Source organism: Streptomyces sp. NPDC091282 (assembly GCF_044757385.1).
Lineage (GTDB): Bacteria > Actinomycetota > Actinomycetes > Streptomycetales > Streptomycetaceae > Streptomyces > Streptomyces gramineus.
This window is the reverse complement of record NZ_JBIVUX010000013.1, coordinates 56,369-111,771: the sequence shown is the minus strand read 5'-3', so window position 1 is coordinate 111,771 and position 55,403 is coordinate 56,369. Positions and strand designations below refer to the sequence as shown.

Genomic DNA, 55,403 nt, shown 5'->3' with positions numbered 1-55,403 from the left:
CGTGTTCGGTGCGCCGTGCTGGGTGAGTCTGAGCAGCCACGACATGGAGGCGACCCAGGCCTTCTACGGAGCAGTCCTGGGCTGGCAGTGGCGCACCGCCCGACTCGGCTTCCGATTCCGGACCGCACTGGTGGACGGGGTCCCCGTCGCCGGGATCGCCGAGCTGGCGACCGTGTGGCAGATGGCCGTGGCCTGGACGCCGTACTTCGCCGTCGCGGACGCGGACGAGGCGGTCGGCCGGGTGCGGGAGCGCAGCGCGACCGTGGCGGTGGGGCCGATCTCGTTCCCGCCCGGAAGAGCGGCGCTGCTCGCCGACCGCGACGGTGCCCGCTTCGGGATCTGGCAGGGGCAACTCGTCACCGAATGGGAGGCATGGCGGAGGGCGGCGCCGACGTTCATCACGCTGCACACCAGGAACGCCTTCGACGCGGCCATCTTCTACGGCGAGGTCCTCGACTGGTCGTCGAACCGGCCCGGGTGCTGCGAGGTCGAGTACGCGGCAGGCAACGTGCTGCTGCGCAGCCAGGGCGACGTCGTGGCACGTATCGAGTCGGGCTCGGTGGAGGCGTCACCGGACCCCGCCGTCCGGCCGCACTGGCAGGTGCACTTCACCGTGGCCGACGTGGAAGCGTGCGTCCGGGCCGCGGGAGCGCATGGTGGCAGCGTCCTGGACGAGAGCGAGCACGAGGCGGTGCTGCGCGACCCCGACGGCGCCCAGTTCACGGTGACCTCGCGTCGGCGCCACTGACGTTCCGCCCAGGCTGCCGTTCGGACGGTGGGACGCCTGACAGCTCGTGCGGTCAGCCGGAGGTGGCAAACGATCGGGAGTGCTGTTTGCGGTAGTCCCCCGGAGACGTTCCCAGGACTCGTTTGAAGGCGACGCTGAGAGCGCTCTCGGACCCGTAGCCCACCGCGTGGGCGACAGCGGCGAGCGTCGCACCGTCTTCTCGCAGCCGGCGAGCCGCGAGTTCGATGCGCCAGCGGGTGAGGTACTCCAGCGGTGCCCGGCCGACCGTGGCCTTGAAGCGGACGGCCAGCGCGGAGCGTGACACGCCCGCGACGGCGGCCAGTTCGGCGACGGTCCACGGCTTGGCCGGATGGCGATGCAGGCAGTCCAGTGCGGCGGCGACCACGGGATCCGCGAGGCCCGCCAGCCAGCCCGACACCGCACGCGGCTCGCGTGTCAGGTGCAGACGCAGTACGTGCACGAGCATGACGATGGCCAGGTGCTCAGCCACCACGGTGGATCCCATCGGCCGGTTGCTCATTTCCTGGTCGATCGCGGTCAGCGCCCATCGCACCGTCTCCGCGTGCCGGGTCCCCGCGGGCAGGTGGATCACCGGCGGCAGTCTGTCCAGCAGCAGTTCCTGCGCACGCGCCCCGAACGAGAAGCGGCCGCCGATCATCAACACGTCCTCACCGTGCCCCGTCCTCGCCATACCGTCCTCGGCCCCGGCGAACACGACGCCTGCGGGGACGGGGAAGACGTCCGGGGCGCTGCGGAGAGTGAAGGGGCGCCCCCGGGTGAGGAGGTAGCAGTCACCTTCCGCCAGGTCGATCGGCTCGTCCGCGCCGTCGACCTCCAGTCGGCAGGATCCGCGCCGGACGGCGTTGAACTTGACTCCGTCGGGCGCGTCGAACCGCACGGCCCAGCGGCCCCCCGCGATCAGACCCGCGGACAGATGGCTGCGCGTCTTCAGCAGGGTCAGCACGTCCTCAAGAGGATCCACGACCACTCCTCACTTGGACGATGGCTAAAGATTTCCAGACGATCGATGATAGAACGTGCAGGATTCGCTTCGTAGCGTGGGACGCGTGATGACGAACTCCCAGGCCGACCGGCCGGCGAACGATGACGGCTCCACCCGCCTGACCACCCCCTTCTCGTCCCATGCCACCGCGGAGGAGGTGATCGCCGGGGTGGATCTCACCGGCCGGCGCGCGGTGGTCACCGGCGGCGCGTCGGGCCTCGGTGCCGCCACCGTGCGCGCTCTGGCGGCGGCCGGCGCCGAGGTCACCATCGCCACGCGGAGCCCGCGATCCGCGGACCCGATCGTCAAGGAACTCGCGGCCGTCGCCGATGTCGGCCGAGTGCGCGCCGAGGCCCTGGATCTGTCCGACCTGGCCTCGGTCGACGCCTTCGCGCGGGCATGGCGCGGGCCTCTCGACATCCTCGTCGCGAACGCGGGCATCATGGCTCTCCCCGAACGCGCCCTCACGCCCGGCGGCTGGGAGATGCAGCTCGCCACCAACCATCTCGGCCACTTCGCGCTGGCCACCGGTCTGCACGCGGCGCTGCGGGACGCCGGATCCGCCCGCATCGTGATCGTCAGCTCGGGCGCGCACCGGAACGCGCCGTTCGACTTCGACGATCCGCACTTCGCCCGGCGGCCGTACGACCCCTGGACGGCCTACGGGCAGTCCAAGTCCGCCGACGTCCTGCTGGCGGTCGGGGCCCGCCGCTGGGCGTCCGACGGGATCACCGCCAACGCGCTCAACCCGGGCTACATCCTCACCGGCCTGCAACGGCATCTCGACGACGACACCATGCGCGCGTTCGGCGTGATGGACGGCGACGGCAACCTGAAGCCGCTGCCGTACTACAAGACTCCCGGACAGGGTGCCTCCACCTCTGTCCTCCTGGCGGCTTCCCCCCTCCTGAACGGCGTGACCGGCCGCTACTTCGAGGACAACCAGGAAGCGCGCATCGTCGAGGGGGATGAAGACATGCCAGGCGGCGTCGCGGCCCACGCACTCGCCCCCGACGCCGCGGACCGCCTCTGGGAGTACGGCACGGCCGCCGTCCTGGGCGGCTGACCGCGGTCATGGCGGGGGAGCGGTGGCCACCACGGCCTCTCACGTAGGTGATGGTGGCGTCGAGGTCGTCGCAGAGGTTCGGCATCTGGGGGCCGACGGGGCGGAGGGTGTGAGCGGGCGAGGTCACCGCCGTCCGAACCTGGGACGCGCCCTCGAAAGGGGGATATGACCCGGGTGTGCGCAGGGGGCTGCGACGCTTGGCCCGGTGGCGGTGTCCTTTCACGAAGCATGGGTGGGTTCTCAGTGACGGGCGGCTCGGGCCGTGCGCCCCGCAGAGGGATGCGGCTGGGGACGGAACTGGCGCAGATCGCCGAGCAACTCGTCGTCCTGGCACGCGGTCAGAACCGGCTCCACGAGCTGTACGAGGCGGTCATCAGCCGGGACCAGGACCTGTCCGACGTCCTGGCACTGATCGTCCGCACGGCCATGGACCTGGTCGGTGCCCGTTACGGCGCGCTGGGAGTCCTGGACGACTCGGGCGAGCAACTGCGCGAGTTCATCCCGGTCGGCCTGTCCGACGCGCAGGTGCGCGCACTGTCGGGCACGGGGCTGCCGACCGGACGCGGGCTGCTCGGCTACCTGATCGCCCATCCGGAGCCGGTCAGAGTCAAGGACATCGCCGCTCATCCCGCCTCCATCGGTCTCCCGGCCGGCCATCCGCCGATGCACTGCATGGTGGGGGCCGCGGTCAGCATCCGGGGACGTGTCTACGGCAACCTGTACCTCTGCGACCGGGAGGACGGGCGGCCGTTCGACGCCCATGACGAGGCCATGATCGCCTCGTTCGCCGAAGCCGCGGGACTCGCGATCGACGATGCCGCTCTGATGCGGCAGACGCAGATGGACGCGGAGCGTTTCCAGCGCATGCTGCTGCCCCGGCTGACCGACCTCCGCCCCCTGTTGAGCGCTGCCGTCTACCGTCCAGCCGTCACTCCCCGGCACATCGGCGGCGACTGGTACGACGCCATCCGGCTGCCGGGCGGCACAGTCGCCGCGGTCATCGGCGACGTCGTCGGCCACGACCTCCGGGCGGCCGCCGCGATGGCACAGACCCGCAACATGCTTCTCGCCCTTCTCCACTACGACCCCACCGAATGCACCGCCGAGATCCTCACCGCCTTGGACCGCGCGGTCGAAGACCTCACCGCCAACCCGGTCACCACCCTCTGCCTCGCCCGATTCGAACCCGACGTGAGCCCGGACGGCTCCGACACCGGTGGGTTCAGGATGCGATGGAGCACCGCCGGCCATCCGCCGCTGCTCCTGCTCAGCCCCGACGCACGCCCCCGCTTCCTCTTCGCGCAGCCCGACCTCCCCCTCGGTGTGGACAGCGCGGTACGGCGTCACGAGCACACCCGCTCGCTGCCTCCCGGCGCGACAGTGATCTTCTACACCGACGGTGTCACCGAACACCCCGATCGCTCCATCGAGCAGACCATGTCCCTCCTGGCCGAACACGCCGCCCGCCTTGAGCACCTTCCGCTTCAGGAACTCGTCGAGACGCTGGCCGACCAGCACCCCAGTGACGGCCACGACGACATGGCGCTCCTCGCCATCAGAGCGCCCACACCCGGGTAGGGCCCGCCGGTGACGCGGAGGTGTGCGCCTCGACGGGCAGCCCTTCGCCGTCGCACCGGACCACGGACCGGGGCCGGTTATCGGGTGCGCTCGGCGCGTTCGTCGTACTCCGCGCGGGCGGTGATGACTTCTTCGATGTGCAGCACGGACCACTCCGTGAGCGCCTTCAGCGGTTCCCGCAGTGTCTGGCCGAGCGCGGTCAGCTCGTACTCCACGTGCGGCGGCACTTCCGGGTAGACGGTCCGGCTGATCAGCCCGTCGCGTTCGAGGGTGCGCAGGGTCTGCGTGAGCATCTTCTCGCTCACGCCCGCCAGCGTCTGCCGGAGCCGGCCGAACCGGGAGGTGCCGTTCCGGCCGAGTTCGCCGAGCACGAGGACCGCCCACTTGCTGCCGATCTGGTCGAGCAGGTCCCGCGAGGGGCAGCCGCGCTCGTACGGATCGAATGTCGGCACGGGCCCGGTCGCGTTCTCGACCGCCGTCATGCGGCTCACCTCGATGCTATCCATCAGGTAAGTACCGTACCAGCAAGTGGCTACTCCCCAAAGGAGAGTGTGCAGGTCATTCTGTGTTCCGTGCCGTCAGCGGACGGACCGCGGCGCAGCGTGCGAGGCACGTGCGGAAGGAAGGAATGACCATCATGCCGATCGTCGTCACCGGAGCCACCGGACAACTGGGCAGGCTCACCGTCGAGGCACTGCTGCGGCGAGGGATGCCGGCCGCGGACATCATCGCGACCGGCCGGGACATCGCCAGGATCAAGGACCTGGCCGACCGCGGCGTCACGGTACGCCGCGCCGACTTCGCGGATGGCGACGGCCTGGCCGAGGCATTCGCGGGCGCGGACCGGCTGCTGCTGATCTCGGCCTCGGTCCCCGTGGGCGAGCGGTTCGCCAACCACCGCCGCGTGATCGACGCCGCCGCGGCGGCAGGCGTGTCGCAGGTGGCGTACACGAGCACGACCCACGCGGACACGGCCACCACCGTCATCGGTGCCACACACGGTGAGACCGAGAGGTACCTGCGGGACCGCGGAATCCCCAACGTCCTGCTGCGCAACGGCTGGTACCTGGAGAACTACCTCGGCCAACTGCCGCAGATTCTGCACAACGGAGCCGTCGTCGGCGCCGCGGGCGAGGGGCGGATCAGCGCTGCGTCCCGCGCCGACTACGCCGAGGCGGCAGCCGTCGTCCTCACGACCGAAGGCCACACCGGCGCCGTGTACGAGCTCGGCGGCGACGAATCCTTCACCCTGACGGAACTCGCCGCCGCGATCTCCGCTGCGGCCGGCAGGGAGGTCTCCTACGCCGACCTCCCGGTGAACGATCTCGCCCAGGCACTGGCCGCCGCGGGTCTGCCCGCCGAGCTGGCATCGGTCCTCGCCGACGCCGACCGAGGCATGAGCCGCGGCGAGATGTACACCGACTCCGGCCACTTGCGCCACCTGATCGGCCGCCGGCCCGTGACCCTGGCCGGGGCACTCGCAGCCGCCCTGGAGGGCTGACGGCGGCGCGGAACTTCCCCACACGGGTTGTCCCCTTAGACCTCGCCGCCGCCTATCCAGGGCGCGGAGCCCGACGACGAGCGTCCAGCGGGTTCGGCCGTCAGCCGAGGTAGCTCGCGCGTCCCTCGTCGTCGAGCTCGAAGGGGCCCTCGGGGATGATGCAGAACTCATTGCCCTCGGGGTCCGCCATCACCAGGAACCCCCCGTCGGCGTACTGCTCCAGCCTCTGCCCGCCGAGCAGCTCGATCCGTTGCTGCTCGGCGGCGGGATCAGGAGAGGTGACGTCGAAGTGCATCCGGTTCTTGCGCGACTTGGGTTCGGCAGTTCGCTGAAACCCCAGGCCCAGGCCGTTCTCCCGCCGCAGCCACACGTAGGGGCCCATACGCCCCACGACAGGCCTGCCGAGCAGCTCGGACCAGAAGGCAGCGAGCCGCTCGGGGTCTGTGGCATCGACGATCAGGGCATTGATCTGCATGGATGAGTCCGCCATGCCTCGATCTTCCCAAACGGGCGCTCAGCAGCGGCTGTGACCAGCGGAAATCAGACTTCGATCGGAGTGCCGGCCATCATCCCCAGCGACAGTACGAGTTCGACCTCAGTGACCGGCGGAAGCATCGGCAGCCGGGGACGAAGCCGCTTCCGCTGCGGGCGCTGGAACAGGCCCGGTGGAAAGAGGTGGCTCCCGCCATGGCAGAAGCAAAGCGCTTGCCATGCACAGCAGTCCGGCGATGAACAGGGCGCCTCGTACCCCGGCTGCCGAGGCAAGCAGGCCACCGGAAATCATGAACACGGCCTGGCACGACTTGGAACCGACGGACCACGAGGTGCCCACGCGGGACATGAACGCGTCGGACGTCGCAGCCATGCGGTAGGTGGTGAACGACGGTCCGAAGACGCCGGCGGAGAGGAGCAGGCCGAAGTCGGCGGCCACGATGACGCACACGCCGAGAGCACCCGACGGTGTCAGCGGCAACAGGATCGTCCAGAAAGTGCGCGCGACGCCGGACAACAGCAGGACGCGACGCTCTCCGAAACGCCGCGTGAGCGGCGGGGCCAGGCGAGAGCCCAGCACGCCACCCAGGCAGGGAAGTCCCAGAGCGAGTCCGTACTGCCATGGTGCCAGGCCGAGATCATCCAGCATGAGGACAGCCATCAGCGGCGATGTCATCATGATGGATCCGCCGAAGAGGAGCGCGTTGAAGAACAGTGGCCGCAATCCCGGGTGCCGCAGGAGGTACTGCCAGCCGGCGGCGATGTCCCGTCTCAGGTGAGAGGCGGCGGCGCGGGCCGGTGGCGCGGGTTCGGGCTGCCTGATGCGGCGGATGCCCAAGGCCGATCCGAGGAACGACAGAGCGTCGACCACCGTCGTGGCGGCCGCTCCCAGTGCTCCGATCAAAAGGCCGCCGACCGGCGGACCAGCGCTGACGCTGAGCCAGTTGGTGGTCTCGAACAGGCTGTTGGCGCGCAGGCGGTGCTCGGGTGCGACCAGGGCTTTCACATGTGCACCGCTCGCCGCGTCGAAGGCGACGGACGCCGCCGTCTGCAGAACGCCGACCACACACAGGTGGGTGAAGGTGAGCCTGTCGAAGGCCATGGCAACCGGAAGGCTCGCCAACACGGCACAGCGGGCCAGATCGGCGGTGATCATCACCGGCCGCTTGTACCGGTGCTCGATATGCACTCCGAGCGGCAGCGCGATCACCCCGCTGGCCATCGCGGACAACGCGGCAAGCACGGAGACCTGCAACGCCGAGGAATCCAGCGCCAGGACGGCGATCAGCGGCAGCGCCCCCATGCCGACGGCGCTGCCCGCCGCGCTGACCGCATAGGCGCCCCACAACCGCCGGAAGTCCGGTCCGAGCACGCTTCGTCGTACCAATCCGACCTCCGAAAGGTGAAGCTGCTCAGCGTAGTCACCAGGTGGTCTCGAGCCCGAGGGACTCCACGGAGCGCGGCAGGGGAGCCGGCCCGTTCATGGGGTCGGCTCCCAGTGTCGGCGCCGGGGAGCGGAGGTGTTGGGCTCCTCGTGCGCGGTGCTTCGTCAGGCGACGCGGGCGCACCGCCGACGGTGTGGCTCGTCAGCCGTCGATCTGCTGCTGGGACGAGCCGCAGTACGACGGTGACGTGTCGCTCGCGCCGTCGACGAGGCAGACCTTGATGCCGACGAGGTGTTTGCCCTTGAAGTTCCCGAAGGGATCCCACACCTCCGGATCGCCGGCGTAGCCGTTGCCGTCGTAGTGCTTGCCGAGGTACGCACCGTCGAGCCATGCGTAGCCCTCGACACCGTGACCGTCGCTGCACAGGTCGTGTATCACGGTGTAGTCGTCGTTGTTTCCGCCACCGGGTGCGCCCGGCCCGTAGTCGACGAAGTCGATGACTCCGCCGACTCCGCCGCACGGACTGTTGTCGATGGTGTGGGCTTCGAAGCCGTCCGCCATCGCCGGTCCGGTGGCCAGGACGACGGCGCAGGCGCCGGCCGTGGCGGCGGTCATTACCCTGCTCGCGTGACGTCCGGCGCGTTGCCGGTGTGTGCCTTCGCGCATCGATGTACCTCCTGTCTCTGGTGGCTGATCACTTCGCCCGTGGCTGGTGACCGCGTGTCAGCTCGGACAGGCGGACCGCAGGGCCGCCCAGGTGTAGGTGCCCACGACGCCGTCGATCGACAGGCCGGAGTTGCAGATGCTGCGGTACTCCCGCTGGAACGCCAGGACGGCGTTGTAGGTGCCGTTCCCGAAGATGCCGTCGACTCCTCCCGCGCTGAGGAAGCCGCGGTAGTGGAGCTGGCACTGCACCTCGATCACGCGTGTCCCGGTGTCGCCCTTCTCGGTGAGGGCGGATCCGGAGTAGTAGGTCTTGTTGCAGCTGTACACGGTTGCGGGCGCGGCGACGGAGGCGGAGGCCGGGGACGCGGTGACGGTGAGTCCCGTCATGAGCCCCGTCGCGAGGAGCGCGGCGGCGATGGACCTTTTGGCAGCCATGTGATCCTTCCTGGCTTTCGCTGATGAGTGGGGGATGTTCATGTGCGCTGGTCAGACCACACGAGCTTTTCGGAGCGGTACGGCGGCTGCCATAGCTGTCGGGTGTCCCGTGATATCCCGGGACGTCCCAGCCCGTGACGTGCGGCGACGTGTGCAGTCGGGTGGTTCTCGGGAAATCCCGCTGAGTTGGAGGGCGTGACGTCGGTGGCCGGAATTCTGTCCGTGTCGCGCCGTTCCCGGGCGGAGGGGTCGCAGAGGAGGCCCGGTGTCCAAGAGACTTCAGTCCAGGGGGATGTGATGCGGTGGAGAGAACTTCCCGAGACCTTGGACCCCGACGGCCGACGACTTGTACAGGAACTGCGGCGGTTGAAGGACCACAGCGGTCTCACCCTGCACATGCTCCAGGCCAAGACGCCGTTCAGCGGCTCGTCCTGGGAGCGGTACCTCAACGGCAAGGCACTTCCGCCCCCGACAGCGGTCGAGGCACTGGCCGGCCTGACGAATACAGACGCCTCGCCCTTGCTGGAGCTGCGCTGCGCGGCACAGCGGTCGCGTGCCCGGACGGAATGCCTCCCCCGCAGTGGCGGCGTTGAGGAGTTGCCCTCCCAACAGGCTTCTCCTCCGTACGACTTGCCGACGGCTTCTTCCACGGGCCCGGGGGAGGGCCAGGAGCATGAACAGGAGCGGAGGGAGGTACACGGGGTGGCCCTGTCCCTCGTCGGAGGCGCCCTGTTGCTGTCCGCTGTCGTCGCCGGGTGGCTGATCGCCGACCGTCCGGTCTCGGCCGGTGCTCCCGCGGTCAGTGCGACCGGAGTGGGCAGGTACGACTGCGCCTACGTCCGGCAGGGAGAGCTGATGCTCGCCGGCAACAGCACCACCGACTCCGACACCGTCGCGCTGAACAGCACGGGGCCGGACGTGGCGGAGGTCCAATGTCTCCTGCGTCGCCACCACCTGACGCCTGGCGATGTGGACGGCTACTTCGGCAAGCGGACGGAAGCACAGGTCAAAAAGCTCCAACAACAGGACCACGTTCCCCCCGACGGAATCGTCGGTGAGCGGACGTGGTCGCTGCTGCGCCACGTGGCATGACCGACTTCCGCAGCGGGAAAGGGGCGCGCTGATGAGGCACTTGCACAGGGAAAGCCAGTGGAGGCCGCTGCCGCAGACGCTGCCCGCCGCATACCGGGATCTGGTCGATTTCCTGCGCCACATCAAGGACCGCAGCAGTCTCAGCCTGACGGAACTGAGCCAGAAGACCGCCATCAGCACATCGTCCTGGGAACGCTATCTCAACGGCAAACAGTTCCCTCCGCGGCAGGCCGTGCAGGCGATGTGCCGCACGGCGCACGAGAGCGAGGCGGACACCCTGGCACTCTGGGAACGTGCGGACGCGGCATGGAACCGACGCGGAAGCACCGTACCCGCCGGCCACCCTCAGCCCGGTCAGAGCACCCCTCATCGCGACGACACGAGCAGCGGCGGGGCGTCAAAGGCCGTCAGCGGTCCGGGACATCGCGCCCTTCTCGCCGCTTCCGCTCTGGTCTCCGCACGGCCTTGGGCCACCGCGTTCGGAGTTCTCGTCCTGTGTACGGCCATGGTCGTACCCGCCGCGATCATTCACGCCTCCTACGGGTCCGGTCCGACGGCGGCCGCGCGGCCACCCATCTGCCGCCTGGGCTCCTGCGACGGCCGCGATCCTCTGACCACGGCCTGCGAGGATCCCGTGACAGTGCGGTCGGACACCGTGGCGGACGGCACCCGACTGGAAATCCGCTTCAGCCCGAGCTGCCGGACGGCGTGGATACGCAGCTGGCCCACACACGGCGGTTTCCGTATCGACGTCACCAGCCCTGACGGACCCCCGCAGGCCGTCACCGCGCCAACTGCCGCTTCCACGGCGGGAGGTATGGTCACGACCCCCATGATCGCCGCTGCGCACGTCTCCGGACTGCGGTGCTGCTACTACCCCTCAGCCGGCCGACCCGGCCGAGAGTGTTTCAACGCGGCCTCCTGACCCTCAGCGCCGCAGACCCGGCACTCCCAGCGATCACCGTCACGAAACCGGCCGCATTTTCAGGAACTCCGCCAGTCCCGCCACCAGGCGCTCCACGTCGTCCGCGTCGTTGTAGGGCGAGAGCCCCACGCGCAGACCGCCGGTGTCCCCGAGGCCGAGGTGGCGGGAGGCTTCGAGCGCGTAGAAGGACCCCGCCGGCGCGTGGACGCCGACTGTCCCGAGGAAGCGGTAGGCCTCCGCGGCGGATCGGTCCTCGAAGGTGAGCAGGAGCGTCGGGGTCCGGTCCGCCGCCCGTGAGTAGCAGGTCACCCCGTCGAGGGCGTACAAGGCGTGTTCGGCGGCCGCACGGAGCGAGGTCTCGTGGCTGTCGATCGCCGCGTACGCCGATCGCAGCCGGTCCCGCCTGCTGCCGCCCCGCTCGGGAGCCATGTCCGCGATGAAGTCCACGGCCGCGGTGGTCCCGGCCAGCGCTTCGTAGGGGAGGGTGCCGAGTTCGAAGCGCTCCGGGACGGCGTCGCTGGACGGGGCGAGCTTGTCCGGGCGCAGAGTCTCCAGGAGTGCGGGGTCGGCCGCCAGAACGCCGTGGTGGGGGCCGAAGAACTTGTACGCGGAGCAGACCAGGAAGTCGGCGCCGAGGTGACGTACGTCGATGGTGGCGTGCGCGGCGAGGTGGACGGCGTCGACGTGGAGCAGAGCGCCGGCTTCGTGGACGAGGGATGCGATCGCGGGGAGGTCGGGCCGGGTTCCGATCAGGTTGGACGCGCCGGTCACGGCGACCAGCCGGGTTCGCCCGGTGAGCAGTCCGCCCACGGCCTCCGGCGGCAGCTCACCCGTGGCCGGGTCGAACTCGGCGAAGCGGACGACCGCACCGGCTCGTTCCGCGGCCTGCATCCACGGCCGGATGTTGGCGTCGTGGTCGAGACGGGAGACGATGATCTCGTCGCCCGGCGTCCACTGCGCGCTGAGGGTGCGCGCGAGGTCGTAGGTCAGCTGGGTGGCGCTGCGGCCGAAGACGATGCCGGCCGGATCGGCGCCCAGCAGATCGGCCATCGCGCGCCGGAAGTCGACGACGATCCGCTCGGCGTTGATCTCGCCGGGAGCGACCGCACCTCGCACCGACAGGGGCCGGCCCAGGGCATCGGCGATGGCCTTGATGACGGGCGTCGGCGTCTGTGTGCCGCCGGGGCCGTCGAAGTGCGCGATGCCTGCGGTGAGGGCAGGGAACTGAGCGCGCAGGGCGCTGACGTCGTAGGTCACTGAGGATCCTCGGGTCGCGGTGCCGGGGCTGCTCCGGTCCGGCGCCGAGGGGGTTCGCCGGTGCGGACTCGGCCCGGCGCGCTGGGAGCGGCGTGCTTCGATCATCGCAGAGGGCTTCCCCCGCCGACAGCCCGCCCTTCCCGGGGCGCGGGTGGCGGGCATGGCCGTACGTGGTCGGGGTCGACGGGGATGCCTCCGTACGCGGGGAGTTGCCTGTCGGCCCCGCCGTGTCGACGGCTACTTGCAGGCACGTCTCTTCGCCTCTGCCCCCTTCACCGGCAGCTTTCTATGACGTCGGCCGGCCGGCGGCTGCCGATGCGGGCCGTGCGGGTGCGTCTTCACCGGCGGATCGGAGCTGCAGTTCCGGGGCGGGGCGGCGGAAGCCCTTGGTGATGACCGCGAGCCAGACGATGCCGATGGCCAGCCAGCCGAGGCCGAGCTCGACGGCGGTGCTGCCGAGCTGAGTGATCAGGTAGACGTCGACCGCGGCCCCGCCCACGGGCAGGAGGAAGTAGCGCAGACGCGAGTGTCGGGTCCCGGAGCGCCACTGCCTGACCGCGTAGGCGATCACGCAGAGGTTCACCAGGGTGAAGCCGAGGAACGCCCCGAAGTTGATGAACGAGGTGGCGTCGGCCAGGGAGAGGTTCATGGCGAGAAGGCCGACGAGCCCGATGATCAGGACGTTGGCCACCGGAGTGAGCAGCTTGCGGTGGAGGCGTCCGAAGACCTGGCGTGGGAGGGCGCCGTCGCGGCCCATGACGAACATCAGACGGCTGGTGCTCGCCTGGATGGCGACGCAGGAGGCGAAGCCGCCGAGCATGCTGATGATGTTCGCGACGTCGGCGAAGGTCCGCCCTCCGACGGTGGTGGAGACGAGGTATCCGGCGGAGTTCTCGTCGGGGAAGGCTCCGCCCGGATGAGCCCACTGCATCAGGAAGGAGATCGCGATGAAGATCGCGCCGCCGGTCAGCACCGTCAGGACGATGCTGCGCGGGATGGTGCGCTGCGGGTCGCGCACTTCCTCGCTCAGGGTGCTCACGGCGTCGAAGCCGAGGAAGGCGTAGGCCGCGACGGCGGCGGCCGCGGTGACCGCGGACAGGCTGGTGGCGTGGTTCCAGAAGGCGTGGGAGGCCGCGGGGGCGCCGCCGTGTCCGGATCCGTAGTGGACGCAGAGCGCGGCGAGTACGAGGAGGATGCCGGTGACGCCTATGAGCAGGACCCGGTTGATGCGGTCGGCGGTCTTGAGCCCGATGATGTTGATGAGGGTGGCGAGGGCCACGTTGATGACCAGCCAGGCCCATTCCGGGACGGCCGGGAACTGGGCGTGGAGGTAGATGGCCTGCAGGAGCCAGGCGACCATCGGCAGGAAGAGATAGTCGAGCAGGAGCGCCCATCCGGCGAGGAAGCCGATGCGGGAGTCGAGTTCCTTGCGGGCGTAGGTGTAGACGGAGCCCGAGCTGGGGTGGACCTTGGCCATCTTGGCGTAGCTGAGACCGGTCAGCAGCATCGCTCCGGTGGCGATCAGGTAGGCGGTAGGGGCCGCACCTTTGCTGGTGGCGGCGATCACGCCGAAGATGGACGTGACGACGGCCGGAGCCATGTAGGCCACGCCGAAGGCGACCACGGACAGGAGCCCGAGGTCTCCGCGCATACGGGTGGGCTGATCTGTCACGGCAGTCTCGCTTCTGTGGGCGTGGAACGGGCCTCTGTGCTGGTGTCCGGAACGGCGTGGGCGGTGCTGCCGGTCCAGGTCGCGGGGTCGATCCGGCCCTGGTAGAGCGGCAGGGCCAGGGGACGGTCGTCGGGACGGAACTGCTGCCAGGGACGGTTGAGAGCGGCGGTGCCCAGTCTGCGGACGTTGGTGACCTCGTCGAGGTCGATCACGTCGGTGAGGGTGGTGTCACTGTCGCCCGCCGCCTCGGCGCGGACGGTGCCCTGGGGGTCGACGATCAGGCTGCGGCCGGTGCCGACCGGTGCGGCGCAGTTGACGCTGGCGACGAAGAGCTGGTTGACGATGGCGTTGGCGCGGGACAGCACGAGTTCCTGGGCTCGGTCGCTGCCGGAGGTCTGCACGAAGTTGAGGACCAGTTCCGCACCCATCCAGGCGAGGTGGCGGGTGGTCTCGGGGAACCAGGCGTCGTAGCAGATCGACAGCCCGATCCGGCCCATCCCGTGGAGGTCGAAGACGGTGAACTCGGCGCCGGGGGTGACGGTCTCGTACGGCCGCCACGGGAAGATCTTGCGGTAGGCCGCGACGCGTTCGCCGTGCGGGGAGTACACGGGCGCGGTGTTGTAGATGTGCCCTTCGGCGTCGCGTTCGTAGACGCTGCCCGGCGCGAGCCAGACACCGAGATCGCCGGCGATCTCGGCGAGGGCGCGGTCGCGCGGGCCGTCGAGGGGTTCGGCGAGGGCTTCCGGCAGCTCGGCGGGTGACAGATGGGTACCGGCGTCGGCGGCGCCCAGGTGGAGCTCGGGGTACACGACCAGGGGTGCGGCGGGAAGTCCAGCCGTACGCTTTCGCACGTCGGCGGCGAGGCCGTCCAGGTCACCGGCGGTGCGCTGGGCTGCCTGGGCCAGGACGAGGGGGAGGGGACGGGACATGGGTCACCAGGTCTGTTCGGAGATTCGTTAAACGAAATTTAGTTAATGAATGGGGGGTGGTCAATGGGTTGTCGCCTGCTGACCTGCGGCCGGAGTGTGACGGTGTGCGAGCATGTCGGCCATGGCACGACCCAGAAACCAGGCGGAACGCCGCGCCCAGCTGATCGACGCGACCGTCGGGACCGTGGTGGACCTCGGAGCCACCGCGACCAAGCTGCGGGACGTCGCCAAAGCCGCCGGTGTCACACCCGCCTCGGTGCTCTACTACTACGCCGACATCCAGGAACTGTTCGCCGCGGTGTTCGAGCGCAGCGCCGCGACCTACTTCGTCAGCCGCGAGGAGGCCATCGCCGCGGCGGACGGTCCCGTGGCACGCCTGCGCGCCTGCATCCACAGCGGAGTGCCCTGGCCCGGAGAAGGTGAGCAGAGCACCCGGTTGCTCTTCGAGCTGTTCCCCGTCGCGCTGCGCCAGGAGAACGCGGCCCAGCGCCAACGCGACTTCGTCCGGCAGCAGACCGACCTGTACCGACAGGTGCTCGAACTCGGCCGGGACAGCGGCGACTTCACGCTGACCGGCGACCCATCGGCGCTGGGACGCTCGTTCGTGGCACTGGAAGACGGTTACGCGATGGATCTGTTGGTCGGCAGCGTGACCGCCCAGGAGATCGAAGACCGGCTCCTCGATCACGCGCGTCTGGTCACCGGCAGCAAGGCGTTCACCGCCGGTCCGGCGCGGCGACGCGAGGGCTGACCGGGTACGCACTCCACGAACGGGTCCGGCGGCGCGAGGGCTGACCGGGTGCGTACTCCACGAACGTCTTCGTCGGCACGAGGTGACCGCCCCACTGCGCGGACCATGCCTCGGATCACGAACTCATAGGATGACCGAAGCGTCCCTGGCGCCCCCAGTGAACGAACGACGGTCCGCGGAGCGGGGCGGTGGGAAGCGGCAGATGCAACGACCGAGAGGGCGGTAATCCTTTGGCCTCGCGCATAGCCCTTGTCGGTGCCGGCCGAATGGGGACACCTCTCTGCGGACGCTTCGTCTCGGCCGGGCACACGGTGACCGTTTGCGATCTGCGTCCCGAACGAGAGGCCGCGGTACGTGCGTTGGGTGCGGAATGGGCGTCCTCCGTGGAGAAGGCCGCCGCCGGAGCGGATGCCCTGGTCACCGTCGTTCCTGGACCCGATGAGGCCGTGTCGGCGCTGCCGGACGCGGTGTTCGCCGCGCTGGCCCCCGGTGCGGTGTGGATCGACATGACGAGCAACGCCCCTGCGACGGCACGGGACTTGCGGCGACGGGCCGGTGCGCACGGCGTCGATGTGCTCGAAGCACCCATGGGCGGCAGCCCGGCCGACGCCGAACACGGCCGCCTGCGCCTGTTCGTGGGCGGTCCAGCTGACGTTCTCGACCGGTACCGCCCGCTGTTGGAGGCCGTGACGACGCCGGACCGCATCCGCCACATGGGCGGCCCAGGAACCGGCTACACCACGAAACTCCTCATCAATCTCCTCTGGTTCGGACAGGCCGCGGCAACCGCCGAGGCCCTGCTGCTCGGGCAGCGAGCGGGCATCGACCTCGCCGCCCTGCACGGCACGCTGGCCGACAGCGCGGCAGGCAGCGACTTCATCCGCCGGGACCTGCCGGCCCTGTTCGCCGGGGACTACCTTCGCTCCTACGGACTCGACCGCATACACGACCAGCTCAAGGTCATCACAGAGGAGGCCCAAGGCCTCGGCACCCCGCACGAGATGGCCGACACGGTAGTGCGCATCCACCGCCGGGCCCTGGACCACTTCGGTCCGGTGGACGGCGAACTCCTCGCCGTGGCGCTACTGGAGGAGGCCGCCGGAGCCCTGCTGCGCCCCTGACCGGTCCGGTACGGACTCGGCCCTGGGGACCGCGGGGAGCAGGGGGCTCGTGTCCGCCGCTCAAGGCCATCTCTGACGCGGATCGCGAGCAGGAGGTGGCAGGTCGGTGGTGACCAGGCTACGGGCCGGATGACGCCGCATATCGCGGACGCGGCGGTCACCCTCAGCAGCGCCCAGCGAGGCGCGTATTGGCGGGCGGCACCCACTCGCGCCAGGCGGGCTACTTGAGTGAGGACATGGCCGTCTTCAACTCGCCGAACACCTCGCGTGCGTACTCGACGAGAGTCCGAGGGTCCGCCGACGACGTCCACCGGTCGAACGCACCGTAGAAAGCACGTGCGCCCAGTTCGGCCGCGAGGTCGGCGACGAGTTCCGGGACGCCGCGCGTGCGAAGCGCCTGCGCCGTCGCTTCGGAGAGTGCCGCCCGCTTGGAGGCGGAGCGCTCGCGCAGTTCCGCGCTGCTCGCGATGACCGTCCGAAGCCGGCGTCCGATGTCCCGACGGTCCTCTGTGAACGAGGAGGCGAGTTCGTCCAGTGCCAGGCCGACCATCTCCAGAGGCGTGGCCGGTTCGGGAGCCTCGGCGATCGCCTCGCTCATGATCCGGTTGTGGATCTCCTGCCCGGCGAACAGCACCTCGCGCTTGTCGGTGAAGTGCCGGAAAAACGTGGTCTTGGTCAGCCCTCCGGCCCGCTCGGCGATCTCGTTGACGGTCGTCGCCTCGTACCCCTGCTCCGCGAACAGTTCGACCGCGGCGCGGACCAGCCGTTCCCGTGTGTTCGGTTCCCATCGAGCCATGGGAACCATCCTAAGTGATGTGACTTGGTAACGTCGCGGTGCTACGGTGACGTTACCAAGTCACATCACTCTCCGGGGAGATTCTCATGCGTGTCTTCGTCACCGGTGCGAGCGGCCACATCGGCTCCGCCGTTGTTCCTGAGCTGATCCACGCAGGTCACGACGTGGTCGGCCTCTCCCGTTCCGAGGAGGCGGCCTCGATCGTCATGGCCATGGGCGCCGAGGTCCGTCGCGGCAACCTGACCGACCTCGACGGCCTGCGCGAGGCCGCCCGCGACGCCGACGCGGTCGTCCACCTCGGCTTCCAGCACGAGGGCATCGCGTCCGGCCGCTTCGCCGAGGTCGCCGCGCAGGACGAGGAGGTCGTCCACGCGATCTGCGGCGAACTCGTCGACACGGGCAAGGCCTTCCTGGGCATCGGCATGGGTCGCGTCGAGGATCTCGTGAACCACCGGAATCCCCGCGCCAAGGTCGCGCTCGCCGTCCACGGGTACACCGCGCGCGGCGTGCGCACCGTCCTGGTCGCGGTCCCCAACGTCACGCACAGCGAGCGCGACCGGCACGGGTTCATCCCGCAGTACCTCCGGATAGCCCGCCAGACCGGCGTCGTCGGCTACGTCGGTGACGGCGCCAACACGTGGTCCGCGGGCCACACTCTCGACGTCGCCCGCGTGTGGGCGCTCGCGGTGGAGAAGGCCCCGGCCGGTTCCCAGGTCACCGGCGCGACCGAGGCCGGCGTCCCGGTCCGCACCATCGCCGAGTCCGTCGCCCGCCACCTGGGCATCGAGGCGGTCAGCATGTCGGGGGAGCAGGCAGCCGAGCACTTCAGGGCCTTCCCCTTCATCGACATCGACGTCAAGATGCCGAACGAGACCACCCGCGAACTGCTCGGCTGGGAGCCGTCCCACCCCACGCTGCTCGCCGACCTCGACGCGGGGTTCTACTTCAATCGCTGAGCTGCCGGGGCGCCTCGGCCTGGAGTCGTGTGAGGATTCTGGCGCGGGTCGACTCCGGGCAGGCGGACGTCGAAATCGTCGAGCATCAGCAGCGTACGGGCCCGGGTCCGTTCCTTCATATGGGGCCAGGCGGCCTCCACCAGGCCGCCGTCGATGAGGAGCTGATCCAGCACCTCGAAGTAGACGGCGCCGCCGACGTGCTGCGTCGGGTGGTCCACGATGCGCTCCACGAAGTCCCAGCAGCGGGTGAGCAGATGGGTGTCCGGACTGTCACTCCGCAGCTGCGGCATCAGCACCGGTGTGGTGAAGCATCCGGCCAGCAGCTCGTACAGCATCACGGCCGTGTCCTCGGTCAGGACAGCCGTTTCCGCGGGCTGGTGGAACATCTCGGCGATGAAATCGGCGCACTCCGGGACCATGCTCAGCAGCAGCGCGGGGATCTCCTCGGACGGGGTCGCCTGGGCCGGATCCTCCCTGGCGGGGGCGTCGCTCATGTCTTCCTCGGTTGGGTGGGCGGTGGTCGTGCTCATGGGCGCGGGGCCCGTCGTGCCAGGCGTACGACGGGCCTCGCCCTCATTGTCCGGCGCAGCTCGTCGGCCCCACGGTCAGGCGGAGCCCTCGGGAAGGCGCATGCTTCCAGTTGTCCAGCAGACAGCGCACGACAGAACGATGTGGCCGTCTTTGAGGCGGCGGGCGCGACCACCAAGGAGTCGCACGGTGCCAGGCTGAACCCGGGCCCCGTGCATCCGCCGTTCCGGCCGGGCTTTGCTGCGCCCGGTGTGGGCAGGATGGCGGCATGAGCGAGAAACGCCCGTGGCATCGCGCCGAGTTCACCCAACCACCTGTCGCAGACTTCGACTTCGAGGCGGCCTCTGATGAGGGGATCCGCTTGTACTGTCTCCGTCGGTCGCGGGCGTATCTGGCACGGGCGGAGGCGGCGGACGCGGCGATCGGCGGTGACGGCCCGCTGGAGATCGCGGCCAGGTACGCGATCATCGCCCAGGCGTTCCGGGAGGATCCCGTCTAGTAGTTCCGGAGGCCTCCGTCGGCGGTGTGCTCGTTCCGCCAGATGATGTGACTGCGGATCATGCTGCCCTGACCCTTGTGGCCGGCTGGTCGATGCCTTCGAGCACGATCGCGATCCGAACTTCCGACCAGTGAAGGCTGCGCAGGTAGCGGTTGAGTGCCAGGAGCTTCGCCCAGTTCTTCTCCGGCACGGTGTGGCTCCCGATCGGGGTTCCTGTGCCGTCCGCCGCGCTCGGCCCGTCACCGCCTACGGGGTGGTGCTAGAGGTTGAGTGGGCGGAACTCGGCCAGGCAAAAACGACTTCGGGTTCGCCGTTCTCGGGTATGACCTCCCCGTCGGCGATCGCGTAGATGCGCTCGACACGGGCCCTCTTGGCGGCGTAGTCAGGATCGCGGAAGGTCTTCCGAGTCCTCCAGTAGGTGTTCTCGAATCCCTGTCGGTCAGACCAGGCAGACCGGCACGGAGGCTGGTCGTCAGTGCGACCGTCTATGTTCAGTGCATGACACAGATAGATCTTCCTGCGTTCGAGCGTGAGTGGACTCGTTTTGAGTCGTGGCTCCGTGTGAACTCACCCGCCGATCAGTCCATGTTGCGAGGGCCGACGGATCCCGAGCGGCTCATCGAGTTGGAGTCGCGGCTCGGATTCGACCTGCATCCGGAGCTGAGGGTACTGCTGCAGCGGCATGATGGAGCTGCTGAACCTGTCGCCGCCTCTGGCTCACGCATACGCGTTCCCGCTGGTTCTTTTCTTCCGTCTGGGCACCGGCTCAGTGGTGTCGACGACATCGTGATGATGTATGACGTGCTCGTGGACGTCGGTACTGACAACGTCGACGCTGATCTGTGGGAGGACGATGCGCTGGCTGTGAATCTGCATCGCTGTGTGCCGTTCGCACTTCCTGGCGATGGCGGAGTTGCCTTTGTCGATCACCGTCCCGGACCCTCGTACGGTCACGTGTATGAGATGGGCCTCGGGTCCGGGGACCTGGACGGAACTCTATGGGCAACCAGTCTGACGGAGTTCTTTCGAATCTTGGCCGATGCTTTGGAATCTGACGGGCCGTTCCTCTACTACTGGCCCACACTCTTCGAAGGCGCATCAGGCCAACGTTGCCTGGAGTGGCATGTCCGAATCTGACGCGCGCGGCTACGACTTCCTCGCCCGGCAGTCGGCGTGGTGTGCCTTTCCGCGCCGGGCGACGGTTCATGAGGGTGATGAACGCCCAGTTTAGCTGGGCTTCGGCGCGTTGCAGGAGATGCTTGTAGTTCAGGCAGTTGCGCCGGGAGGAGAGCCCGCCACCCACTCATGATTTCGTCCAGTCCACGGTCATGCGGGTATTCCGGGCCGCGCGTAGTGGCGCAGATAGTCACGCAACTGAGGCTCGAGCCGTGGCGGCGCATCTCCGTTGAGAGCACGCCAGAGACGGTTCTCGATCAAGAATCGGTAGACGAACTCCTCGAACGAAGGCGCGCACCGGAGGATTGCAGCCCTTTGCTCCTCCGGACGTCCTCATCGCGCCGTGCCTCGTTCTCGTATTCGTAGTCGAGATGGGAGTGCACCACGAACGCCTCATTCGGAGAACGGAGGTAGAGGTACCAGATGACGCAGTCCTGTTGATCCCGCAGGAATCGCACCAGGAAGGCTCCAGGTTCGACCGGACTGGGCAACGGCTCTGAGACATCGGTCCAGCAGCCGGTCACAGAGACCTCGTCCAGTGAGTGGCGCAGCTTCGCGTCGGCTTGGAAGGTGGCGAAGTCTGGCGGCAGCGTCAAGCCTTTGGCCGACAGGTCCTCTGCCAAGCGGCCGAGCTCCGTGACCTGTTCGGGAACAGGTTCGCCGGTACCACCGAGCCATTGAAAAGTTCCCGTGAACTGGGTGGAGTCGATAGGCGGCAGGCTCTCGTACGGGTAGTACTCGTAGGTGTGGCGGCAGGTCCGGTATTCACCCAGGTCCGTGGCACACCAGGCGGAGTCGAATTCGACCGAGGACGAGTCGAGCCCTGATCCTTCTCCAGACATCGGCCCCCCTTTGATCACCGTGAGCGGAGTTGTCGGCGTCAGCATGGCACCACCCACTGACACTCCCTCCAGCCGCTCACGCCGGGGCGAGTCGGCCGTTGTGGAGGCGGGTGCCGGCCTGCTTGAGGCGGTGCAGGACCGGGACCACGTCGACCTGCGTGACGGCGGGCAGCGCGCCGACGGTGTCGGCCACATAGGCGTAGAGGTCGTTCATGGTCCGGCAGGTGACCGTGACCAGGAGGTTGGCGGAGCCGGTGACGGCGGCGGCGAAGGTGGTCTCGGGGTGGCGCGAGAGCGCCGCGCCGGTGGCCCGCAGGCTGCCCGGGTTGACGGTGAGCCACAGGTAGGCGGTGGCGTGGAAGCCGAAGCGGGCGTACGCCAGGTCCACGGCCAGATACAGGGCCCGCCCACACAGGAGCTCGTCCAGGCGGGAAGAGACACGGCCCTTGGACCATCCGGTGGCGCGGGCCAGGTCCAGCACGCAGGTACGTCCGTCCAGCGCTAACTCCGCCAGAGGAGAAGCTCGTCTATGGAGGTTGTGCTCACTCTCGGGCTCTTGACTGTTGGTCCCGACACGCCGGCGGACACATTGGTGGCTCCGGAACCCCCCGCCTTGCCTGAGGAGCCCAGGATGAGCAGCGCCCTACCCGGCGGCACCCTCCGCCTGTCCGACACCATGACCGTGACCCGGGTCGGCTACGGCGCACTGCAGTTGGCCGGGCCGATGGCCTACGGGCCGCCGCGTGACCGCGACGAGGCGCTGGCGGTGCTGCGCGCCGTCGCCGCGTCCGGGATCACCCACCTGGACACGAGTGACTACTACGGCCCGCACCTGGTCAACGGCCTGATCCGGGAGGCACTGCACCCCTACCGCGACGACCTGCGCATCGCCACCAAGGTCGGCGCGCGACGTACCCCTGACCGCGGCTGGCCGCCGGCCCTGTCGCGCCCGGAACTGGTGCAGGCGGTGCACGACAACCTGGACCACCTGGGCCTGGAGGCGCTGGATCTGGTGAACCTACGCATGACCGACACCCTCGCCGCGGAGGACGTGGTCGAGCCGTTCACGGTCCTCGCCGAGCTGCGCGAGCAAGGCCTGATCCGCGATCTCGGCGTCAGCAACGTCAGCGCCGAGCAGGTCCGGGCGGCCCAGTCGATCGCTCCGGTGGTCGCGGTCCAGAACCACTACAACATCGCCCACCGCCAGGACGACGCCCTGGTCGACTGGTGCGCCGCACGGGGCATCGCCTACGTCCCCTTCTGGCCCCTCGGCGGCTTCCGCCCACTGCAGGTCGAGGCCCTGAAGCGGGTCGCGGCCGACCTGGGAGCGACGCCCCGTCAGACCGCGCTGGCCTGGCTGCTGCACCGCTCGCCCACCATATTGCTCATCCCTGGTACCTCCACCCGTGCCCACCTGGCGCAGAACATCGCCGCCGCGACGATCGAGCTGCCGCCGCAGGCGCTGCGCACCCTGGACGCCATCGCCGGCGCGCCCGCCTGACCAGGTCGAGGAGAGGACGAGTGGGATGCGCGCGGCGGTCCGACTACGGCGTGCGAAGACTCTGTCACCGAGGCGGTGAAATGCCTCGCCTCCGGCGCACGGTTGCTCCGCCTCTGTAGGGGTCCTCCGGCGCACGGTTGCTCGGCCTCTGTAGGGGTAAGTCCGGTTACGGAGTCACATGATGTGACTGCACCGTGTTCGGGAAACCGGGCGAGGGGGAGCGGGATGCAAGGTTTTCAGCATGGCGCGGGGACGGCCTCCAGAGCGGCCGGGGCATTCGTCCTGACGGTGTTACTGGGCGTGGGCGCGCTCGGGTGCGGCAGTTCGGACGGTGGGTCGGGAGGAAGCCCGGGCGGTGGCGCGACGTCGGTCGACAGCGGAGGAACGAGCGTCGGCCAGGTGGGTGGCGAGGACGGCGATCCAGGACTCTCGCCCGTGGCACCGCCTCCCACGGACACGGGCCCGACGACGGTCGGCCCCGGTATCACGGGAACCCCGCCGCCCGCGCCGTCGTCATGCGGTCCCGAGCCGACACCAGGGGCGTCCTGCCTGCCCTCTCCGGACGTGTCCGACACCGGCTCCGCGGGTGAGGGCGGCTGAACGGTGGCCGACTCCGGAGCCTCTGCCGACGGACCGCCGCCGCAGCCCCGGCCCGCGATCGTGTCGGGTCCCGGCGGGCAGCGCGGTGCCCGGCCTCGTGTCGTACAGCGCGGGCCGGGGCGCGTGCGCGTACGCCGCCGGACCCGAAGACCGGGTCCTCGGCCGCCGGCGGTCCGCTCCTCCCGGAGGGCACCCCTGGACCTGGTCAACTCGGCGACCGGAGCGGTGTCGTTCCTCGGCTCCCTGCTGCTGTACGCCGGCTACATCTACATCAACGCCTACTTCGGCTACTTCCACCTCGACAGCTTCGCGATCGGCTTCAGCACCTTCGAGCTGATCGTGCGCAGCCTGCGCCTGGCCACACTGCCCACCCTCGAAGTACTGGCCCTGATCCTGCTGATGCCCGGCCTGCTGCGCCTGCTTGCTCTGCTCCCCGTCCAGGACCGGTATCTGCGTGGCGTGCGGCGGACCGGTCGTGCGATCGCCCGCGCCCATATCGCCGTGGCGGCGTCGGGTGTCCTCCTCATGCTGCTGTGGCGTTGGATCCAGCCCAACGCCTGGGTCGCGCCCTCGCTGGTGGCGATGGGACTGTTGCTGGGCCGGACTCGGGCCGCGGCACCCGTGCGAGCAACGCACAGCCCCGCCTGGGAACGGGCCGGGGCTCTCGTGGTGGCGGGCCTCTTCCTGATCTGGGCGGTTGCGCTGGTGGCCGGACAGCTGGGCCGGCAGGACGCGCGGAATGATGCCGGCCAGCTCGTGCGGCGGGTCGCCGTGGTCGTCGTCAGCACCGACCGGCTCAGCATGGTCTCGCCCGGAGTCGTCTACGAGGATCTCGGACCCGGCACGCACTACCGCTACCGCTACAGCGGACTACGCCTCCTCATAGAACGCGACCACCGCTACTACATGGTCTCGCTCGGCTGGCGCAGGGACATCGATCCCACCTTCGTCATCGAAGACGACGACAGTGTGCGCATCGAACTTCGAGCGGGGACCCAGCCACCCGGCTGAGGCCGCCGCGGGTGGGACCGGGCCGGTTCTGTGCTCTGGGGTAGTTCCTGCGGCCCAGGTTCGGAAGCCGATCCCTCGTGTATCCGGAGCAGGAAGCTGGATCAGTGGGGACGTCCCGCCCTACGGTGACTCCATGAGTGATCACCCGGAAGCGTCCGTCACGCCCGTTGAAGCCTATGAACCCCCGTACTACGTAGCCGTTTTCACTACCGTGCGAACCCAGGAACAGAGCGGCTACAGCGAGACCAACGCTCGCATGGAAGAACTGGTGAAGGACATACCCGGGTACCTGGGGATGGACCACGCGCAGACTCCCGGCGGGCTCGGCATCACCGTCGGGTACTTCCGGGACGCCGACTCCCTCACCGAGTGGCGGACCGACGCCGAGCACCGCGCAGCCCAAAAGCGCGGGCAGGCCGAGTGGTATCAGAGCTACACACTGCATGTGGCGAAGGTGGAACGAAGCCACGGGTTCACGCGACCGTAGGTCCTGCGGAACCCCGACAGCAGGCTGACCTGGCGAAGTTGTCTCATGCTCGGCCGGCGGGCGCGGGCCAAGCTGTCGTCCCGGAAGGCTTCAGCACGACGCTTCGTACTCCGAGAGAGGTCCGCACAGGGGGATGCCCAGAGAATGAGCCTGGAAGATTTCGAAGCCCGCTTTCGACCGGGTATCCGTGCAAAACTCGACTGGATCGCCCTGGCAGAACTCCGCGCACACGTCCAGGTGTCAACCTTTGTCGGGGATCAGGCTAAGCAACGTCTGGCCGCGCTCTTCACCGTTTGGTACGCCGATTCGAGGGGAGCGGACAGTTCGTGGAAGGGCCCGGGTAGTCGGCCGCTGCGGGTCGGGGAAGCGGACCGCACGCTGCACAGCTGGCCCGACCGTCGCAGACGCACGGTCACTGCGCTGACTCAGGCATTCTCGGCGAGCCCGGAGCCCGTCTCACTCACCGTGCCGGCATACCAAGTCGGTGGCGGCCAGGTGCTGTTGGACGGCAACCACCGAGCCGTGGCCGCCCATCAGGCCGCCGTGGACGTACATCTGACGGTCTGTTCGCTCGTCGCGCCGGTACGCGAATGCATCCTGCCCGACCTGCGTCATCACGCCGAACCGTCTCCCTGACTGCCGTCGCCCGCATCGGCACCAGGCAAGGGTGAACCGGGCATCCGCGCGGCAGCGAGCCGCATTTCGTGGTCCTCCAGGAGGTTGCGCAGGGCTTCCCAGCACTCGTTCCGGCGCAGACGCAGGACCTGGGCGAACACGATGCCGACGACGACCACCGCGGCCAGGACGGCTGCGGTGACTGCTGTCGCGCCGAGCGACGCCAAGGAGATCGCAGCCCACGTGCCCAGAGCCAGGGGCATCAGAGTGGAGAGCAAGATGTTGATCTCGGCCTCGATGGAGTCCGGCGCGAGCGCGGGATTGTGCTGTCGCAGCCACGATTTGGCGTAGGTGAACGCTTCGTAGCCCTGTCCGACCCGCAGCGCGCCGCCGGGCTGTCGGAGAGCCGCGGAGCGCGGGGAAGGAGGTGCCGTGTGCAGGAGATGTCCCAGCAGGGGGTGAGTGCGCAGGCATCGCTCCACGACAGCCTGCCCGTAGGCGCTTTCGATCTCCAGGTGAAGCGTGTTCAGGGTCATCCGGTGCCGGGCGCTCAGCCGCTCCGCGATGCCGAGCATGCGGAACGCGATCTCACGGCCCACATACCCCAGCACGTAGGCCGAGGCCAGCCAGGAGACGTCCAGGAGGATCACAGCAGGCCCCCGGATACTCTGCGCCGCACGGCTGACGGCGGAGGCGAAGTCGTGCGGGTGCTCGGCGTGCAGGACCAACGCGGTGATGCAGGTGACCGCGACGAGTCCGGGCACGAGGACCGAAGCGAGCTGTACGGAGATGTAGAAGGCGAACCGCTTTCCGGACGCCATTCTGCTCGCACTGACCGCTGTCAACGGATCCATTGCTCCCCCGGCCTGTCTGGAACTCCCGCTCGCGCGCGCAGAGTTGCTTTCATGCCCAGTACATGCCACCGCGGTGACGCTTGGTTGCATCCGATGCCGCACCGCTACCGCGCCCGTGTTCAACGCCTCGGCCGATGTTGTCGGTTGCCGAGTTCAGGGTCCGGATCGACCGGTTCGCCCGCTGACGGGGCCGCGAATACGGTCCTCCCGACCTGTGGCGTGCGGTGGCCACCTTCCCAACACTGGTGACGTACCGGCGATGGGGGGGCACAGACATGGCGACGCACGCCGCACCGACACAGGCACCGCTACCGGAACGGCGGCCGGAGCTGGACGCGGTCCGGATGCTGGTCGTGATCGGGCTGGTCTTCTTCCACTCGGCGCTCGTTTTCGCTGCCGGCGACGATTTCTACGTCAAGAACGCCGAGACCACCGAAGCCATCATGATCATCGCCGGGTTCGGCGTCGTCTGGGCCATGCCGCTGCTGTTCCTCATCTCCGGCCTGGGTGCCTGGCACTCGCTCCGGCGCCGTGGCCCGTGGGGCTTCGCGGGCGAGCGGCTGCTGCGGCTCGGCGTTCCGCTGGTCTTCGCGACCCTCGCGCTGAACCCGCTGCCGCAGTGGCTCCGGCTGCGCTCGGCCGACGCCGGCTACCACGAGTCGTACCTCGGCTTCCTGCCCCGCTTCTACGACGTCCACCTGGAGCCCCAAGAGTTCCCCTTCGTCGTGCAGGGCGAGCACTTCGAGACCGGTCATCTGTGGTTCGTCGTGCTCCTTCTGGCGTTCTCCCTCATGCTGGTGCCGTTGCACCGCGGGTTGCCGCGCGAGCGGGTCCGCCGTATCGGCGACCGATTGGCAGCGGCGACTCTGCGTCGGCGAGGCCTTGTGTTCCTGCCGGCCCTCGCCTTCGCGGCGATCTGCGCCTTCGCGGGGATGGAGGAGGACTACGCGGGCTGGCACCGCTGGTCGTACCTACTGTTCTTCGTCGCGGGCTTCGCGCTCGCCACCGACGACCGCTTCCGCACCGTGATGCGGCGCGACGCCGGGCGGGCGGCCTGGCTCGGTGCCCTGTTGTTCGCGGCGGCGGGTCCCGGCTTCGCCCTGGCCGACGCGCCCTTCACGGAGACGACCGCCCTGGCCGTCTCCTCGCGCGCGCTGTTCGGTGCGGCCGGCTGGTGCCTGGTGGTCGCCATCCCGGGCCTCCTCGACCGTCGGCGGCTGAAGCCACCGCCTGAGGTGCCGGACCAGACTCCGACGACGCGTCGGCGTCTCTACGCCTATCTGGCCGCAGCCGTGCTGCCGCTGTACATCCTGCATCAGCCGATCGTGGTTGCCGTCGCCTACTTCGTGACCGGCTGGTCTGCTCCCATCGTGGTGGAGTACGTCGTACTCGTGGTGATCGCCTTCACGCTCACTCTCACCGCTTACGAACTGCTGGTTCGCCGCACGCGGGCGACCCGTTTCCTCTTCGGGATGCGCGACTAGAGGCCTCTCGAGTGCGGCCTCGCCAACGGCAACACTGGATCCGGCGCCTGCGATCCATGCCCGGCGAGGTAGGGCCTCATTGCGCACTGATCCAGGGGAGGGCGACGGGTGGCCGTTCATCTCAGAGGAAGCCGAAGCCGTTCAGCCGATCGTCTCGGCCGGGTCATGCGGGATCGGCCCGTTGCGGGGCCGCGCGCAGGCGGAAACCGACGCCCCGTTCCGTGGTCAGCAGGGCCGCCGCGCGCGGGCCCAGCTTGCGCCGGATCCGGTGGACGTGGAGATCGACGGAGCGGCTGCGGCTGCCCGCCCATTCGCCCAGCCCCGAGCGCAGGTCCTCCCGGGTGATGACCCGGCCGTTGCCGCGCAGCAGGGCCGTCAGCAGCCGGAACTCCAGCGGGGTGAGGGCGATCGGAGCACCGTCCACCAGCATGCGCTGACCGCCCGGGTCCAGGCTGATCGGGGACGGCGTGGACGCCACGTACGAGCCGGGCATCGTGCCGCCGGGCACCACCGGCAGTCCGGCGTCGCGCCACGCCTCGTAGCCGCCGACGATGTCGGTGGCCCGCACCAGGCCGAGGTCGTGCAGTCCCGCCGCGGCCATGCTCGACATGTAGCCCTGGGAGCACATGATGACCGCGCGCAGGGAGTGGTCGGCGGCCTCCTCGATGCGCCACGCGCTGCACGGGTCGAGCCGCCATTCCAGCACGTTGCGGTCCATGACGAGGGAGCCCGGTATCTCGCCCTCCGCCCGCCGCACCAGATCCGCGCGGACGTCCACCAGCAGGGCCCCGGCGGCGAGTTCACCGGCCGCCTCCTCGGGGGTGAGCCGGTCGAGGCGGACGCGGGCCCGCGCCAGCAGGTCGTCGATCGAGGAATGGGCGGGGGAGCGGGATAAGGGGATGCGGCTCCCGAGGTCAGAGCCCGGCCGGCCGTCGCGTCGGATGTGCGCGGGTGACTGCATCGGGAGCAACTCCTGAGTCGTGCCTCGGGGACGGCCGGTGGTCGTCGGAACCGGGGCGGCGACAGCCGGCCGTAGGGCGCGTGGAGTTGGTCATGCCGGAAGTCTACGAGCGCAGTTTTGCGGGCGAGTTTCTCGATTCTGAAACAAGTCCCGCATTGTCCGGCGCCGATCCGCGCTGTTATCAATGACTCGTGACCGCTGACACGTTGCTGACCCGGAGGATCCACGTGGATCTCGCGCGCGTCGCCACGTGCGCCTGTACGCAGCACTGACCCGTCCGGCCGCGCGCACCGCGCCGCTCCCGCGACGGCACACCCCGTCACCTCGCACCTCGCCCCGGCACCCCCTGCTCCGCCCACGTCCGCGTACAGCTCCCCACGGTTGTGCCGTGCCGTCGGTCATTCCCTGGAGAACCCATGCCTGCATCCGATGACGGCGCGCTGCCCCAGCACGGGCAGGACGTCCTGCCCGCCGGACCCTCCCGCCGCGGCTTCCTCACCGTGGCCGGCGGCGGCGCCCTGGCCGCCCTGCTCGCGGCCTGCGCCCCGGGCGCCACCGACGACTCGCCCGCCGGAGCGACGGCCGCCGCCACCGGCCCGGCCAGGCGCGGCGGCACGCTCAGCGTGGGCACCCCGCCGCCGCCCACCGCCGTCGACCCGGTCACCGCGTACGACGGCACGGCCATCGCGCTCTACCAACTGGTCGCCGAGTACCTGATCTGGCTCGACAAGGACTTCAAGCTGGTGCCGCGGCTGGCCACCAGGTGGACCTCGGACGCGACCGGACGCCGGTGGACCTTCACCCTGCGCGAGGGCGTCACCTTCTCCGACGGCACGAAACTCGACGCCGCCACCGTGCAGGCGTCGTTCGACCGGCTGCTCGACCCGAAGAGCAAGTCGGCGGCCCTGTCCGCCTTCGACACCGTCCTCAAGGCGGGCGGCGTACGCGCCCGGGGCGACTCGACGGTCGTCTTCACCCTGGAACGGCCCTTCTCCGACTTCCCCTACCTCGTCTCCGCCGGCAACTACAACGCGGTGATCCTGAAGAAGGACTACGCCGGGGACTTCACCCGGCACGGCGTCGGCACCGGCCCCTTCACCCTGAAGTCCTACGACGTCTCCACAGGCGCGGTCCTCGTCCGCAACCCGGCCTACTGGGACAGCCCCAAGCCCTATCTCGACGGCGTGGACGTCAAGTTCTACGCCGACGACCAGGCCGACCTCGTCGCCCTCCAGTCCGGCGACATCGACGCCCAGTTCCTCAGCAGGCCCGCCCTCGTCGAACCCCTCGCGGGCAGCGGGGGCATTGCCGTCGACAAGGTCAGGGGCACCGGCGTGACCGTGCTCACCCTCCGCGTGGACAAGGCGCCCTTCGACCGCAAGGAGGTCCGCCAGGCCGTCGCCTACGCCCTCGACCGGCCCGCCGTGCGCCAGGCCGCCGGCAGCGGACTCGGCGACCTCGGCAACGACCACCTGTTCGCACCGCTGTTCCCCGCCGCCCCCACCGACATCGCCCAGCGCGCCCGGAACAAGGCCAAGGTCACCGAACTCCTCAAGGCGGCCGGCCTGAAGAGCCTGCGCTTCACCCTCACCTTCGACCCGCCCAACAAGGACTACGCGGTCACCGTGCAGAGCCAGTTGAAGGAGGCCGGCATCACCGTCGACCTCGACCAGCGCTCCTCCAAGGAGTTCTACGGCGGCGACCAGACCAAGGACACCCCCTGGCTGTTCACCACCGCCAACCTGGTCGGCTGGGCGGGCCGCGCCGTGCCCAGCCAGTTCATCATCCCCATGGTGAAGACCGGCGGTGTCTGGAACGGCTCCCAGTACTCCGACAAGGCCCTCGACACGGCGGCCGAGGCCTACGACGCGGCGACGAGCGACGCCGAGCGCCGCAAGCAGGCCGAGATCATCGCCCGAGCCCTGCACGAGGACGTGCCGATCGTCGTCGCGTTCTGGGGCGGCGCGGCCCGTGCCTACGACAGCGGCAGGTTCCGAGGCGTCCAGGCGCACCCCAGCCAATACGTCGACTTCACCACCGTCTCCCGGGTCTGACGGATGACCCGTTTCCTGCTGCGCCGCCTCGCGGCCGTCCCCCTGACCCTGCTGGCGGTCTCCCTGCTGGTCTTCCTCGCCACCCAGGTGCTGCCCGGCGACGTGGCCCGGACGGTCCTGGGCCGGGAGGCCACGGACGGATCGGTGCGCGCCCTCAACCACGAACTCGGCCTGGACCGGCCGCTGGTGGTGCAGTACGCCAGCTGGCTCGGGCACTTCGCCACCGGCGACTGGGGGACGTCGTACACGCTGCACGTGCCGGTGCGCGGGCTGCTCCTGGAACGGCTCGGACACTCGCTGTTCCTCGCGGTTTTCGCGTTCGTCCTGCTGGTCCCGGTCTCCCTCACCCTCGGCGTGATCGCGGGGCTGTACCACGGGCGGGTCCTCGACCGGGCGATCACCTCCACGACCCTGGCGCTCGGCGCCACACCGGAGTTCGTGACCGGGGTCGTCCTGCTGGTGGTGTTCTCCGTGGAACTGCGCTGGCTGCCCGCGTCCGCGCAGACCCGGACCGGCGCCGACGGCCTCGGCCAGACCCTGTGGCACCTGCTGCTGCCCGCGGTCTCCCTGGTCCTGGTCTGCACCGGCTACGTCGCCCGGCACGTACGCGCCAGCACCGTCGCCGTCGTCGAGGGCCCGTACGTCCGGGCGGCCCGGCTGCGCGGCACCGGCGAGGCGCGGATCGTGCTGCGGCACGTGCTGCGCAACGCCACCGTGCCCGCCACCAGCGCCCTCGGCATCCAGCTGCAGTACCTGCTCGGCGGCATCGTCGTGGTCGAACTGCTCTTCAACTACCCCGGCGCGGGCGCCCTGTTGCTCCAGTCCGCGCAGGACAAGGACCTGCCGACGCTCCAGGCGAGCGCCCTCGTGCTGGGCGCGCTCTACATGCTGGTCGTGCTGCTCGGCGACCTCGTGCACCGACTGCTGGACCCCCGGATACGGCTCGGAGGCGTGGCGTGAGCACCGTGGCAACGGCCCTGCGGCCGCCAGGAAACCTGCCCGTGGCCTCCGCCGTGGGAGCCGCGGTGATCACCCTGTGGGCGGCGGTCGCCCTGTTCTGGCCGCACCTGGTGCCCTACGCGCCGGACACGCAGCGCCCGCAGGACCGGTTCCTGCCGCCGGGCGCCGAACACTGGCTGGGCACCGACCAGTTCGGTCGCGACGTGTTCTCCCGCACCCTCGCGGGGGCGCGCCCCGTGCTGGCGGTGGCACCGGCGGCGACCGCGCTGGCCGTCCTCGCCGGAACCGTGATCGGACTGGTCACCGGCGGGGTGGGCGGTTGGCTGGACGACGTGGTGATGCGGATCGTGGACGCCGTCGTGGTCTTCCCCGCCGTCATCGCCGCGGTGCTGTTCGTGGCCTTCCTCGGCCGGTCCACGACGGTGCTCGTCCTCGTCGTCGCGACCGCTCTCACCACCCTCGTCGCGCGCAGCGTGCGGGCGGCGACCCTCGTGGAGCGCGGCAAGCCGTACGTCGAGGCCGCCCGGCTCCGCGGCGAGCCCCTGTGGTCGCTGCTGGGCCGCGAGATCCTGCCCAACGTCCGCTCCACCGTGTACGTCGAGGCCACCTCCCGGCTCGGCGACGCGGTGTTCGCCGCCGCCACCCTCTCCTTCCTCGGCCTCGGCCAGCCGCCCGGCTCACCGGAGTGGGGCGCCGCCGTCGCCGACAACAGGGTGTGGCTCGACAACGCGCCGTGGACGGTCCTCGCCCCCGCCCTGGCGATCGTCTCCCTGGTGGTCGGGGTCGCCCTGGTCGCCGACACCTCACGGCGGGCGGCGGGAGGTGCGGCCGCGTGAACACGGACGAACAGGGGCTTCTCGTCGAGGGGTTGAGCACCGCGTACGATGCCGACCAGGTCCTGCACGACGTGTCGTTCACCGTCGCCCCCGGCGAGATCTTCGGCCTGGTCGGCGAGTCGGGCTGCGGCAAGTCGACGCTTGCCTACGCCCTGGCCCGCCACTTCGCGCCCGGCGGACGGGTGCTCGGCGGCAGCGTACGGCTGGACGGCACCGACGTCCTGGCGCTGCGCGGGCGGCGGTTGCGGGAGTGGCGGGCCGCCCGGCTCGCCTTCGTGCACCAGGACGCGGCGGGCTCCCTGGACCCGACCATGCGGATCGGCCGGCAACTGGCCGAGGTGCTGCGCGGCCGGGGCCTGACACGCCGGGAGCGCGCGCGACGCGCCGTCGACCTCCTGCGCACGGTCCGGCTGCCGGACCCGGAGCGGCTCGTGCACCGCTATCCGCACCAGTTGTCCGGGGGCCAGCAGCAGCGTGTCGTGATCGCCGCCGCCCTCGCCGTACAGCCGCGCCTGCTGATCCTGGACGAGCCGACGACCGGCCTCGACGCCTCCGTGGAGCACGAAGTGCTCGGTCTGCTGCAGGAGTTGCGCAGCCGCCTGAACGCCGCGGTGGTCTTCGTCAGCCACGACCTCGGCCTGATCGGCCGGATGTGCGACCGGGTCGGCGTGCTGTACGCGGGACGCCTGGTCGAGACCGGACGGGTCGGCGAGGTCCTGGCCGCCCCCGCCCACCCCTACACCGCCGGTCTGCTGGCGGCCGTCCCCGTCCTCGGGGTCACCCGGCGCGAACGTCCGCTGCTGCCCCTGCCGGGCCGGCTGCCGCTGCCCGGCGAGACCACCACCGGCTGCGCCTTCGCGCCGCGCTGCGCGCTGGCCGAGGACGCCTGCCGGACGGCCGAACCCCCGCTGGACGCGGCGGCCGTGCCGGGCCGGACGGTGCGCTGCCTGCACCCGGGGCGAGCCACCGTCCCGGTCCTCGCGACGGCGCTGCCCGAGCCGCCCGGAAGACCGCGGGAGGCCACCGCCCTCGTCGAAGTGCGCGGACTGGTCCGCACGTTCGGAAGCACCGTCGCCGTCGACCACGTGGACCTGACCGTCCGGCAGGGCGAAGTCCTCGGCCTGGTCGGCGAGTCGGGCAGCGGCAAGACCACCCTCGCCCGTGCCGTCGCGGGCCTGGCCGCCGACGGCGAGGGCTCCCTGCGGCTACGAGACACCCCGCTGCCCGCCCGCCTCGCCCGCCGAGATCCCACTCAACGCCCGCGCATCCAGATGGTCTTCCAGAACCCGGACGCCTCCCTCAACCCCAGCCACACCGTCCGCACGATCCTGCGCAGAGCGCTCGCCACCCTCGCCGAGCCCGCGGCCACCTCGCTGGCCGCCCTCCTGGACCGCGTCCGTCTCGACACCGACCTCCTGGACCGCCGGCCGGACCGGCTGTCCGGCGGACAGAAGCAGCGCGTGTCGATCGCCCGCGGCTTCGCGGGCCGCCCCGACCTGGTCATCTGCGACGAGCCGGTGTCCGCGCTGGACGTCAGCGTGCAGGCGGCGGTGCTGGAGGTGCTGGCCGGGCAGCGGGACCGTACCGGCACGTCGTACCTGTTCATCTCCCACGACCTCGCGGTCGTCGGCTACCTCGCCGACCGGATCGCCGTCATGTACCGGGGCGTGATCGTCGAGGAGGGACCCGCCGCCGACGTGCTGGGCGGCCCTTCGCACCCCTACACGGCCCTGCTGGTCGAGGCCGCCGCGCGTCCGGTCCTCACCGGCACGCCCGACGCGGCGGACACCGCTCCGGCGCGACCGGACGGCTGCCGCTTCGCCGACCGCTGCACCCGCCGGATCGACGGCCTGTGCGCGGACCTGGCGCCACCGGAGCGAAACCTCGGCGCCGGCCACGTCGTGCGCTGCCACCTCGACCCGTCCGACCTGCCCACCGCCATCCCCGCCACCGCCGCGCTCGGCGCGGCCGACCCCCTGTGACCCTTCTCCGCCCTGGGAGCCCCCATGACCACCGGCACCGACACCGGCACCGCCGCCGACGAGTTCGCCGACCTGCCCAACGCCCCCGTCATACAACGCCGTTGGATGACCGTGGTCACCGGCGGCCACGTCGGCGGCGTCTTCTGGCACCCGCACAAGCCCGCCCTGGTCCTGCTCCACGACGCCGGTGCCAGCGCCCGCGCCTGGGACGACGTCCTGCTCGCCCTGGACCGGCCCGCCGTCGCCCTGGACCTGCCCGGCCACGGCCGCTCCAGCAGGCGCGTCCGGGGCGACTACCGGCCCCGCCGGCTGGCCGCCACGCTGGAGGAGGCGGCCCGGTCCTTCGCGCCGACGGACGCGCCCCTCGTCGGGTGGGGCTTCGGCGGCCTGGCCGCGATCGCCCTCAAGGCGAAGTTCCCGCACAGCGCCGGACGGCTCGTCCTCGTCGACGCGCTGCCCGGCACGCTCTCCCCGGGCCTGCGGCTGTGGCCCACGCCCAGCCCCGAGTTCGCCACCCGCGAGGAGGCCGCGGCCTGGCTGACGGAGCACGGCGCCGCCGACGCGGCCCGCACGGCCCGGCTGGAGGCCGAGCGGGCCGAGGACGGCACCTGGTCCTGGCGCCACCACCTCGGCAGCCTGCCGCCCGACGCGCCCACCGCACTCGACGACGAGACGCTCTGGGAACAACTCGCCGCCGTCCCCGCCCCGTTGCTCGTCCGCACCGAGGACGGCCCGCTGGACGCGGCCTCCCTCGACCGGTTCCGCACCCAGGTACCCGACGGCGACCTCGTCACCGTCCACCCCGGACCAGGGGCGCTCGCGGACATCCTGTGCCCCCTGACCCACTGAACCCCCGAACCCACGACCACAGGAGTCCCGCCATGCCGGACGACATCCCCACCATCGACCTCGCCGCCGCCCTCGCCGACGACGCCCCCGAGGAACTGCTCGCCACCGTGCGCCACGCCGCCGAGACCCTCGGCATCATCCAGGTGGTCAACCACGGCGTGCCCACCGAGGTGATCGCCGGTTTCAACGACGGCTTCCGCCGCGTCCTGGACCTGCCCCGCGCCGAGAAGGAACAGCTGGCCAGCCCCACCGGACACCCCAACCGGGGCTGGCGCCAGTGGCCCGACGACTTCGGCCGCCTGGAACTCGAACGGTTCAACATCGCCCAGTACGACGACGCGCGGGAAGCCGAGGCCGCCGGCCTCTCCCCGGAACACGCCACCCTCTACCAGCACGTCAACGTGTGGCCGCCGCAGGAGCCCGGCCTGCGGGAGGCGACCCACCGCTACCGGGACGCGTTCGTGGACGTCGCCCGCCGCGTCCTCACCCTGTACGCGCGCGTGCTCGACGTGCCCGCGGACACCTTCTCGCTCGGCGACGACGTCCACACGACGGTCGTCGTCAACAACTACCCCAAGTGGCCCTACGACAGCGCGTCCGACGAGGAGAAGCTGCTCCTGCTCGAACACGCCGACAGCTCCACGGTCACCGTGCTGCACCAGGAGGGCGACTACGCCGGACTCCAGGGCCAGCGCCCCGACGGCACCTGGACCCCGGTCCCGATCCGGCCCGACGCCCTCCAGGTGTTCACCGGCACCCTGCTGACCAACTGGACGGACGGCAGGCTGCGACCCGGACGCCACCGCGTGGTGGCCGGTGGCTCGGTGACCCGCCGTTCCTCCGCCGTGTTCGTGCACCCGGGCCTGGACACGGTCGTGGCGCCGCTGCCGGCCTTCGCCGACCCGGACGGCTCCGACTTCGAGCCCGTGTCGGTGTGGGAGCGCGCGAACGGCAACGTGGAAGAGTACCTGCGGGTCTTTGGCCGCCCGGAGCAGCTCGCCGCCTGGCGGGAGAGCCGCCCCTACGTCGCCGAAGTCATCTCTTGAGCGAGCCGAAGGAGAGCCGGTCATGACCACGTTCCCCACCGCCCAAGCCGTCCGTACCACTGCCGAGGGGCTCCTGTGGGAGCCCAGCGAGCGCTGGGTGCGCGGCCGCAAGGGCGAGGTGACGGTCGTCGACAGCCGTCACCCCGTCCTCGTCTGGGAGCCGGGCGTCCCCGTCCCGCTGTACGCGTTCCCGCGCGCGGAGGTGCGCGAGGACCTGCTCCGGCCGGCCAAGAACCCACCGACGGGCACGCACACCGGCTCGCGGATCTTCTACGACCTCGACGCCGACGGCGAACTGGTGGAGAACGCGGCCTGGACCTTCCCGGCCGAGGACCTGGCCGGTCACATCGCCTTCGAGTGGTTCCGGCGGGTCGGACGCGGCCTGGACCACTGGTACGAGGAGGAGGAAGAGATCTTCGTCCACCCCCGTGACCCCCACAAGCGGGTGGACGCCATCCCCAGCAGCCGCCACCTGGTCGTCGAGATCGACGGCACGGTCGTCGCCGACACCCACCGGCCGGTGCTGCTGTTCGAGACCGGCCTGCCCACCCGCTACTACGTCCCGCGCGAGGACGTCCGCCTCGACCTGCTCGAAGCCACCGGCCACCACACCGGCTGCCCCTACAAGGGCACCGCCTCGTACTGGTCGTGGCGCGGAACCGCCGACGTCCCGCCCAACCTGGTCTGGAGCTACCCGGACCCGCTGCCCGCGGTCGGCGCCGTCCGTGGACTGCTCGCCTTCTACAACGAGGCCGTCGACATCACGCTCGACGGGGAACGGATCGAACGCCCCGTCACGCACTTCACCCGCGCGCTGTCGGAGCAGCCGCGCACCTGACGGGTCCGGCCGTGATGTCCGTCCCGGCGCCACCGGCCACGCGCTGCCGCGCGGGCCATGCGTGGCGGCGCCGGGACGGACACACGCCGTCAGGGGGATCCTCGCGCACCAAAAGGGGACAGGGCCGCGCAGGCCGGTGAGCTCACACCTGCGGGCTCCGTGCCTCACACCGCCGAGGCCTGCCGCCGCTCCCACTGCTCCTTCGTGATCTCGTACCGCACACCGCCGTGTTCGGAGCCCTCGACCGCGATCATGTCGTCCGGCGTGGGGATGCTCTCCGTGAGCGTCATCCCGAGCTTCTCCATGACCTTGCGCGAAGGGCGGTTCATGGTCATCGTCTCGGCCCAGACCATGCGGATGCCGAGCTCGGCGAACCCCTTGGCCAGCAGTGCCTGCGAGACCTCCGTGGCGTAGCCCCGTCCCCAGGCCGCCTGGCGCAGGCGGTAGCCCAGCTCGGCCTCCTCGCGCGGGCCGCTGCGCAGCGGACGCAGGCAGAACCAGCCGACGAACGCGCCGCCGTCCTTCTCGTGCGCGGCGAACAGGCCGAGGTCGTGATCCCACCGCTCGTAGCCGGCGAGGATGCTGGGGATGGCGAGATCGCGGACCTCCTCCGGCGGGGTCGGAGCGCCGCCGGTGAGGTAGCGCATCACCGCCGGGTCGCTGTCCAGCTCGATCAGCAGGTCCGCGTCGGCGGCGACGAAGGGGCGCAGGGTCAGGCGCTCGGACTCCAGGTAGGTGGTCACGCGAGGATCATGGCCGAGACGGGTCGGACGGTCCAGGGAGTTTCCGGGCCACGCCCACCAAGGCCGGTTCGGGGGGAGGGGGTTGGCGTTCCCGCCGCCCGGGACCGGTACCGGCCTGGCGGTCAGGACGACGCTGTCGTCAGGGTCCGCAGCTCGGCGTCCGACAGATGCAGGTCCTGCGCGGCGAAGAGCGCCGGAAGCTGCTCCGCGGTGCGAGCAGAGGCGATCATCGCGGTCACGGTCGGCTGCCGCGCGAGCCACGCCAGCGCAACCGTGGCCATCTCCACCTCGCGCGCCGCCGCGATCTGCTCCAGTGCGTCGAGCACCCGCACGCCGCGTTCCGTGTCCGCGTAACCGCCGGCGAGTCCGGGCACGTTGCGTACGTTCTCGACGTTCTGCCCGGGACGGTACTTGCCGGTGAGGAAACCGGAGGCGAGCGCGAAGTACGGGACGCAGGCGAGACCTTCGCGCCGCACGACCTCCCGGCGCGCACCCTCGTAGGTGTCGCGCGAGACCAGGTTGTACTGCGGCTGCAGAGCCACGTAGCGGGCCAGGCCTTCGCGTTCGGAGAAGGCCAGTGATGCCGAAAGCCGTTCGGGGCTGATGTTGGAGGCCGCGATGGCACGCACCTTGCCGGCCTTCACGAGATCGTCGAGAGCCGTGATGATCTCCCCCACGGGGATGGACTCGTCCCGGTCGAAGTGGGTGTAGTAGAGATCGATGTGGTCGGTACGCAGGCGCCGCAGTGACTCTTCGGCAGCCGCCTTGATGGTGGCGGGTGCGAGGCCCATGAACTCCGGGTGGTCACCGACCTTGGTCGCGACGACCACGTCGTCGCGGTTGCGGCGGGTGGCGAGCCAGTCGCCGATGATGCTCTCGGACTGTCCCGGCTCGTTGCCCGGGAAATAGTTCATGTACGAGTCGGCGGTGTCGATGAAGTTGCCGCCCGCGGCCAGGTAGGCGTCGAGCACCGCGAACGACCGGGTTGTGTCGGCGGTCCAGCCGAAGACGTTGCCGCCCAGGCAGAGCGGGGAGACAGCGAGGTCGGACGAGCCGAGGGAGCGCAGTTCAGTCACGTCAGGATCAACCGTTCGGGTAGGGGGTACGGCGGGGCCGGCACCGGTCCGCCAGGACCGTGAACGCCGTCCCGGAAACCACCGTTCAACCCACGAGACGTGCGGCCCCCCGTCGAGGTTGTCGCGGCCCCCGAAAAACCGCCGTCACTTCCCGTCCACGTTCCCCGAGCGACGAACGCTCAACGGCTTGTGGCCGGAGGGGAAGGCACACGCAGGGCCAGCAGGGCGATGTCGTCGTCCGCTTCCGGTCCGGCGACGTTGTCGGCGATGCTGGTGAGCAGTGCGGACAACGAGCCGTGGCGCAGGGCGGCGAGCTGCTTCATGACCTCGTCGATGGCCTGCTCGATGTCGTGTCGGCCCTGTTCGATGAGGCCGTCGGTGTAGAGGAGGAGCAGGCTCCCGGGAGGCAGGGCCAGCCGGTGTGCCGTGCGGGGCGGCGCGTCGAGGCCGGGGTGGATCAGGACGTCGTGTTCTTCCAGCTGGCTGACGGCTCCGTCGGGGTCGGCGACGAGCGGGGGCGGGTGGCCGGCGTTGGTCCAGGTCAGCTCCCACGTGCCCTGATTCGGTGGGGGACAGGGGCGCAGGTGGGCGTGGACCAGGGTCCCGCTGGCGTCGAGGTGGAGGCGGGTGTTGGCGTGTTCGAAGGCGGACACGGCGCTGGCGGGGCCCTGACCGGGGTGGTCGAGGTCCGCCTGACGGAGCATGCTGCGGGCCTGGCCCATCAGCGTGGCGGCGTGCATGTCGTGGCCGGTGATGTCGCCGACCGATACCGCCACGGTGGCCGGGGTGGTGGAGTCCTCGCCGCCCTCGGTGGCGCTGGGCAGGAGGTAGGTGTCGTACCAGTCCCCGCCGACCAGGTCGGTGGCCGCGGCCGGCCGGTACAGCGCGGCCAGTTCGAGTCCGGGAACGTCGGGCAGGTCGGTGAGCATCGCCTCCTGCAGCTGCCGTGCGGTGTCGATCCGCTGGTCGACGAAGAGGGCCCGCTCGACCGCGCGGGCGGTGTACCCGGACAGGGAGGCGAGCACGGCCTGCTCCAGGATGTCGATCTCGTGGTGGTGGTCCCAGCCCAGCACGAGGGTGCCCAGCGGCAGGGCGCTGCTCGGCAGGGGCACGCACACCGCGCTGGCCAGGCCCAGGCTGGTGAACGCCGCGACGGCCTCGGGGGCGTAGTCGCGTACCAGCTCGGCCGTGCTGTGCACGATGACGGTGCGATTCTCCCGTGCCGCGCGGGCGGTCGGCCAGGCGTCGGTGAGCAGGTAGTACTCGTATTCCGATTCCATCGGCGCGCTGCCCGATGCTTCGACCAGGCGGCGCAGTCTGGGGCCGTCGGCGAGGACGAGGCCGACGTAGACGGGTTCGAGTTCACCGGTGACCAGGTCGCGTACCTGCTGGCGGACCTCGGCGACACTGGTGGTGCCGGCGAGCGCGTCCGAGACCCGCAGCAGGAGTTGCGAGCGCTCCAGCGCCGTGCGCAGCCGCCGGGCCAGCTCGTCCGCGTCGGCCCGTGCCTGTTCGCGCTGGCGGGACGCCACCCGTAGCCGCAGTTCCGCCGAGCAGGCGGCCGCCAGGTCCTCCAGCACGCTCAGGTCGTGTTCGCTCCAGGTCCGCGGCCGGGTGTCGATGGCGCACAGCGAGCCGAGCACGTGCCCGTCGGCGTCGGTCAGCGGCATCCCCGCGTACCCGATCACTCCCAGGTCCGGGATGGCCAGGCTCTGCCGGGTCCGCGGATCGGCGCGCGCGTCACGGATCACCAGGGGCTGTCCGTCCGCCACCACGTGCTGGCACAGCGAGTGGGTCAGCGGTGTCTGCCGCTCGGACGCCCACGGGTCGTCCAGCCCGGTCATGCCGGGAAAGAACTGCCGGTCGGCGTCGACCAGCGACACCAGCGACACCGGCGCGTGGAGGAGATCGGCCGCCAGCCGTGCGAACCGGTCCATCCCCGCATCCGCGGCGGCCGACAGCCCCGTCTCGCGCAGCGCCGCCACCCGCTCCGCGTCGCCGGCACCCGCACCGGGCCGGTCCCTGTCTCCTCGCGTCACAGTCCCTCCTGGAACTCTCTCCTGCACCATTCTCAGGACGTGACGCGCGGAAAACCTCACCGACCCGGAACATCGAGGATCAGCGGCAGGCCCCCGCCCCCGGTCCGGTCGAGGTCATCGGCCGCTACGAACCGTCCCGCGGTGCCTTCGAGAGCCGGCACCCCGTGGCCGGCTTCCGCACCGTGAGGGCACGGTCCGCCAGGGCCGTCAGTTCGCGGGGAGTGGCAGGACCGCGAGGGCGGTGCGGGCGATGTCCGTCAGGGTCTTCTCGTCGGCTCCGGCCTTGGCCAGCGCCTCGATGCCGCGCAGTACGGCGAGCACCAGTGCGGCCAGCTGTCCGGGGTCCGCGTCGGCGTCGAGGTCGCCGTTGCGCTGGCAGGCGGCGATGTCGTCCTTCAGCAGGGCGTGCAGCGTTTCGATCGCTGTGTGGGCACGCGTGGCCACGGTCTTGTCGTGTTCGGCGAGCTCGGCGGTGCCTTTGGCCAGCAGGCATCCGCGCTGGGCGGTGTCCGCGGCGGAGGCGGCGGCCACCGCGTGGATGTGGGCGGACAGCCGTGTGTACGCGTCCTCGTCGTCGCCGCGCAGCTGCTGGGCCGTCGCGTCCACGACCGAGGTGCAGTAGTCGTCGAACACGCGGTGGAAGAGGTCCTGCTTGCCGCCGAACGCCCCGTACAGGCTGCCTTTGCCGAGGCCGGTCGCCTCGGCGATGTCGTCCATGCGCGTGGCGGCGTATCCACGCGCCCAGAACTGTTCCCGCGCGGTCGCGAGCACCTGCTGTTCGTCGAACTTCCGAGGGCGTGCCATGCAGATCACCCTACGCTTTCTTGACCGCTTCGTCCATAACGGCTAGCGTTATGGACGAACTAGTCAAGAACTATCGAGGAGAGGCGCATCATGACGGACGTACTCGCAGGCAAGGTGGCCCTGGTCACCGGGGCGAACAGCGGCATCGGACTGGCCACGGCGCAGCGGTTCGCCGCCGAAGGCGCCCACGTGGTCATCACCGGCCGGCGCCAGGACGCGCTGGACGCGGCCGCCGCCGGGATCGGCCACGACGTCACCGCCGTCCGCGGAGACATAGCCAACCCGGCCGACCTAGACCGGCTCTTCTCGGTCATCGCCGAGCAGGGGCGCCGCATCGACGTGCTCTTCGCGAACGCGGGCGGCGGGGAATTCGCCACCCTGGAGGAGGTGACGGAGAAGCACTTCGACGACACGTTCAACATCAACGTCCGCGGGACGCTCTTCACCGTCCAGAAGGCACTCCCGCTCCTCAACGACGGCGCCTCGGTCATCCTGACCGGTTCCACCGCCGCCACCACCGGCGGAGAGGCGTTCGGCGTCTACGCCGCCTCCAAGGCCGCGATCCGCTCCTTCTCCCGCACCTGGGCCAACGAACTGCGCGGCCGCGGTATCCGTGTCAACACCCTGGTGCCCGGACCGATCAAGACCCCGGGAATCACCGGCCTCGCGACCGACGAGGAAGGGGCCAAGTCCCTCCGCGCCCACTTCGCGCAGCAGGTTCCCCTCGGCCGCATGGGCGAGCCCGCCGAAGCGGCCGCCGCCGCTCTCTTCCTCGCCTCCGACCAGAGCAGCTTCGTCACCGGCGCCGAGCTGTACGTCGACGGCGGGCTGAACCAGATCTGAGTGATCCGCCGTCCCGCGGCGAGGGCCGACAGAGCCCTCGCCGCGGGATCTCGTCCTCATGGTCACGCCGCTGTGACCCCTGGCCGCGCACGTCCCCCGCCGCGGCGCAGCCGCCGCGCGACAACGCGGCCCGGGCCGGCCTCGGCCCCCGAACCTTCCAGGAGACAAGCAGCATGAGTGACCACTCCAGCACGGCATCGGTCGTCGGCCGACCGGAACCGCCGCGAGCAGAAGGGCGCCCCACGCCCTCGCCGCGGAGCGACTGGTCGGCCGTCGCCTCGGTCGCCCTGATGTCCTTCGTGCTGGTGCTCTCGGAGTTTCTGCCGATCGGGCTCCTGCCCGTCATCGGATCCAGCCTCCACGTCTCCGTCGGCACCGTGGGCCTGGTCGTCGTCGTACCCGGCCTGACGGCAGCCGTCACAGCGCCACTGCTCACCATCGCCTCGGGAAGACTCGACCGGCGCAAGGTGCTGATCGCGCTCGCGGTGTCCTTCACGGCCTCCAACGTCGTGGCGGCACTGGCCCCCGACATGCCGGTGATGGCGGTGGCGAGAATCCTGCTCGGCATCGCCGTCGGCGGATTCTGGGCGATGGGTGCCGGCGTCGCCGCCCGGCTGGTGCCCGCCGAAGCGGTCCACCGCGCCAGCTCCCTGATCACCGCCGGCATCTCCGCCGGCACCGTGGTCAGCCTGCCGCTCGGCGCACTCGTGGGCCACCTCGCCGGATGGCGGACCGCCTTCCTGATCGCCGCGGGCGCCGCCCTGCTCGCCCTCGTGGCCCTCGCACTGCGACTCCCCTCGCTGCCGCCCACCGGCGCGGTACGCATGGCCACGCTCACGTCGTCCCTGCGGATTCCCGCCGCCCGCGTTGCCCTGCTGGCCACCGCGCTGATGTTCCTCGGACACTTCGCCGCCTACACCTACATCACCCCCTACCTTCAGGACCGCGCGCACTTCGGCTCCTCCGCGGTGACGTTGGTGCTCCTCGGGTACGGCGTGGCGGGACTGGCCGGCAACTTCGCCGCCGGCGCGATCATCGGCCGCAGCCTGCGCGCGGTCCACGTCACCGCGGCCGTCCTGGTCGCCGCCACGGTCGTCCTCCTCAACACCCTGACGGGCGCCGCAGCCGCCGTCGTCGTGCTCGTCGTCCTCTGGGGCGCGGCCTTCGGCGCGGTACCGCTGGCACTGCAGACGTGGATCCTGCGCGCGACTCCCGACGCACCCGAGAGCGGCCTGGCGCTCCTGGTCAGCGTGCTGCAGATCTCACTGGCCGCCGGTTCACTGATCGGCGGCATGGTCGTCGACGGCTACGGCGCTTCGGCCGCGTTCACCCTCGGCGGCACGCTCGCCCTGCTCAGCGCGGCCACTCAGATCCTCCCGCGCCCCTCCCGCGGCTGATCCCCGTCGGAAGGCGGCGCCAGACCGGAGTGGTCGTGCGGTGGGGTGCACACCAGGGTCCGTGCGACGTCGGCTCAGCCCGGGAACCGACCGCTGGACCGCAGGGACCAGCGACGCTCGGCGTAGGCCAGGTCGTCGCGCCAGAGGCGTCCCGCGGCGTGCCGGACCAGCGGAGCCAGCAGGGGCCCGGCACGGCGCGTGAGGGCGAACCCCGGGCGTTCGGAGGTGGCCACGACGGCCTCGACCACGGCGGTGCGCGGGATGCCCGTCGCGTCGCTACCCAAGGGCGTCGCGTGCGTCTCCACGACGGAGCCCTCGCCCTCGCCGTCGGTGATCCGCATGACGACGGTCCGCGGTCCGGGTGCGGTGAACTCGGCGCGCACGGGCACGACGAGCCGTCCGGCGACCTTGAAGGACACGTCGACGACGAAGGCGTCCGCCCCCGTCCGACCGTCGGGCGGGCGGGGCGTGCCGACGACGGTGAGGTCGACGAAGGAGTACGGGTGGAACCAGGCGCCGTGCCAGGGGTCGAGGCGGTTGGCCACCACGTCCTCCGGTTCGCAGCGCCCGCTCCCCGTGTAGACGGCGACGAGCGCGTGGCGGGGGTCGGGGCGGACCGGCACCGTCGGCAGGTCGGTGGGTTCCTCGCCGCCGACCTCGTCCAGGCGTACCCAGAGCAGCACTCCGTCGTCGTACGCGGGCCAGGGCTCCCAGCCGGCGAACGGGGCGCCGTCCAGGGCCAGTCCGTGCCAGTGGCACACGAGCGTGCCGCAGCGCACCGGGCTGTCGCGCAGCGGCGCGCCCAGGTGGGGGCAGACACCGGGGCCGGCGACCAGGGCGCCGCGCCGGTCGCGCCAGAGCACCACCTCGTGTCCCTGGACGGTACGGGCCACGGGCCGGTCGGCGCGCAGGTCGCGGGAGGCGCCGACGACGTACCAGTTGCCGCTCGGCCGGGCCTGCGCACGCTTGAGTGCGTCGGCGATCAGCGCGGGACGCGCCTCGCGCCAGGTGGGGCGCTGGCGGTCCCAGGCGACGGGGCTGCGGCGCAGGCGCAGCGGCAGACGGCCGCGCCTGGGCGGTCCGGCGGGTGTCACAGGCTCTCCTTGGCGCGGGCGGGCGACGGAGCGGCGGCGCCGGGGCTGCCCGGCGGCCGACGGCGGGCGGCGAGGCGCGCCGCGGTGACGCGGAGCAGACCGTCGGCGGCGGTCAGGACGCGACGGCGTCGGGACACGACCGCGCGGCGGTGCAGCACCGCCCAGCCGTCGGCGGCGACGGCGTCCAGGATGCCGCGGTAGAGGACGAACGCCGTACGGATGCAGGGCCGGGTGACGGGGTCGAGCAGGGGGATACCGGGGGCCGCACGATCGTAGGCAGCACGGGTGAGGGCCTCGAACGCGCGGAGCGCGGCGACGACGCGCCTGTCGGTGCCGCCGGTGTCCCGGCAGTGGCGCAGCAGGTCGCGGTCGACGCCGTGCGCGGCTAGCAGGTCCCGCGGGACGTAGATCCGCCCGCGGTCGAGGTCCTCCCCGACGTCCCGCAGGAAGTTCGTCAGCTGGAAGGCGACGCCGAGTTCGGCCGCGTACGGTGCGGCCTCTTCCTGGGAGGCCACGGTGCCGAGCACGGGGAGCATCTGGAGACCGATCACGGCCGCCGAGCCGTGCATGTAGGCGCGCAGGGCGGCGAAGTCGGCGTACTCGGTGACGGTCAGGTCGCTGCGCATGGACCCGAGGAAGTCGGTGAAGTGACGGTGGTCGATGCCGTACCGGCGACTGGTGTCGGCGAGGGCGAGGGTGACCGGCGCGGCCCCGGTGCCGCCGGCCAGGCCCAGGGCGAGGTCGTCGGCCAGCCGGTCCAGGGCGGCGGCCCGCCGTTGCGTCCCGGTGCCGGCGAGCCGGCGCAGGTCGCCGTCGCAGACGTCGACGATGTCGTCCGCGTGGCGTGCGAAGCCGTACAGGGCGTGCACGGCGGGGCGCCGCTCGGGCGGGAGCAGCCGGGTGGCGAGGAAGTAGGTGCGGCCATGGCGTGCGTTGAGCCGGCGGCAGTGGGTGTAGGCGTCACGCAGTCGCGGCTCCGTGATGCCGGCGGCGTCCAGTTCGCGGGCCGTCATCGTCGGGCTCCTCGCGTCTCGGGGGTGGAGCTGACGGTGCCGGCGGGCCGTGCGCGCGGCCCGGTGATGCGGGAGGCCGCCAGCTTGCCCGACAGCAGGACGGGGGGTACGCCGACGCCGGGGGTGGTGCCGCACCCGGCCAGGACCGCGTTGGCGGTGCCGCGCACCAGGTTGCGGGGGCGGAACGGGCCGGTCTGGCCGAAGGTGTGCGCGGCGGAGAACGGCGTTCCCGCCGCGTGTCCGAGCCCGCTCCAGTCGGCCGGGGTGACCAGGCATTCGGTGGCGATGGCCGACGCGATGCCGGTCAGGCCCCTGCGGTCCAGTTCGCGCAGCAGGCTGTCACGGTAACGGGGGGCCAGGTCGGGCCAGTCGACGGCGTCGGGGCCGATATCGGTGTTGGGACAGGGAGCGAGGACGTAGTGCAGGTGGCGGCCGGGCGGGGCGAGGCCGGGGTCCGTCGCGGTGGGCCGGGTGATCAGGAGCGAGGGATCGCTCATCAGCTCGCCGGTGCGGGTGAGCTGACGGAACGTGCCGCGCCAGGCGTGCCCGAAGGACAGCGTGTGGTGGGCCAGTTCGGGCCAGGTGCGGTCGCAGCCGGCGTGCAGGACGACGGCGGACGGGGCGTGCCGCAGGCGCAAGGGGCGGCGCGGGGCGCGGCCCAGCAGACGGTACGTCACCGGCAGGTCGGGGGTGAGGACGACGGCGTCGCACGGGATGCGGTCATCGGCGGTGCGGACGGCCGAGATCCGGTCGCCGGTCCGTTCGAGGCCGGTCACCCGCTGCCCGTACCGGAACTCCGCGCCCGCCTCGGCGGCGGCTTCGGCCATCGCCCGGGGCAGCGCGTACATGCCGCCGCGCGGGAAGTACACCCCGGCGATGGTGTCCATGAACGCGATCACGGCGTAGGCGGCCAGGGCCCGTTCCGGCGGGACGCCGGCGTAGAGGGCCTGGAAGGAGAAGACGCGGCGCAGCCGTTCGTCCTGCAGGTGGCGGGCGATGCGCGCCTCCCAGCGGCCGAAACCGCCGAGAGCGGCGAGCCGCAGCAGGTCGGGGGTGAGGAGCTGGAACGGGGAGTCGAAGTCGGCGTCCAGGAAGCGCCCCCGCTCGGCGCGGTACAGCTCGCCCAGCCAGTGCCGCAGCCGGTGGTAGCGGGCCGCTTCGGCGCCTCCGGCGAACCGTTCGATCTCCGCTTCCATGGCCGCCGCGTCCGTGTGCACGTCGAGGGTGCTGCCGTCGGCGAAGCGGGCCCGGTAGGCGGGATGGAGAGGGATGAGGTCGACGCGGTCGCGCAGCGAGGTGCCGACGGCGGCGAACGCCTCGTCGGCGATGTCCGGCATGGTGAGCACGGTGGGGCCGGTGTCGATGAGGTAGCCGCCGAGTTCCAGGCGTCCGGCCCGGCCGCCCGGCCGCGGGTCGCGTTCGACGACGGTCACCCGGCGGCCCGCGCCGAGCAGGTGCAGGGTGGTCGAGAGGCCGGCCAGTCCGGCGCCGACGACCACGACGTGGTCGGTGGGTCCCGTCACCGTCCTGGTCACTTGGCCGCCTCCGATCCCGCCGAGGTGGCGGGGGAGGGGTGCGGGCCCGGCCGGGGGGTGCCGGTGATCTCGGCCAGCAGGGCGGCCAGCCGGTCCGCCGGCCGCGGTTCGAGGGTGGCCGAGGCGAGATGGCGCAGCGACTGCCGGGCCAGCCGTCCGATCTTGGTCTCCACCAGGTCTCGGGCGCCGGTGGCCGCCAGCACGTCCCGGACGTCGCCCAGTTCACGTGGCGTCAGGTCCGCCCGGCCGACGGCGTGTTCGAGCACACCGAGCGCGGCCCGGTCCCCGGAGGCGGCGGCTCGTGCCCGTGCCACCGCCAGGAGGTAGGTGGGTTTGCCCTCGCGCACGTCGCCGCCGCTCGGCTTGCCCGTGGCGGCGGGGTCGGCGAAGACGTCGTCGAGATCGTCCCTGAGCTGGAAGGCCAGTCCGGCCGAGCGTCCGGCGAGGCACAGCGTCCTGGTGGTGGCGGTGTCGGCGCCGGCCAGCACCGCTCCGAGTTCCAGCGGACGTTCCACGGTGTAGAGGGCGCTCTTGAGGCAGGCGGCGCGCAGCGCGCGTCCGACGGTCAGGGCGGAGGTGGCCTGGCCCTGGACGTCGAGGTACTGCCCGGCGACCATCTCGGTGCGCAGGGTGCGCCAGACCTCCCCGAGACGGTGCGCGGTCTCCCGGGGCAGTTCCGGGTCCAGCACGAGCCGGCCGAGTTCGTCGTCCGCCCAGGCGAGCGCCAGGTCGCCGGCGAGCAGCGCGGCGGACGCGCCGAGCCGCCGGGCCGCGGGCCGTGGCGTCGTGCCGGTGTACTGGGCGGTCACGTCGGCGTGCAGCGCCGGTGCGCCGCGGCGGGTGGACGCCTCGTCCATCAGGTCGTCGTGGACCAGAGCACAGGTCTGGATGAGTTCGAGCGCGGCCGCCGTACGCAGCGCCGCGCGGACCTGGACGGTGTCCTCGCCGCCGCAGGCGCGCAGCGACCACCACACGAGCCGGGCACGGAACCGGCGGCCGCCGCGCCGGGCGAAGCGGGCGACGCGCTCGGCGATGTCGTCGGCGAACACCGGGTCGAGCGCACGGCAGTCCGCGAGGCGCCCGGTGAGCAGGTCCCGCAGCTCCCTGCCGACGGCGCCCGGCACGTCGGCGTCGACGGTGCCCGCGTCGTCCGTGCCGTCCGTGCCGTCCGGATTCCTGGGTTCGACCGGGGCCGGCGGCGTACGGGGTGCCGCTGCCGTGAGGCGGCCGAGCACCTGGGTGGAACGCATCGTGGATCCTCTCGCCGTCCGGAGAGCGGGGCCGCTCGCCCCGGGCTCGCCTGTCCGTTCTCGTGGCTCGTGTCTCGTCTTCCGTCGTCACACATTCCGCTGCGTCGTGACACATTCCGCGCGGATCACCGCGCCGGATGCGCCGTTCGGTGGACTTGTCGGCGCCGGGAGCGGGCGGCGGCACGACACGCCCACGGCTGCATCCACCGGGGCGGTGCGGCGGGAAGACTGGTCGGGTCAACGGGCCGGGGAAGGAGCCGCCGTGAGGGTCGAGCCGGACGTCGCGGTGGTCGGTGCGGGCGCCGCGGGCCTCTCGCTCGCCCTCCTGCTGGCCCGGCCCCCGGCGGGGGCGCGACCGGTGACGGCGGTGGTGCTGACGGCGCCGCCGGGCCCGTTGCGCGCGCCGCGCCGCACCTGGTGCTACTGGGAGGCGGGCGAAGGACCGTACGACGGGGCGCTGACGGCCTCCTGGCAGCGGCTGCGGGTGCGGGCGGGCGACGGGCGGCCGGTGACCGCCGCGATCGAGCCCTGGCGGTACAAGATGCTCGGCTCGGACGCGTTCGAGGAACTGGCGGGCCGGGCGCTGCGGGTGAGTCCCTGGGTGACGACGGTCGAGGCGGCCGTCGAGAGCGTGACGGCCGTACCCGACGGTGCCCTGGTACGGGCCCGCCGGGCCGACGGCCGCGAGGTGGACGTACGGGCCCGCTGGGTGTTCGACTCGCGTCCGCCGGCCCGGCTGCCCGCCGCCCGCACGACGCTGCTGCAGCACTTCCACGGCTGGTTCGTACGCACCCGGCGGCCGGTGTTCGACCCCGCCACCGTGGAGTTGATGGACTTCCGTACCCCGCAGCCGGCGCACGGGCTGTCCTTCGGCTACGTCCTGCCCACCGGCCCGCACGAGGCACTGGTGGAGTACACGGAGTTCTCCCGGCAGGTACTGGACGCCGACGCGTACGACCGTGCGCTGCGGGACTACACGGGCCGGATCCTGCGGATCGGCGCACACGAGGTCACCGCCCGCGAGCAGGGCATGATCCCGATGACGGACGCGCGCTTCCCCCGGCAGGCCGCTCCGTCGGTGTTCCGGATCGGAGCCGCGGCCGGGGCCACCCGGCCCGCGACGGGCTACACCTTCAGCACGGTGCAGCGGCAGGCCGCCGCCGTCGCGGCCGCGCTGCACGCCGGGCGCCACCCGCTTCCGCCGCGCCCGCACTCGGGGCGCTCCCGGCTGATGGACGCCGCGCTGCTGCACGCACTCGACCACGGCCGCGTCGACGGACCCGCCTTCTTCACCCGCCTGTTCGACCGGGTCTCCGCGCCTCGCCTGCTGCGGTTCCTCGACGGTCGCACCAGCCTGCCGGAGGACCTGTCCATCGGCCTGCACGTGCCCGTCACCGCGATGCTCGGCTCGGTCCTCGCCCTGCCGTTCACCCCGCGCCGAGACCTCCCGCCGGCATGAGGCCCGCCCCGAAGCGGCCCGACCCTACGCCCCCGCCCCGACGACCCCCAACGGAGATGGCATGCCCGTGCTGCGTGACGCCGACCTGGCCAGCGCGTTCAACCACGCCGCCCGCAGTTACGACACGCTGGTGGCGGCCAACCCCGGCTACCACGCCCATCTGCGCCGCTCCGCCCGACGGCTCGGCCTGCCTCCCGGCGGTCCGGCCTTGCGCATCCTGGACCTCGGCTGCGGCACGGGCGCCTCGACGGCCGCGCTGGCCGCGGTGCTCCCGGGCGCGGACATCACCGCCGTCGACGCGTCGGCCGGCATGCTGCGGCGCGCGGCCGGGCGGCCCTGGCCACGGCCGGTGCGGTTCGTGCACGCGCCGGTGGAAGGGCTCGCCGAGGCGGGCGTGCACGGCCCCTTCGACGCGGTCTTCGCCGCCTACCTGCTGCGCAACACCGCGGACCCGGACGGGGTGCTGGCCGGCGCCTACCGGATGCTCGCCCCGGGCGGCCGCCTGGCGGTGCACGAGTACGCGCTGAGCGGGCGGGCGGCCCACCGCGCGGTGTGGAACGCGGTCTGCGGCGGACTGGTGCTGCCGGTCGCCACGCTGCTCGGCGACGGGCCGCTCTACCGGCACCTGTGGCGCAGCGTCGTCACCTTCGACACTGCGTCCCAACTCGCCCACCGGGTAGGGCGAGCCGGCTTCGAGCGGGTGCGGGTGCTGCCGCTGCCGGGCTGGCAGACCGGCATCACCCACACCGTGCTCGCCCGCCGCCCCTCGGCCGACCCGGACGGGGAGGGACGATGACCGCCCCGGCCCGCGGCCCCCGTCCGCCTCTCCCCGGCAGGGACAAGCTGGCGACACTGCTGCCCGCACCGTCCGGCGCCGCCCGCGCGGAGGGCACCGGCGCACCGCGCGCGGCGGTCGTAGGCGGCGGCATCGCCGGCCTGACGGCGGCCACCGCCCTGGCCGAACGCGGCATCCGGGTCACCCTGTACGAACGGGACGCCCAACTCGGCGGCCGGCTGGCCGGGTGGCGGACCCGGCTCGCCGACGGGTCTGCGGCCACGATGAGCCGCGGCTTCCACGCCTTCTTCCGGCAGTACTACAACCTGCGGTCCCTGCTGCGACGCACCGACCCCGCCCTGACCGGCCTGACCGCGCTGCCCGACTACCCGCTTCGGCACGGCAGCGGCCGCCGGGACAGCTTCCGCCACGTGCCGCGCACACCCCCGTGGAGCGCGCTCGGGTTCGTGGCGCTGAGCGAGTCGTTCTCCGTGCGCGACCTGCCCCGGATCCGGCCGCGCGCCGCGCTGCCGCTGCTGGACGTGCGGGTCCCGGACGTGTACGAGCGACTGGACCACGTCAGCGCCTACGACCTGCTGGAGGCGATCCGCTTCCCCGCGGCCGCCCGGCACCTGGCGTTCGAGGTGTTCTCGCGCAGCTTCTTCGCCGATCCACGCGGGCTGTCGGCCGCGGAGATGGCACTGATGTTCCACGTCTACTTCCTCGGTTCCTCCGAGGGCCTGCTGTTCGACGTGCCCAGCGAGCCGTTCCCGCAGGCCCTGTGGGACCCCCTGGCCGCTCGCCTCGACCGGCTCGGCGCCGAGGTACGCACGGACACGGCGGTCGACGAGGTCTCCGTGACGCCCACAGAGGGTTTCACCGTGACCGCCGCGAGCCGTACGGAGCCGTACGACGCGGTGGTCCTCGCCCTGGACCCGGCCGGGCTGCGTTCCCTGGTGGCCCGTTCGGCCGGCCTCGGCGACGCGCGATGGCGCGAGCGGATCGCGCGGCTGCGCAACGCGCCGCCCTTCCTGGTCTCCCGCCTCTGGCTGGACCGTCCGGTACGCGCGGACCGGCCGGGGTTCCTGGGCACCAGCGGATACGGCGCCCTGGACAACGTGAGCGTGCTCAACGCCTGGGAGGGCGAGGCCGCCCGCTGGGCCGCCCGCGCGGGCGGTTCGGTGCTCGAACTGCACGCGTACGCCCTGCCCGAGGACGCGGACCGGGAGACCGTCGCCAAGGAACTGCTCGGCGAACTGCACCGCCTGTATCCGGAGACCCGCCAGGCCCGGGTGGTCGACGCCCGCCACGAATGGCGGGCCGACTGCCCGCTGTTCCCGGTCGGCGGCCACGGCGACCGGCCGACGGTGCACACGTCCGTGCCCGGCCTGGTCGTCGCCGGCGACACCGTCCGCACCGGCCTGCCGGTCGCCCTGATGGAACGGGCAGCCACCAGCGGCTTCCTCGCCGCCAACACACTGCTCGGCCGATGGGGACTGCGCGGCCACGACCTGTGGACGGTACCCGGCCGGGGACGCTCCGCGGTACTGCGACTGGCGGCGGGCCGGTTCGGCGCCGCGTACGGAGACGAGGAGCGGCGCGGGGTTCCGGGAAACGGGTTGTTCATGGACCGGATGTCGACCACGATCACCTCGTGACGATCAGAAAGGCCCATGCCGTCTAGGCGGCCCGCTTCGCTCTCCACCGCTCGCGCGCCGCCAAATCGCCGCTCACTCCAGCGCCCGATGGCCGCGACCGACCACCCACTCAGGAGAGCCCGCCCATGCAGAACACCGCCCTCGTCCCTTACGCCGACCTGCCCCAGGAGCACCGCGACCGACAGGTCCTGACCAGTACCGTCGACGTCTTCGGCACCGCTCACTGGCTGCTCGCCGAACATGCTCCGCAGCCCCGCGGCGATGTCCGTCCCTTTGACGCACTGGTCGTCTCCGTCGATCCGGGCGGCACCGTCCAAAGCACCGAACTGAACGCCGTACGGGTCCGTTGGCCGCACCTGGACCGCTTGCCCGACGGCGGGTTCGTCGTCGCCGCGTCCCGCGCCCGCCGGCACGAGGACGCGCACCAAGTCCAGGTCTTCGACGCGCTCGGCCGCGAGATCTCGTCCTTTACCGTAGGGGACGCCATCGAGCACCTGCTGGTGGACGAGACGGGCCGTATCTGGGTCGGGCACTTCGACGAGAACCCGATCGGAATCCGCTGCTGGACCGCCGAGGGCCGACTCGTCTGGACGTCGGACGACGCCGGCATCCCGGGTCTCTTCGACTGCTACGCCCTGAACGTGTCGGGCGCCGCCGCCTGGGCGTGCCCGTACACGGACTTCCCGCTCGTCGAGATACGCCCGGACCGCACCAGTGGGCCCGTCAGGGTGTGGGCGAACGGCGTACGGGGTTCCCACGCGGTGGCCGTCCACGCCGAGCGGGTCGCCTTCTACGGCGGCTACGGCAAGGAGCGGGACCGACTCGTCCACGGAGAGATCACCGCAACATCCGTCGAGTCAACGGGCGTCGGCCTGCTCACCCTGCCTGACGGCTCGTCCCCCAGGCGTCGGCGGGTTGTCGCCCGAGGCAGCAGGATCTACGTCCAGGCCGAGTCGTTCACCACCTGGGGCGTGTACGACCTCGACAGCTGACACCAGACGCGACACCACGGCAACCGCCATCGCCGTTGAGTCCCTCGCGAGCCGGCGGGTGCAGTCGGCGTTGCGACCGGTGACGCGTACGTAGTCGGCGGCGATGTCGCCGAGTGGCCTGTCGGTGGCGGGCAGCGGGTCGAGCGTGTGCCGGGCATGCAGGCAGCAGCGTGGGCTTCCACGACCACCGGCTGCGCCGACTGACCCGGGTCGGATCGGCAGGAACCAGGGTGCACGGCGTGCGGTCGGCCGCCTTGCCCTGCGCGGCCTGCTGCTGGAGGGACTTGACGAACAGCGTGTGCCCCTGCGTACCCGCGAGTTGCCGGCGTCCGCGCCCACCAGCAGGTCGCCGAGCCACTGCCGGCCTGCCCGCCGAGATCCTGGACGGCACACCCCACATCCTCGTCCCCGCTGGGCCCGGCTGGATGTTCGTATGCGCCTGGCGCACCGGCACCCAGTTGGCCGCGGACCCGACGCGCGACAACGACGGCTCTTACGTGGTGTGGGCATGCACCATCACCTTCGCCCGCCGCACCATACGCACCCAGCCCACTCGCTGACCCGCACCGAGCGCCAGTACGGCAACGGCTACGGCGCTGACCGGCGGGGCACTAGGCGTCGACCGGGCCGACTGCCGAGAAGAGACTGTTGAGTCCTTCTGCCAGCAGAGGGTGCGTGAAAATGGCATCGGCCAAGGCGGTGTACGGAAGCTTTCCAAGCATGGCGATCTGGATGATCGACATGATCTCTCCTCCCTCGGCGCCCAGCACGGTTGCCCCGAGGATCTGGTGGGTCCGGGCGTCAATGAGAGCCTTCATGAAGCCGCGTGTCTCTCCCGTCTCAATGGCCCGCACGACGGCGCTCATCGGCAGTCTCCCGATGAGAATGTCTCGGCCTTCTTCCCTTGCCTGGCGTTCCGTCATGCCCACGCGACCCAGCTGAGGGTCGATGAACACGGCGTACGGCACGATCCGGTCGCGCATGCTCACTTTCTCGCCGCCGACCAGGTTGGCGTGCAGGACCCGGTAGTCATCGAAGGAGAGATGAGTGAACGCTGGTCCGCCTTTGACGTCTCCCATCGCGTATACGCCGGGGACAGAGGTCTCCAAGTACTCGTCGACTTCGATGAAACCTGTGGATTGCAACCGGATGCCGGCCGAGGCCGGCGCAAGTGCCTCTACGTTGGGGACCCGACCGATGGCCGACAGCAGGTGAGAACCTTCGATCTT

54 protein-coding genes and 2 pseudogenes (2 of these 56 running past the window's edge) are annotated in these 55,403 nt (G+C 71.2%); 31 read left to right on the top strand and 25 right to left on the bottom strand.

Features of this window, described 5'->3' with window-relative positions:
• Positions 1-748, top strand: the 3' portion of a protein-coding gene (locus tag ACIQOE_RS39170; RefSeq protein ID WP_365555805.1) for a VOC family protein. The gene continues 56 nt to the left of window position 1, outside the view; 748 of the gene's 804 nt are visible here — the last part of the coding sequence; its start codon lies beyond the left edge, outside the window; it ends in the stop codon at positions 746-748.
• A gap of 52 nt (positions 749-800) precedes the next feature.
• On the opposite strand, the gene ACIQOE_RS39165 is transcribed toward ACIQOE_RS39170, so the two are convergent.
• Positions 801-1,730: an AraC family transcriptional regulator gene (locus ACIQOE_RS39165; protein ID WP_401416830.1), complete on the bottom strand. Its 930-nt coding sequence runs from the start codon at positions 1,728-1,730 to the stop codon at positions 801-803.
• 88 nt (positions 1,731-1,818) lie between these two features.
• On the opposite strand from ACIQOE_RS39165, the gene ACIQOE_RS39160 reads away from it, so the two are divergent.
• Both ACIQOE_RS39160 and ACIQOE_RS39155 read left to right on the top strand, forming a co-directional pair.
• Positions 1,819-2,817 (top strand): SDR family NAD(P)-dependent oxidoreductase, encoded by a 999-nt coding sequence (locus ACIQOE_RS39160; RefSeq protein ID WP_401416904.1) that lies wholly within the window; start codon positions 1,819-1,821, stop codon positions 2,815-2,817.
• Positions 2,818-3,045: 228 nt separating this feature from the next.
• Positions 3,046-4,395, top strand: a complete 1,350-nt coding sequence (locus ACIQOE_RS39155; protein WP_401416828.1) for a PP2C family protein-serine/threonine phosphatase — start codon at positions 3,046-3,048, stop codon at positions 4,393-4,395.
• 77 nt (positions 4,396-4,472) lie between these two features.
• On the opposite strand, the gene ACIQOE_RS39150 is transcribed toward ACIQOE_RS39155, so the two are convergent.
• Positions 4,473-4,901 (bottom strand): winged helix-turn-helix transcriptional regulator, encoded by a 429-nt coding sequence (locus ACIQOE_RS39150; RefSeq protein WP_401416827.1) that lies wholly within the window; start codon positions 4,899-4,901, stop codon positions 4,473-4,475.
• Positions 4,902-5,023: 122 nt separating this feature from the next.
• Here ACIQOE_RS39150 and ACIQOE_RS39145 point away from each other — a divergent pair, with 122 nt between their 5' ends.
• Positions 5,024-5,896, top strand: a complete 873-nt coding sequence (locus tag ACIQOE_RS39145) for an SDR family oxidoreductase (protein WP_401416826.1) — start codon at positions 5,024-5,026, stop codon at positions 5,894-5,896.
• A 100-nt stretch (positions 5,897-5,996) separates the two neighbouring features.
• Here the strand turns inward: ACIQOE_RS39145 and ACIQOE_RS39140 are convergent, their stop codons facing one another.
• The 4 genes from ACIQOE_RS39140 to ACIQOE_RS39125 all read right to left on the bottom strand — a co-directional run bounded on the left by ACIQOE_RS39140 (position 5,997) and on the right by ACIQOE_RS39125 (position 8,874).
• Complete coding sequence (locus ACIQOE_RS39140; RefSeq protein ID WP_362641738.1) at positions 5,997-6,386, bottom strand: VOC family protein; 390 nt, start codon at positions 6,384-6,386, stop codon at positions 5,997-5,999.
• A gap of 105 nt (positions 6,387-6,491) precedes the next feature.
• Positions 6,492-7,775 (bottom strand): MFS transporter, encoded by a 1,284-nt coding sequence (locus tag ACIQOE_RS39135; RefSeq protein ID WP_365555793.1) that lies wholly within the window; start codon positions 7,773-7,775, stop codon positions 6,492-6,494.
• 199 nt (positions 7,776-7,974) lie between these two features.
• The gene (locus ACIQOE_RS39130) at positions 7,975-8,388 is read right to left on the bottom strand and encodes a hypothetical protein (RefSeq protein WP_401416824.1); all 414 of its coding nucleotides are present in this window, start codon (positions 8,386-8,388) and stop codon (positions 7,975-7,977) included.
• A 108-nt stretch (positions 8,389-8,496) separates the two neighbouring features.
• A complete protein-coding gene (locus ACIQOE_RS39125; protein ID WP_362641742.1) occupies positions 8,497-8,874 on the bottom strand; it encodes a peptidoglycan-binding domain-containing protein in 378 nt (125 codons plus the stop codon).
• A gap of 297 nt (positions 8,875-9,171) precedes the next feature.
• Here ACIQOE_RS39125 and ACIQOE_RS39120 point away from each other — a divergent pair.
• The 3 genes and pseudogenes from ACIQOE_RS39120 to ACIQOE_RS39110 all read left to right on the top strand — a co-directional run.
• Positions 9,172-9,384: pseudogene (locus tag ACIQOE_RS39120) on the top strand (helix-turn-helix domain-containing protein); the annotation flags it as partial.
• 192 nt (positions 9,385-9,576) lie between these two features.
• Complete coding sequence (locus tag ACIQOE_RS39115; RefSeq protein ID WP_401416902.1) at positions 9,577-9,966, top strand: peptidoglycan-binding protein; 390 nt, start codon at positions 9,577-9,579, stop codon at positions 9,964-9,966.
• A 31-nt stretch (positions 9,967-9,997) separates the two neighbouring features.
• Positions 9,998-10,891, top strand: a complete 894-nt coding sequence (locus ACIQOE_RS39110) for a DUF2690 domain-containing protein (RefSeq protein WP_401416823.1) — start codon at positions 9,998-10,000, stop codon at positions 10,889-10,891.
• 39 nt (positions 10,892-10,930) lie between these two features.
• On the opposite strand, the gene ACIQOE_RS39105 is transcribed toward ACIQOE_RS39110, so the two are convergent.
• The 3 genes from ACIQOE_RS39105 to ACIQOE_RS39095 all read right to left on the bottom strand — a co-directional run bounded on the left by ACIQOE_RS39105 (position 10,931) and on the right by ACIQOE_RS39095 (position 14,749).
• Complete coding sequence (locus ACIQOE_RS39105; RefSeq protein WP_401416822.1) at positions 10,931-12,148, bottom strand: cysteine desulfurase-like protein; 1,218 nt, start codon at positions 12,146-12,148, stop codon at positions 10,931-10,933.
• 286 nt (positions 12,149-12,434) lie between these two features.
• Complete coding sequence (locus tag ACIQOE_RS39100) at positions 12,435-13,820, bottom strand: APC family permease (protein WP_401416820.1); 1,386 nt, start codon at positions 13,818-13,820, stop codon at positions 12,435-12,437.
• Positions 13,817-14,749: a carbon-nitrogen hydrolase family protein gene (locus tag ACIQOE_RS39095; RefSeq protein WP_401416819.1), complete on the bottom strand. Its 933-nt coding sequence runs from the start codon at positions 14,747-14,749 to the stop codon at positions 13,817-13,819. Before ACIQOE_RS39095 ends, ACIQOE_RS39100 begins: the two co-directional genes overlap by 4 nt.
• A 121-nt stretch (positions 14,750-14,870) precedes the next feature.
• Here ACIQOE_RS39095 and ACIQOE_RS39090 point away from each other — a divergent pair, with 121 nt between their 5' ends.
• Both ACIQOE_RS39090 and ACIQOE_RS39085 read left to right on the top strand, forming a co-directional pair.
• Entirely contained in the window at positions 14,871-15,500 is a 630-nt protein-coding gene (locus ACIQOE_RS39090; RefSeq protein WP_401416818.1) for a TetR/AcrR family transcriptional regulator, read from the top strand.
• Positions 15,501-15,688: 188 nt separating this feature from the next.
• Positions 15,689-16,621 (top strand): NAD(P)-dependent oxidoreductase, encoded by a 933-nt coding sequence (locus ACIQOE_RS39085; protein ID WP_401416817.1) that lies wholly within the window; start codon positions 15,689-15,691, stop codon positions 16,619-16,621.
• A gap of 220 nt (positions 16,622-16,841) precedes the next feature.
• Here the strand turns inward: ACIQOE_RS39085 and ACIQOE_RS39080 are convergent, their stop codons facing one another.
• On the bottom strand, positions 16,842-17,417 hold the full coding sequence (locus ACIQOE_RS39080; protein WP_362641752.1) for a helix-turn-helix domain-containing protein: 576 nt from the start codon (positions 17,415-17,417) through the stop codon (positions 16,842-16,844).
• Between the two features lie 86 nt (positions 17,418-17,503).
• On the opposite strand from ACIQOE_RS39080, the gene ACIQOE_RS39075 reads away from it, so the two are divergent.
• On the top strand, positions 17,504-18,373 hold the full coding sequence (locus ACIQOE_RS39075) for an NAD-dependent epimerase/dehydratase family protein (protein WP_401416816.1): 870 nt from the start codon (positions 17,504-17,506) through the stop codon (positions 18,371-18,373).
• Here ACIQOE_RS39075 and ACIQOE_RS39070 read toward each other — a convergent pair.
• On the bottom strand, positions 18,358-18,867 hold the full coding sequence (locus ACIQOE_RS39070) for a hypothetical protein (protein WP_401416815.1): 510 nt from the start codon (positions 18,865-18,867) through the stop codon (positions 18,358-18,360). The two genes, ACIQOE_RS39075 and ACIQOE_RS39070, sit on opposite strands and share 16 nt — an antisense overlap.
• A 302-nt stretch (positions 18,868-19,169) precedes the next feature.
• On the opposite strand from ACIQOE_RS39070, the gene ACIQOE_RS39065 reads away from it, so the two are divergent.
• Positions 19,170-19,400 (top strand): hypothetical protein, encoded by a 231-nt coding sequence (locus ACIQOE_RS39065; RefSeq protein WP_351327121.1) that lies wholly within the window; start codon positions 19,170-19,172, stop codon positions 19,398-19,400.
• Here the strand turns inward: ACIQOE_RS39065 and ACIQOE_RS39060 are convergent.
• Positions 19,397-19,811 (bottom strand): annotated as a pseudogene (locus ACIQOE_RS39060) (IS630 family transposase); the annotation flags it as partial. The gene ACIQOE_RS39065 and the pseudogene ACIQOE_RS39060 overlap by 4 nt on opposite strands.
• Before the next feature lie 87 nt (positions 19,812-19,898).
• Here ACIQOE_RS39060 and ACIQOE_RS39055 point away from each other — a divergent pair.
• On the top strand, positions 19,899-20,537 hold the full coding sequence (locus tag ACIQOE_RS39055) for an SMI1/KNR4 family protein (RefSeq protein ID WP_401416814.1): 639 nt from the start codon (positions 19,899-19,901) through the stop codon (positions 20,535-20,537).
• Between the two features lie 296 nt (positions 20,538-20,833).
• Here ACIQOE_RS39055 and ACIQOE_RS39050 read toward each other — a convergent pair whose 3' ends face one another.
• Complete coding sequence (locus ACIQOE_RS39050; RefSeq protein ID WP_401416812.1) at positions 20,834-21,463, bottom strand: hypothetical protein; 630 nt, start codon at positions 21,461-21,463, stop codon at positions 20,834-20,836.
• A gap of 31 nt (positions 21,464-21,494) precedes the next feature.
• Positions 21,495-21,899 carry an Lrp/AsnC family transcriptional regulator gene (locus ACIQOE_RS39045; RefSeq protein ID WP_401416811.1) on the bottom strand — a complete coding sequence of 135 codons (405 nt, stop codon included), beginning with the start codon at positions 21,897-21,899 and terminating at the stop codon, positions 21,495-21,497.
• Positions 21,900-22,049: 150 nt separating this feature from the next.
• Between ACIQOE_RS39045 and ACIQOE_RS39040 the strand changes: the two genes are divergently transcribed.
• From ACIQOE_RS39040 to ACIQOE_RS39025, 4 genes are all read left to right on the top strand, one after another.
• Positions 22,050-22,919: an oxidoreductase gene (locus ACIQOE_RS39040; protein ID WP_401416809.1), complete on the top strand. Its 870-nt coding sequence runs from the start codon at positions 22,050-22,052 to the stop codon at positions 22,917-22,919.
• An 825-nt stretch (positions 22,920-23,744) separates the two neighbouring features.
• Positions 23,745-24,530: a hypothetical protein gene (locus ACIQOE_RS39035; protein WP_365573165.1), complete on the top strand. Its 786-nt coding sequence runs from the start codon at positions 23,745-23,747 to the stop codon at positions 24,528-24,530.
• A gap of 133 nt (positions 24,531-24,663) precedes the next feature.
• Positions 24,664-25,017 (top strand): antibiotic biosynthesis monooxygenase family protein, encoded by a 354-nt coding sequence (locus ACIQOE_RS39030; protein WP_401416807.1) that lies wholly within the window; start codon positions 24,664-24,666, stop codon positions 25,015-25,017.
• Between the two features lie 144 nt (positions 25,018-25,161).
• Positions 25,162-25,653 carry a hypothetical protein gene (locus tag ACIQOE_RS39025; protein ID WP_401416805.1) on the top strand — a complete coding sequence of 164 codons (492 nt, stop codon included), beginning with the start codon at positions 25,162-25,164 and terminating at the stop codon, positions 25,651-25,653.
• On the opposite strand, the gene ACIQOE_RS39020 is transcribed toward ACIQOE_RS39025, so the two are convergent.
• A complete protein-coding gene (locus ACIQOE_RS39020; protein WP_401416804.1) occupies positions 25,632-26,486 on the bottom strand; it encodes a hypothetical protein in 855 nt (284 codons plus the stop codon). The two genes, ACIQOE_RS39025 and ACIQOE_RS39020, sit on opposite strands and share 22 nt — an antisense overlap.
• A 275-nt stretch (positions 26,487-26,761) precedes the next feature.
• Between ACIQOE_RS39020 and ACIQOE_RS39015 the strand changes: the two genes are divergently transcribed.
• Complete coding sequence (locus tag ACIQOE_RS39015) at positions 26,762-27,970, top strand: acyltransferase (RefSeq protein WP_401416802.1); 1,209 nt, start codon at positions 26,762-26,764, stop codon at positions 27,968-27,970.
• 163 nt (positions 27,971-28,133) lie between these two features.
• On the opposite strand, the gene ACIQOE_RS39010 is transcribed toward ACIQOE_RS39015, so the two are convergent.
• On the bottom strand, positions 28,134-28,931 hold the full coding sequence (locus ACIQOE_RS39010) for a winged helix-turn-helix domain-containing protein (protein ID WP_401416801.1): 798 nt from the start codon (positions 28,929-28,931) through the stop codon (positions 28,134-28,136).
• A gap of 191 nt (positions 28,932-29,122) precedes the next feature.
• Here ACIQOE_RS39010 and ACIQOE_RS39005 point away from each other — a divergent pair, with 191 nt between their 5' ends.
• The 8 genes from ACIQOE_RS39005 to ACIQOE_RS38970 all read left to right on the top strand — a co-directional run bounded on the left by ACIQOE_RS39005 (position 29,123) and on the right by ACIQOE_RS38970 (position 37,496).
• Positions 29,123-29,203 (top strand): putative leader peptide, encoded by an 81-nt coding sequence (locus ACIQOE_RS39005; RefSeq protein WP_365556269.1) that lies wholly within the window; start codon positions 29,123-29,125, stop codon positions 29,201-29,203.
• Between the two features lie 144 nt (positions 29,204-29,347).
• Positions 29,348-30,985: an ABC transporter substrate-binding protein gene (locus ACIQOE_RS39000; RefSeq protein ID WP_401416799.1), complete on the top strand. Its 1,638-nt coding sequence runs from the start codon at positions 29,348-29,350 to the stop codon at positions 30,983-30,985.
• Between the two features lie 3 nt (positions 30,986-30,988).
• Positions 30,989-31,945 carry an ABC transporter permease gene (locus ACIQOE_RS38995; protein ID WP_401416798.1) on the top strand — a complete coding sequence of 319 codons (957 nt, stop codon included), beginning with the start codon at positions 30,989-30,991 and terminating at the stop codon, positions 31,943-31,945.
• Entirely contained in the window at positions 31,942-32,781 is an 840-nt protein-coding gene (locus ACIQOE_RS38990) for an ABC transporter permease (protein WP_365555747.1), read from the top strand. Before ACIQOE_RS38995 ends, ACIQOE_RS38990 begins: the two co-directional genes overlap by 4 nt.
• A complete protein-coding gene (locus tag ACIQOE_RS38985; protein WP_401416797.1) occupies positions 32,778-34,763 on the top strand; it encodes a dipeptide ABC transporter ATP-binding protein in 1,986 nt (661 codons plus the stop codon). Before ACIQOE_RS38990 ends, ACIQOE_RS38985 begins: the two co-directional genes overlap by 4 nt.
• 24 nt (positions 34,764-34,787) lie before the next feature.
• Complete coding sequence (locus ACIQOE_RS38980; RefSeq protein ID WP_401416796.1) at positions 34,788-35,612, top strand: alpha/beta fold hydrolase; 825 nt, start codon at positions 34,788-34,790, stop codon at positions 35,610-35,612.
• 32 nt (positions 35,613-35,644) lie between these two features.
• A complete protein-coding gene (locus tag ACIQOE_RS38975; RefSeq protein ID WP_365573198.1) occupies positions 35,645-36,658 on the top strand; it encodes a 2-oxoglutarate and iron-dependent oxygenase domain-containing protein in 1,014 nt (337 codons plus the stop codon).
• Between the two features lie 22 nt (positions 36,659-36,680).
• The gene (locus ACIQOE_RS38970) at positions 36,681-37,496 is read left to right on the top strand and encodes a DUF427 domain-containing protein (protein WP_401416795.1); all 816 of its coding nucleotides are present in this window, start codon (positions 36,681-36,683) and stop codon (positions 37,494-37,496) included.
• A 164-nt stretch (positions 37,497-37,660) separates the two neighbouring features.
• Here ACIQOE_RS38970 and ACIQOE_RS38965 read toward each other — a convergent pair whose 3' ends face one another.
• The 4 genes from ACIQOE_RS38965 to ACIQOE_RS38950 form a co-directional block, all read right to left on the bottom strand.
• On the bottom strand, positions 37,661-38,239 hold the full coding sequence (locus ACIQOE_RS38965) for a GNAT family N-acetyltransferase (RefSeq protein ID WP_401416793.1): 579 nt from the start codon (positions 38,237-38,239) through the stop codon (positions 37,661-37,663).
• A 122-nt stretch (positions 38,240-38,361) separates the two neighbouring features.
• Positions 38,362-39,315, bottom strand: coding sequence for an aldo/keto reductase (locus tag ACIQOE_RS38960; RefSeq protein ID WP_399008722.1), 954 nt, complete (start codon positions 39,313-39,315; stop codon positions 38,362-38,364).
• A 179-nt stretch (positions 39,316-39,494) separates the two neighbouring features.
• Positions 39,495-41,354: a GAF domain-containing SpoIIE family protein phosphatase gene (locus ACIQOE_RS38955; protein ID WP_401416792.1), complete on the bottom strand. Its 1,860-nt coding sequence runs from the start codon at positions 41,352-41,354 to the stop codon at positions 39,495-39,497.
• Positions 41,355-41,561: 207 nt separating this feature from the next.
• Positions 41,562-42,158 carry a TetR/AcrR family transcriptional regulator gene (locus tag ACIQOE_RS38950; protein ID WP_401416791.1) on the bottom strand — a complete coding sequence of 199 codons (597 nt, stop codon included), beginning with the start codon at positions 42,156-42,158 and terminating at the stop codon, positions 41,562-41,564.
• A gap of 90 nt (positions 42,159-42,248) precedes the next feature.
• On the opposite strand from ACIQOE_RS38950, the gene ACIQOE_RS38945 reads away from it, so the two are divergent.
• Both ACIQOE_RS38945 and ACIQOE_RS38940 read left to right on the top strand, forming a co-directional pair.
• A complete protein-coding gene (locus tag ACIQOE_RS38945) occupies positions 42,249-43,001 on the top strand; it encodes an SDR family oxidoreductase (RefSeq protein ID WP_351327083.1) in 753 nt (250 codons plus the stop codon).
• A 173-nt stretch (positions 43,002-43,174) separates the two neighbouring features.
• Positions 43,175-44,398 (top strand): MFS transporter, encoded by a 1,224-nt coding sequence (locus ACIQOE_RS38940; RefSeq protein ID WP_401416790.1) that lies wholly within the window; start codon positions 43,175-43,177, stop codon positions 44,396-44,398.
• Positions 44,399-44,472: 74 nt separating this feature from the next.
• On the opposite strand, the gene ACIQOE_RS38935 is transcribed toward ACIQOE_RS38940, so the two are convergent.
• The 4 genes from ACIQOE_RS38935 to ACIQOE_RS38920 are packed head-to-tail and all read right to left on the bottom strand — an operon-like array spanning position 44,473 to position 49,290.
• Complete coding sequence (locus tag ACIQOE_RS38935; protein WP_401416788.1) at positions 44,473-45,492, bottom strand: DUF5914 domain-containing protein; 1,020 nt, start codon at positions 45,490-45,492, stop codon at positions 44,473-44,475.
• The gene (locus tag ACIQOE_RS38930) at positions 45,489-46,505 is read right to left on the bottom strand and encodes a phytoene/squalene synthase family protein (RefSeq protein WP_401416787.1); all 1,017 of its coding nucleotides are present in this window, start codon (positions 46,503-46,505) and stop codon (positions 45,489-45,491) included. Before ACIQOE_RS38930 ends, ACIQOE_RS38935 begins: the two co-directional genes overlap by 4 nt.
• On the bottom strand, positions 46,502-48,040 hold the full coding sequence (gene crtI, locus ACIQOE_RS38925; protein WP_401416785.1) for a phytoene desaturase family protein: 1,539 nt from the start codon (positions 48,038-48,040) through the stop codon (positions 46,502-46,504). The genes ACIQOE_RS38930 and crtI overlap by 4 nt, the downstream gene beginning before the upstream one ends.
• Positions 48,037-49,290 (bottom strand): polyprenyl synthetase family protein, encoded by a 1,254-nt coding sequence (locus tag ACIQOE_RS38920; protein WP_401416783.1) that lies wholly within the window; start codon positions 49,288-49,290, stop codon positions 48,037-48,039. Before ACIQOE_RS38920 ends, crtI begins: the two co-directional genes overlap by 4 nt.
• Positions 49,291-49,552: 262 nt before the next feature.
• Here ACIQOE_RS38920 and ACIQOE_RS38915 point away from each other — a divergent pair, with 262 nt between their 5' ends.
• The 4 genes from ACIQOE_RS38915 to ACIQOE_RS38900 all read left to right on the top strand — a co-directional run bounded on the left by ACIQOE_RS38915 (position 49,553) and on the right by ACIQOE_RS38900 (position 54,174).
• Positions 49,553-50,749, top strand: coding sequence for a lycopene cyclase family protein (locus ACIQOE_RS38915; protein WP_401416781.1), 1,197 nt, complete (start codon positions 49,553-49,555; stop codon positions 50,747-50,749).
• 61 nt (positions 50,750-50,810) lie between these two features.
• Positions 50,811-51,545, top strand: a complete 735-nt coding sequence (locus ACIQOE_RS38910; protein ID WP_401416780.1) for a methyltransferase — start codon at positions 50,811-50,813, stop codon at positions 51,543-51,545.
• Positions 51,542-53,182, top strand: a complete 1,641-nt coding sequence (locus ACIQOE_RS38905) for an FAD-dependent oxidoreductase (RefSeq protein WP_401416779.1) — start codon at positions 51,542-51,544, stop codon at positions 53,180-53,182. The genes ACIQOE_RS38910 and ACIQOE_RS38905 overlap by 4 nt, the downstream gene beginning before the upstream one ends.
• A gap of 125 nt (positions 53,183-53,307) precedes the next feature.
• Positions 53,308-54,174: a hypothetical protein gene (locus ACIQOE_RS38900; protein WP_401416777.1), complete on the top strand. Its 867-nt coding sequence runs from the start codon at positions 53,308-53,310 to the stop codon at positions 54,172-54,174.
• A gap of 611 nt (positions 54,175-54,785) precedes the next feature.
• On the opposite strand, the gene ACIQOE_RS38895 is transcribed toward ACIQOE_RS38900, so the two are convergent.
• Positions 54,786-55,403: the final stretch of a mercuric reductase gene (locus ACIQOE_RS38895; protein ID WP_401416776.1), read on the bottom strand. It continues 780 nt past the right edge of the window; only the last 618 of its 1,398 coding nucleotides appear in the window; the start codon falls outside the window, past its right edge; the stop codon is at positions 54,786-54,788.

Bases quoted from the DNA above. Each gene is read 5' to 3' on its own strand.
- ACIQOE_RS39145 (WP_401416826.1), top strand. From the start codon at position 5,024: ATGACCATCATGCCGATCGTCGTCACCGGAGCCACCGGACAACTGGGC.
- ACIQOE_RS38995 (WP_401416798.1), top strand. From the start codon at position 30,989: ATGACCCGTTTCCTGCTGCGCCGCCTCGCGGCCGTCCCCCTGACCCTG.
- ACIQOE_RS39020 (WP_401416804.1), bottom strand. From the start codon at position 26,486: ATGGATCCGTTGACAGCGGTCAGTGCGAGCAGAATGGCGTCCGGAAAG.
- ACIQOE_RS39040 (WP_401416809.1), top strand. From the start codon at position 22,050: ATGAGCAGCGCCCTACCCGGCGGCACCCTCCGCCTGTCCGACACCATG.
- ACIQOE_RS39030 (WP_401416807.1), top strand. From the start codon at position 24,664: ATGAGTGATCACCCGGAAGCGTCCGTCACGCCCGTTGAAGCCTATGAA.
- ACIQOE_RS39010 (WP_401416801.1), bottom strand. From the start codon at position 28,931: ATGCAGTCACCCGCGCACATCCGACGCGACGGCCGGCCGGGCTCTGAC.
- ACIQOE_RS39080 (WP_362641752.1), bottom strand. From the start codon at position 17,417: ATGGCTCGATGGGAACCGAACACACGGGAACGGCTGGTCCGCGCCGCG.
- ACIQOE_RS39155 (WP_401416828.1), top strand. From the start codon at position 3,046: ATGGGTGGGTTCTCAGTGACGGGCGGCTCGGGCCGTGCGCCCCGCAGA.
- ACIQOE_RS38900 (WP_401416777.1), top strand. From the start codon at position 53,308: ATGCAGAACACCGCCCTCGTCCCTTACGCCGACCTGCCCCAGGAGCAC.
- ACIQOE_RS39055 (WP_401416814.1), top strand. From the start codon at position 19,899: ATGACACAGATAGATCTTCCTGCGTTCGAGCGTGAGTGGACTCGTTTT.
- ACIQOE_RS38940 (WP_401416790.1), top strand. From the start codon at position 43,175: ATGAGTGACCACTCCAGCACGGCATCGGTCGTCGGCCGACCGGAACCG.
- ACIQOE_RS39025 (WP_401416805.1), top strand. From the start codon at position 25,162: ATGAGCCTGGAAGATTTCGAAGCCCGCTTTCGACCGGGTATCCGTGCA.
- ACIQOE_RS39130 (WP_401416824.1), bottom strand. From the start codon at position 8,388: ATGACCGCCGCCACGGCCGGCGCCTGCGCCGTCGTCCTGGCCACCGGA.
- ACIQOE_RS39050 (WP_401416812.1), bottom strand. From the start codon at position 21,463: ATGCTGACGCCGACAACTCCGCTCACGGTGATCAAAGGGGGGCCGATG.
- ACIQOE_RS39065 (WP_351327121.1), top strand. From the start codon at position 19,170: ATGAGCGAGAAACGCCCGTGGCATCGCGCCGAGTTCACCCAACCACCT.
- ACIQOE_RS38980 (WP_401416796.1), top strand. From the start codon at position 34,788: ATGACCACCGGCACCGACACCGGCACCGCCGCCGACGAGTTCGCCGAC.
- ACIQOE_RS38910 (WP_401416780.1), top strand. From the start codon at position 50,811: ATGCCCGTGCTGCGTGACGCCGACCTGGCCAGCGCGTTCAACCACGCC.
- ACIQOE_RS39140 (WP_362641738.1), bottom strand. From the start codon at position 6,386: ATGGCGGACTCATCCATGCAGATCAATGCCCTGATCGTCGATGCCACA.
- ACIQOE_RS39150 (WP_401416827.1), bottom strand. From the start codon at position 4,901: ATGGATAGCATCGAGGTGAGCCGCATGACGGCGGTCGAGAACGCGACC.
- ACIQOE_RS39095 (WP_401416819.1), bottom strand. From the start codon at position 14,749: ATGTCCCGTCCCCTCCCCCTCGTCCTGGCCCAGGCAGCCCAGCGCACC.
- ACIQOE_RS39160 (WP_401416904.1), top strand. From the start codon at position 1,819: ATGACGAACTCCCAGGCCGACCGGCCGGCGAACGATGACGGCTCCACC.
- ACIQOE_RS39090 (WP_401416818.1), top strand. From the start codon at position 14,871: ATGGCACGACCCAGAAACCAGGCGGAACGCCGCGCCCAGCTGATCGAC.
- ACIQOE_RS39125 (WP_362641742.1), bottom strand. From the start codon at position 8,874: ATGGCTGCCAAAAGGTCCATCGCCGCCGCGCTCCTCGCGACGGGGCTC.
- ACIQOE_RS39015 (WP_401416802.1), top strand. From the start codon at position 26,762: ATGGCGACGCACGCCGCACCGACACAGGCACCGCTACCGGAACGGCGG.
- ACIQOE_RS38905 (WP_401416779.1), top strand. From the start codon at position 51,542: ATGACCGCCCCGGCCCGCGGCCCCCGTCCGCCTCTCCCCGGCAGGGAC.
- ACIQOE_RS38945 (WP_351327083.1), top strand. From the start codon at position 42,249: ATGACGGACGTACTCGCAGGCAAGGTGGCCCTGGTCACCGGGGCGAAC.
- ACIQOE_RS38975 (WP_365573198.1), top strand. From the start codon at position 35,645: ATGCCGGACGACATCCCCACCATCGACCTCGCCGCCGCCCTCGCCGAC.
- ACIQOE_RS38970 (WP_401416795.1), top strand. From the start codon at position 36,681: ATGACCACGTTCCCCACCGCCCAAGCCGTCCGTACCACTGCCGAGGGG.
- ACIQOE_RS39000 (WP_401416799.1), top strand. From the start codon at position 29,348: ATGCCTGCATCCGATGACGGCGCGCTGCCCCAGCACGGGCAGGACGTC.
- ACIQOE_RS39110 (WP_401416823.1), top strand. From the start codon at position 9,998: ATGAGGCACTTGCACAGGGAAAGCCAGTGGAGGCCGCTGCCGCAGACG.
- ACIQOE_RS39070 (WP_401416815.1), bottom strand. From the start codon at position 18,867: ATGAGCGACGCCCCCGCCAGGGAGGATCCGGCCCAGGCGACCCCGTCC.
- ACIQOE_RS38930 (WP_401416787.1), bottom strand. From the start codon at position 46,505: ATGACGGCCCGCGAACTGGACGCCGCCGGCATCACGGAGCCGCGACTG.
- ACIQOE_RS38920 (WP_401416783.1), bottom strand. From the start codon at position 49,290: ATGCGTTCCACCCAGGTGCTCGGCCGCCTCACGGCAGCGGCACCCCGT.
- ACIQOE_RS39075 (WP_401416816.1), top strand. From the start codon at position 17,504: ATGCGTGTCTTCGTCACCGGTGCGAGCGGCCACATCGGCTCCGCCGTT.
- ACIQOE_RS38950 (WP_401416791.1), bottom strand. From the start codon at position 42,158: ATGGCACGCCCTCGGAAGTTCGACGAACAGCAGGTGCTCGCGACCGCG.